General features: G+C 36.6%; 53 protein-coding genes and 1 pseudogene (1 of these 54 running past the window's edge). 32 read left to right on the plus strand and 22 right to left on the minus strand.

Translation table 11 applies throughout. The features are described 5' to 3' along the window. From H4J66_RS00060 to envZ, 4 genes are all read left to right on the plus strand, one after another. Positions 1–105, plus strand: a 105-nt coding sequence (locus tag H4J66_RS00060) for an elongation factor Tu (protein ID WP_077287512.1), incomplete at its 5' end; no start/stop codon positions are given. Positions 106–1,132: 1,027 nt separating this feature from the next. Then, positions 1,133–1,738 (plus strand): hypothetical protein, encoded by a 606-nt coding sequence (locus H4J66_RS00065; protein ID WP_182169095.1) that lies wholly within the window; start codon positions 1,133–1,135, stop codon positions 1,736–1,738. A 631-nt stretch (positions 1,739–2,369) separates the two neighbouring features. Continuing rightward, on the plus strand, positions 2,370–3,095 hold the full coding sequence (gene ompR, locus H4J66_RS00070) for a two-component system response regulator OmpR (RefSeq protein ID WP_070375641.1): 726 nt from the start codon (positions 2,370–2,372) through the stop codon (positions 3,093–3,095). Between the two features lie 58 nt (positions 3,096–3,153). Further along, a complete protein-coding gene (envZ, locus tag H4J66_RS00075) occupies positions 3,154–4,449 on the plus strand; it encodes a two-component system sensor histidine kinase EnvZ (RefSeq protein ID WP_182169103.1) in 1,296 nt (431 codons plus the stop codon). A gap of 171 nt (positions 4,450–4,620) precedes the next feature. Here envZ and pckA read toward each other — a convergent pair whose 3' ends face one another. Together pckA and H4J66_RS00085 are read right to left on the minus strand one after the other, a co-directional pair. Further along, positions 4,621–6,231, minus strand: a complete 1,611-nt coding sequence (pckA, locus tag H4J66_RS00080) for a phosphoenolpyruvate carboxykinase (ATP) (RefSeq protein WP_182169105.1) — start codon at positions 6,229–6,231, stop codon at positions 4,621–4,623. 473 nt (positions 6,232–6,704) lie between these two features. Next, a complete protein-coding gene (locus H4J66_RS00085; RefSeq protein ID WP_182169107.1) occupies positions 6,705–9,269 on the minus strand; it encodes a penicillin-binding protein 1A in 2,565 nt (854 codons plus the stop codon). 186 nt (positions 9,270–9,455) lie between these two features. On the opposite strand from H4J66_RS00085, the gene H4J66_RS00090 reads away from it, so the two are divergent. The 9 genes from H4J66_RS00090 (at position 9,456) to H4J66_RS00130 (ending at position 18,416) form a co-directional block, all read left to right on the plus strand. Then, positions 9,456–10,535, plus strand: coding sequence for a pilus assembly protein PilM (locus tag H4J66_RS00090; RefSeq protein ID WP_182169109.1), 1,080 nt, complete (start codon positions 9,456–9,458; stop codon positions 10,533–10,535). Further along, positions 10,523–11,113 carry a PilN domain-containing protein gene (locus tag H4J66_RS00095; protein ID WP_182169111.1) on the plus strand — a complete coding sequence of 197 codons (591 nt, stop codon included), beginning with the start codon at positions 10,523–10,525 and terminating at the stop codon, positions 11,111–11,113. Before H4J66_RS00090 ends, H4J66_RS00095 begins: the two co-directional genes overlap by 13 nt. Further along, positions 11,110–11,718, plus strand: a complete 609-nt coding sequence (locus tag H4J66_RS00100; RefSeq protein WP_182169113.1) for a type 4a pilus biogenesis protein PilO — start codon at positions 11,110–11,112, stop codon at positions 11,716–11,718. The genes H4J66_RS00095 and H4J66_RS00100 overlap by 4 nt, the downstream gene beginning before the upstream one ends. Then, positions 11,715–12,254, plus strand: coding sequence for a pilus assembly protein PilP (locus H4J66_RS00105; RefSeq protein WP_182169115.1), 540 nt, complete (start codon positions 11,715–11,717; stop codon positions 12,252–12,254). Before H4J66_RS00100 ends, H4J66_RS00105 begins: the two co-directional genes overlap by 4 nt. Continuing rightward, positions 12,254–14,311, plus strand: a complete 2,058-nt coding sequence (locus H4J66_RS00110; RefSeq protein WP_182169117.1) for a type IV pilus secretin PilQ — start codon at positions 12,254–12,256, stop codon at positions 14,309–14,311. The genes H4J66_RS00105 and H4J66_RS00110 overlap by 1 nt, the downstream gene beginning before the upstream one ends. Positions 14,312–14,468: 157 nt before the next feature. After that, positions 14,469–14,987: a shikimate kinase AroK gene (gene aroK, locus H4J66_RS00115; RefSeq protein WP_070375650.1), complete on the plus strand. Its 519-nt coding sequence runs from the start codon at positions 14,469–14,471 to the stop codon at positions 14,985–14,987. Positions 14,988–15,019: 32 nt separating this feature from the next. Beyond that, entirely contained in the window at positions 15,020–16,084 is a 1,065-nt protein-coding gene (aroB, locus tag H4J66_RS00120; RefSeq protein ID WP_182169119.1) for a 3-dehydroquinate synthase, read from the plus strand. Between the two features lie 23 nt (positions 16,085–16,107). Next, the gene (locus tag H4J66_RS00125; RefSeq protein WP_182169121.1) at positions 16,108–17,508 is read left to right on the plus strand and encodes an SPOR domain-containing protein; all 1,401 of its coding nucleotides are present in this window, start codon (positions 16,108–16,110) and stop codon (positions 17,506–17,508) included. 89 nt (positions 17,509–17,597) lie between these two features. Next, on the plus strand, positions 17,598–18,416 hold the full coding sequence (locus tag H4J66_RS00130; RefSeq protein WP_220463144.1) for a Dam family site-specific DNA-(adenine-N6)-methyltransferase: 819 nt from the start codon (positions 17,598–17,600) through the stop codon (positions 18,414–18,416). Positions 18,417–18,434: 18 nt separating this feature from the next. On the opposite strand, the gene H4J66_RS00135 is transcribed toward H4J66_RS00130, so the two are convergent. Continuing rightward, on the minus strand, positions 18,435–18,665 hold the full coding sequence (locus H4J66_RS00135) for a DUF2970 domain-containing protein (RefSeq protein WP_259369017.1): 231 nt from the start codon (positions 18,663–18,665) through the stop codon (positions 18,435–18,437). A gap of 311 nt (positions 18,666–18,976) precedes the next feature. Here H4J66_RS00135 and H4J66_RS00140 point away from each other — a divergent pair, with 311 nt between their 5' ends. After that, positions 18,977–20,158, plus strand: coding sequence for a GGDEF domain-containing protein (locus H4J66_RS00140; RefSeq protein WP_182169123.1), 1,182 nt, complete (start codon positions 18,977–18,979; stop codon positions 20,156–20,158). A 57-nt stretch (positions 20,159–20,215) separates the two neighbouring features. On the opposite strand, the gene nagB is transcribed toward H4J66_RS00140, so the two are convergent. Both nagB and H4J66_RS00150 read right to left on the minus strand, forming a co-directional pair. Continuing rightward, the gene (gene nagB, locus H4J66_RS00145; protein ID WP_182169125.1) at positions 20,216–21,022 is read right to left on the minus strand and encodes a glucosamine-6-phosphate deaminase; all 807 of its coding nucleotides are present in this window, start codon (positions 21,020–21,022) and stop codon (positions 20,216–20,218) included. A gap of 240 nt (positions 21,023–21,262) precedes the next feature. Further along, positions 21,263–21,952, minus strand: coding sequence for a TorF family putative porin (locus H4J66_RS00150; RefSeq protein WP_182169127.1), 690 nt, complete (start codon positions 21,950–21,952; stop codon positions 21,263–21,265). 526 nt (positions 21,953–22,478) lie between these two features. On the opposite strand from H4J66_RS00150, the gene rpe reads away from it, so the two are divergent. Next, on the plus strand, positions 22,479–23,153 hold the full coding sequence (gene rpe / locus H4J66_RS00155) for a ribulose-phosphate 3-epimerase (protein ID WP_182169129.1): 675 nt from the start codon (positions 22,479–22,481) through the stop codon (positions 23,151–23,153). A 40-nt stretch (positions 23,154–23,193) separates the two neighbouring features. After that, positions 23,194–24,198 (plus strand): tryptophan--tRNA ligase, encoded by a 1,005-nt coding sequence (trpS, locus tag H4J66_RS00160; protein WP_070375658.1) that lies wholly within the window; start codon positions 23,194–23,196, stop codon positions 24,196–24,198. An 84-nt stretch (positions 24,199–24,282) separates the two neighbouring features. Here trpS and H4J66_RS00165 read toward each other — a convergent pair whose 3' ends face one another. Together H4J66_RS00165 and H4J66_RS00170 are read right to left on the minus strand one after the other, a co-directional pair. Next, positions 24,283–25,257 carry an FHA domain-containing protein gene (locus H4J66_RS00165; protein ID WP_182169131.1) on the minus strand — a complete coding sequence of 325 codons (975 nt, stop codon included), beginning with the start codon at positions 25,255–25,257 and terminating at the stop codon, positions 24,283–24,285. Next, a complete protein-coding gene (locus H4J66_RS00170) occupies positions 25,248–26,501 on the minus strand; it encodes a serine protease (RefSeq protein ID WP_182169133.1) in 1,254 nt (417 codons plus the stop codon). The genes H4J66_RS00165 and H4J66_RS00170 overlap by 10 nt, the downstream gene beginning before the upstream one ends. A 141-nt stretch (positions 26,502–26,642) precedes the next feature. Here H4J66_RS00170 and H4J66_RS00175 point away from each other — a divergent pair, with 141 nt between their 5' ends. The 6 genes from H4J66_RS00175 to H4J66_RS00200 all read left to right on the plus strand — a co-directional run bounded on the left by H4J66_RS00175 (position 26,643) and on the right by H4J66_RS00200 (position 31,641). Beyond that, the gene (locus H4J66_RS00175; RefSeq protein WP_182169135.1) at positions 26,643–27,065 is read left to right on the plus strand and encodes a CBS domain-containing protein; all 423 of its coding nucleotides are present in this window, start codon (positions 26,643–26,645) and stop codon (positions 27,063–27,065) included. Positions 27,066–27,673: 608 nt separating this feature from the next. Beyond that, positions 27,674–27,898: a FeoA family protein gene (locus H4J66_RS00180; protein ID WP_182169137.1), complete on the plus strand. Its 225-nt coding sequence runs from the start codon at positions 27,674–27,676 to the stop codon at positions 27,896–27,898. Next, the gene (gene feoB / locus H4J66_RS00185) at positions 27,898–30,114 is read left to right on the plus strand and encodes a ferrous iron transport protein B (protein ID WP_182169139.1); all 2,217 of its coding nucleotides are present in this window, start codon (positions 27,898–27,900) and stop codon (positions 30,112–30,114) included. The genes H4J66_RS00180 and feoB overlap by 1 nt, the downstream gene beginning before the upstream one ends. A 180-nt stretch (positions 30,115–30,294) precedes the next feature. Continuing rightward, complete coding sequence (locus H4J66_RS00190) at positions 30,295–30,690, plus strand: MmcQ/YjbR family DNA-binding protein (protein WP_182169334.1); 396 nt, start codon at positions 30,295–30,297, stop codon at positions 30,688–30,690. 405 nt (positions 30,691–31,095) lie between these two features. After that, positions 31,096–31,380, plus strand: a complete 285-nt coding sequence (locus H4J66_RS00195; RefSeq protein ID WP_259369018.1) for a DUF6482 family protein — start codon at positions 31,096–31,098, stop codon at positions 31,378–31,380. Positions 31,381–31,383: 3 nt separating this feature from the next. Next, complete coding sequence (locus H4J66_RS00200) at positions 31,384–31,641, plus strand: DUF3081 family protein (RefSeq protein WP_182169141.1); 258 nt, start codon at positions 31,384–31,386, stop codon at positions 31,639–31,641. 127 nt (positions 31,642–31,768) lie between these two features. Here H4J66_RS00200 and H4J66_RS00205 read toward each other — a convergent pair whose 3' ends face one another. From H4J66_RS00205 to H4J66_RS00220, 4 genes are read right to left on the minus strand one after another with little or no spacing between them, the layout of a single operon-like run. Continuing rightward, positions 31,769–32,515, minus strand: a complete 747-nt coding sequence (locus tag H4J66_RS00205) for an SDR family NAD(P)-dependent oxidoreductase (protein ID WP_182169143.1) — start codon at positions 32,513–32,515, stop codon at positions 31,769–31,771. Then, positions 32,478–32,903, minus strand: a complete 426-nt coding sequence (locus tag H4J66_RS00210; RefSeq protein WP_182169145.1) for a thiol-disulfide oxidoreductase DCC family protein — start codon at positions 32,901–32,903, stop codon at positions 32,478–32,480. Before H4J66_RS00210 ends, H4J66_RS00205 begins: the two co-directional genes overlap by 38 nt. 15 nt (positions 32,904–32,918) lie before the next feature. Then, entirely contained in the window at positions 32,919–33,356 is a 438-nt protein-coding gene (locus H4J66_RS00215; protein WP_182169147.1) for a DUF3429 domain-containing protein, read from the minus strand. 29 nt (positions 33,357–33,385) lie between these two features. Beyond that, entirely contained in the window at positions 33,386–34,060 is a 675-nt protein-coding gene (locus H4J66_RS00220) for a flavin reductase family protein (protein ID WP_182169149.1), read from the minus strand. Between the two features lie 289 nt (positions 34,061–34,349). On the opposite strand from H4J66_RS00220, the gene H4J66_RS00225 reads away from it, so the two are divergent. Further along, positions 34,350–35,123: a MipA/OmpV family protein gene (locus H4J66_RS00225; protein ID WP_182169151.1), complete on the plus strand. Its 774-nt coding sequence runs from the start codon at positions 34,350–34,352 to the stop codon at positions 35,121–35,123. A gap of 13 nt (positions 35,124–35,136) precedes the next feature. Here the strand turns inward: H4J66_RS00225 and H4J66_RS00230 are convergent, their stop codons facing one another. The 6 genes from H4J66_RS00230 to H4J66_RS00255 form a co-directional block, all read right to left on the minus strand. After that, positions 35,137–35,571 carry a hypothetical protein gene (locus tag H4J66_RS00230; RefSeq protein ID WP_182169152.1) on the minus strand — a complete coding sequence of 145 codons (435 nt, stop codon included), beginning with the start codon at positions 35,569–35,571 and terminating at the stop codon, positions 35,137–35,139. Positions 35,572–35,656: 85 nt separating this feature from the next. Next, the gene (locus H4J66_RS00235; protein ID WP_220463145.1) at positions 35,657–37,426 is read right to left on the minus strand and encodes an alpha-amylase family glycosyl hydrolase; all 1,770 of its coding nucleotides are present in this window, start codon (positions 37,424–37,426) and stop codon (positions 35,657–35,659) included. 13 nt (positions 37,427–37,439) lie between these two features. Then, positions 37,440–38,669 (minus strand): glycosyl transferase, encoded by a 1,230-nt coding sequence (locus H4J66_RS00240; RefSeq protein WP_182169153.1) that lies wholly within the window; start codon positions 38,667–38,669, stop codon positions 37,440–37,442. A gap of 10 nt (positions 38,670–38,679) precedes the next feature. Continuing rightward, entirely contained in the window at positions 38,680–39,528 is an 849-nt protein-coding gene (locus H4J66_RS00245; protein ID WP_182169154.1) for a mannosyl-3-phosphoglycerate phosphatase, read from the minus strand. Then, positions 39,525–40,406 (minus strand): kinase, encoded by an 882-nt coding sequence (locus H4J66_RS00250; protein ID WP_182169155.1) that lies wholly within the window; start codon positions 40,404–40,406, stop codon positions 39,525–39,527. The genes H4J66_RS00245 and H4J66_RS00250 overlap by 4 nt, the downstream gene beginning before the upstream one ends. A 369-nt stretch (positions 40,407–40,775) precedes the next feature. Continuing rightward, positions 40,776–41,303 (minus strand): hypothetical protein, encoded by a 528-nt coding sequence (locus H4J66_RS00255; protein WP_182169156.1) that lies wholly within the window; start codon positions 41,301–41,303, stop codon positions 40,776–40,778. A 154-nt stretch (positions 41,304–41,457) separates the two neighbouring features. Between H4J66_RS00255 and H4J66_RS00260 the strand changes: the two genes are divergently transcribed. Next, positions 41,458–42,045 (plus strand): CIA30 family protein, encoded by a 588-nt coding sequence (locus tag H4J66_RS00260; protein WP_259368549.1) that lies wholly within the window; start codon positions 41,458–41,460, stop codon positions 42,043–42,045. Between the two features lie 19 nt (positions 42,046–42,064). Continuing rightward, positions 42,065–42,280, plus strand: coding sequence for a TIGR02450 family Trp-rich protein (locus H4J66_RS00265; protein ID WP_182169157.1), 216 nt, complete (start codon positions 42,065–42,067; stop codon positions 42,278–42,280). A gap of 83 nt (positions 42,281–42,363) precedes the next feature. On the opposite strand, the gene H4J66_RS00270 is transcribed toward H4J66_RS00265, so the two are convergent. Beyond that, on the minus strand, positions 42,364–43,236 hold the full coding sequence (locus H4J66_RS00270) for a LysR family transcriptional regulator (protein ID WP_182169158.1): 873 nt from the start codon (positions 43,234–43,236) through the stop codon (positions 42,364–42,366). A 94-nt stretch (positions 43,237–43,330) separates the two neighbouring features. Here H4J66_RS00270 and H4J66_RS00275 point away from each other — a divergent pair, with 94 nt between their 5' ends. After that, on the plus strand, positions 43,331–43,831 hold the full coding sequence (locus H4J66_RS00275) for a lactoylglutathione lyase family protein (RefSeq protein ID WP_070375692.1): 501 nt from the start codon (positions 43,331–43,333) through the stop codon (positions 43,829–43,831). A gap of 245 nt (positions 43,832–44,076) precedes the next feature. Then, entirely contained in the window at positions 44,077–45,384 is a 1,308-nt protein-coding gene (locus H4J66_RS00280) for a GGDEF domain-containing protein (protein ID WP_310650605.1), read from the plus strand. 32 nt (positions 45,385–45,416) lie between these two features. On the opposite strand, the gene H4J66_RS00285 is transcribed toward H4J66_RS00280, so the two are convergent. Further along, positions 45,417–45,770, minus strand: coding sequence for a DUF3802 family protein (locus H4J66_RS00285; RefSeq protein ID WP_182169160.1), 354 nt, complete (start codon positions 45,768–45,770; stop codon positions 45,417–45,419). 880 nt (positions 45,771–46,650) lie between these two features. On the opposite strand from H4J66_RS00285, the gene H4J66_RS00290 reads away from it, so the two are divergent. Then, complete coding sequence (locus tag H4J66_RS00290; RefSeq protein WP_182169162.1) at positions 46,651–49,644, plus strand: TonB-dependent receptor; 2,994 nt, start codon at positions 46,651–46,653, stop codon at positions 49,642–49,644. A 215-nt stretch (positions 49,645–49,859) separates the two neighbouring features. Here the strand turns inward: H4J66_RS00290 and H4J66_RS00295 are convergent. Beyond that, positions 49,860–50,165 (minus strand): annotated as a pseudogene (locus H4J66_RS00295) (aldehyde dehydrogenase family protein); the annotation flags it as partial. A 233-nt stretch (positions 50,166–50,398) separates the two neighbouring features. Here H4J66_RS00295 and H4J66_RS00300 point away from each other — a divergent pair. The 4 genes from H4J66_RS00300 to H4J66_RS00315 all read left to right on the plus strand — a co-directional run bounded on the left by H4J66_RS00300 (position 50,399) and on the right by H4J66_RS00315 (position 56,059). Next, the gene (locus H4J66_RS00300) at positions 50,399–53,053 is read left to right on the plus strand and encodes a TonB-dependent receptor domain-containing protein (RefSeq protein ID WP_182169164.1); all 2,655 of its coding nucleotides are present in this window, start codon (positions 50,399–50,401) and stop codon (positions 53,051–53,053) included. 77 nt (positions 53,054–53,130) lie between these two features. Next, positions 53,131–54,042 carry a class I SAM-dependent methyltransferase gene (locus H4J66_RS00305; RefSeq protein WP_182169166.1) on the plus strand — a complete coding sequence of 304 codons (912 nt, stop codon included), beginning with the start codon at positions 53,131–53,133 and terminating at the stop codon, positions 54,040–54,042. Between the two features lie 368 nt (positions 54,043–54,410). Beyond that, on the plus strand, positions 54,411–55,058 hold the full coding sequence (locus tag H4J66_RS00310) for a hypothetical protein (protein ID WP_182169168.1): 648 nt from the start codon (positions 54,411–54,413) through the stop codon (positions 55,056–55,058). Positions 55,059–55,078: 20 nt separating this feature from the next. Continuing rightward, entirely contained in the window at positions 55,079–56,059 is a 981-nt protein-coding gene (locus tag H4J66_RS00315; RefSeq protein ID WP_182169170.1) for a S9 family peptidase, read from the plus strand. A gap of 277 nt (positions 56,060–56,336) precedes the next feature. Here the strand turns inward: H4J66_RS00315 and H4J66_RS00320 are convergent, their stop codons facing one another. Both H4J66_RS00320 and H4J66_RS00325 read right to left on the minus strand, forming a co-directional pair. Next, entirely contained in the window at positions 56,337–57,251 is a 915-nt protein-coding gene (locus tag H4J66_RS00320) for a sulfotransferase (protein ID WP_182169172.1), read from the minus strand. 8 nt (positions 57,252–57,259) lie between these two features. Continuing rightward, positions 57,260–57,671, minus strand: the 3' end of a protein-coding gene (locus tag H4J66_RS00325; protein ID WP_182169174.1) for a sulfotransferase. It continues 1,181 nt past the right edge of the window; the window shows 412 of its 1,593 coding nt (coding positions 1,182–1,593); its start codon lies beyond the right edge, outside the window; its stop codon occupies positions 57,260–57,262.

Below are 57,671 nucleotides of genomic sequence, written 5' to 3' on the forward strand. Positions count from 1 at the left end.
GTAGAGCTAATCAACCCAGTAGCGATGGATGAAGGTTTACGCTTCGCTATCCGTGAAGGTGGTCGTACTGTTGGTGCTGGTGTTGTATCTAAAATCATCGCATAATTGCAGATTTTAGTTCTCACGAGAACTTAAAGAAAAAGCGCTTAGGCGTCTTTTTTTATATTTAAAATTTAGCAAAACTGTCAAACAGTTAAAGCTGCCAACACAGAGCAGGTGTTGTATCGCTGTACCTAAAAGAGGCATCGCATAATTGCAGATTTTAGTTCTCACGAGAATTCAAGAAAAGGCGCTTAGGCGTCTTTTTTTATCTTTAAAATTTAGCAAAACTGTCAAACAGTTAAAGCTACCAACACAGAGCAGGTGTTGTATCGCTGTACCTAAAAGAGGCATCGCATAATTGCAGATTTTAGTGCTCACGAGAATTCAAGAAAAGACGCTTAGGCGTCTTTTTTTATATTTAAATTTTAGCAAAACACAGAGCAGGTTATTTCTACAGAGTAAATATCACCGTATCTTTATAGATATGTGACTGCGTATAATGATTGATATTACCAATCACCAAATGAGATTGATCACTTTTGCTACAAAAGAGACCTTTCTTAACACCCTAAATCAGCACCAAAAAGGTCTTCTCTGATACGAAAGCAGACCTTCTAAGTTTTCAATCTAAGAATTTATTAATGCACCAGAGCCAAATAAAGGGTATTTGACGTAACCTTATGATTTACTCTATGCTAACAGGAAGTAAAGAGCGATTAACAGCCGCACAAGCATCTTCTAATTGTAATCACTTTTTCCCTATAGCTGACGTTCGAGCTTGCTTCACCAATGATAATTTATTAGCACATAATAAAAATTTTTTTTATGTGCTTTAAGTTAATAACATGACAATAGGAATATTATTATACCTCAACACGCATTACTTCAGCAGTTGTTTGGTTATTGTTTAACAGCACATTTCCCACCCCACTCATAAATTGACTTTATATGCTATGATGTAAGAATTAAATTAAATTAATTAAAACACTATACTTTCAACTTAACTATGAAATACATATTACTTTTAGAGCTCTTTTTTTTAAATTTTTTAAATCACACACTCGCAAGTGAAATAAATGCATCCTCAATAATGCATATAGCCGTGTTACCAAATGACAAAATCACTGAAAGCTACAAAAAATATATTCTCAGTGCTTATCACGAGATTGGCTATCGAGTAGTTTTTCATGAGATGGTTTCTCTTAGAGCTATTAAATCGATAGAAAATAAAAGTAGTGAAATTGATGCAATACTCATTCTTACGGAAAGCCTTGGTAGTAAATACTCTGCATTACTTCCTGTTCCTGTCTTTTTGGGTAATGCTAACTTAGTACTCATGTGTCGAAAAGCACTTATTTGTGATCGTTCAGTCTTACAAGAGAAAAATAACCTCATTGGCGTTACCGCAACAAGTTTTGCCTCAATTTATCTTAAGAATGAAACAGTCGTTTCAATTCAAGAAGTTAAATCAAGAAATTCACTTGGACAAATGCTTAAGAGAAAAAGGCTTGATTACATATTGATGATAAATACTAAGCAGTATGGGAATATGGCTAACATAAACGTTGAAGAATTTTCTACTTTTAACATAAAACCCATCCGTGGCTTTCATTATATTAATAAAAAACATCAACAAATATTACCTCAGTTAACTAAAGCATTGAAAAATGCCGCTGAAAAATTAAGTGTCCTCTAGTGAGATAGAACAAAAAGCTGTTTTAATAATTACTTAGGCTAGTTGTTAACGTTCATAACCTAAATAACAACGACTGTTTTTAGTGTTAAAGTTTCCGTAGTAAAATAAAAGTAACTAACCGAATAGCGGTTGATGGCACTGAACGGCCCCATAGAACTTCTTATGTCAGCTTATGGCTATCAGTTGACTAAAGGAACAAACCATAGTTAATGTCAGGAATGCGTATAAAGTGATCCTAAATATTGCTGATTGAGCCTCAAATATTATGACCAAAGAGTTGTCTTTTGAGAACGCGATTTTGGCTGTATCCCTTTAAAAGTAATCAACCGTAAATAAGACTAATATCAATCATTACGCATAGTCACAGATATAGGTTTTAACGTCTTCAATGTGGCAAAAATGATCAGTTATCGATAACAAAAAAGTAATAATAAGTTTCGCTGTTATTTGATGATTGAGCACTTCAATAGTTAAACGTAGTCACACAGAGTAAGTGTTGTATCCCGTTATGCCTGTAAAAAGGCAAATTTCATAAATTGTAACAAATACCTTAACTTTAATTATTAAAGGCAGCTTTATTATTACTTTTTTTAGATTATAGTGAACAGATGATTGTTATAGGATGACCCCGATGAGTAATGAAACTAAAAAGATATTAGTAGTTGATGATGATATGCGCCTTCGAGCGCTTTTAGAGCGATATTTAGTTGAACAAGGTTTTGCCGTGCGTACTGCGGCGAGTTCAGAGCAAATGGATCGTTTACTTGAGAGAGAGAACTTTCACTTGTTAGTCTTAGATTTGATGTTACCTGGCGAAGATGGCTTATCTATATGTCGTCGCTTACGTCAACAATCTAATGATATGCCAATTGTCATGTTAACCGCCAAAGGCGATGAAGTTGATCGTATTATTGGTTTGGAACTCGGTGCTGATGATTACATGCCAAAACCTTTTAACCCAAGAGAATTATTAGCGCGAATTAAAGCTGTATTGAGACGTAGGGTACAAGAAGCTCCTGGCGCTCCTTCACAAGAAGAGAACATTGTTTCTTTTGGTGAGTATCAACTTAACCTTGCCACTAGAGAGATGGTAAAAGGTGATATCAATATGCCTTTAACGAGTGGCGAATTTGCTGTTTTAAAAGCTCTGATCACTCACCCAAGAGAGCCACTGTCTCGTGATAAATTGATGAATTTAGCACGTGGTCGTGATTATTCAGCTTTAGAGCGTAGTATTGATGTACAGGTTTCACGTTTAAGAAGAATGTTAGAAGTAGATCCGGCAAAACCTCGTTATATTCAAACGGTTTGGGGTTTAGGCTACGTCTTTGTGCCTGAAGGTAAAGAAGTCAATTAGTGCGTTTAACATCGTTACCTACCTTATATAAGCGAAGACCCTACTATGGATGTAAACCATGAAAATATTGCCACGTAGTGCCTTTGGGCAAACCGTACTCTTGATTGGTTTTTTACTCTTGATTAATCAAGTTGTTTCTTGGGTATCTATGGTTTATTACATCATCCAACCTAATACTCAGCTAACTAACGAGTTGTTAGCAAAACAAGTACGGGTTGTGCTTATCGATATTGATGATGATCTGCTTAGAAAGGCATTCTCAATATCATTTCAAGAAAAAACGGGCATTGAAGTTTATCGTGAAAGTGACGCATTATCGTCAGGTCTGTCAGAAGCCACTTATCTTGCACATCGCTCTAAAGAGATGTCAAAATTACTTGATGGCGATACTGAACTGAGACTGACTCAAGGAGGGGAGCAATATATATTCTGGATCAGGCCTCCGCAAGCGCCACATTATTGGATCAGAATTCCCCTTTCAGGTCTAGAAGAAGCAAACTTTTCTCCGCTTACAGTGGTTTTAATGTTTCTGGGCCTATTAAGTGTCATTGGCGGTTGGTTGTTTGTTCGGCAAATAAATCGTCCTTTAAAAGCATTACAAAAAGCCGCAGAAGATGTCGGGCGTGGCGAGTTTCCTCAGCCGTTAGCCGAGTTAGGTACCACTGAAATTGTTGCGGTAACTCAAGCTTTTAATCATATGTCTCGAGGTATAAAGCAGCTTGAAGACGATCGTAACTTATTGATGGCCGGAATTTCTCATGATTTACGCACGCCATTAACCAGAATTCGCCTTGCGGCGGAGATGATGTCAACACAAGATGAGTTTTTAAAAGAGGGTATCGAAGGCGATATTGATGATATGAACAGTATTATTGATCAGTTTATCGACTACATTCGCCATAACAGTAAAGATAAGCCTGAGCTTTGCGATCTCAATCACTTAATTAATGATGTGATGCAAACCGAACTTATTTATGGTCGGCAGATAAACTTTTCAGAGCAAGAACTACCTGAAATACCGCTACGCTTTGTTGCGATGAAGAGAGCGGTTGCTAACATTATTCAGAATGCCTTACGTTACTCTGATGGAGATATTGATATTATTACCGGGATTTCAGCGGATAAAAAGTCAGTGTATTTCTGTGTGTCTGACAACGGCCCTGGTATTCCTGAAGAAGATATAGAACGTTTGTTTCAACCTTTTACGCAAGGGGATAAAGCGCGAGGCACAGAAGGAAGTGGTTTAGGCTTAGCGATAATAAAGAAGATAGTGAATACCCATGGTGGCGATGTTCTGTTAACTAACCGTGCTGAAGGTGGTTTATCAGCCAAGGTTTTATTACCCATTAAATAAATTTTCTGAAATTCACATAGTAACCGTTGGGTTGCACAATGTACTGATGCCATAGAAGGCATGTCTCACTAAGAATGGTCATGCTGTGATGACAGTTCATCCTGAAGATAAAAAAGCCGCTAAACGTGAAGTTTAGCGGCTTTTTAGTGATAACATTTAAACATTAAGTCGTTATAGCTGAGGTCCAGCATTGACTAATGACTTACCATTATCAGTATCAGTAAACTTACTAAAGTTTTTAACAAAGCGCTTAGCTAAATCTTCTGCTTTAGTGTTCCACTCTTCTTTATCTGTGTAAGTATCACGAGGGTCAAGAATGTCGCCTTCAACCCCTGCAACACTCGTTGGGATTTCTAAATTAAATAACGGTAAAACAGTAGTTTCAGTGCTATCTATAGAACCATCTAGAATCGAATCAATAATCGCACGAGTCGCCTTTATTGAGATACGTTTACCCGTACCATTCCAACCGGTGTTAACTAAGTAAGCTTCAGCACCAACGGCTTGCATACGTTTACGTAGAACTTCAGCATACTGAGTAGGGTGCAAGCTTAGGAAGGCTGCGCCAAAACAACTTGAGAATGTCGGAGTCGGCTTGGTAATACCACGCTCAGTTCCAGCAAGTTTAGCTGTAAAACCAGATAAAAAGTAATATTCAGTTTGTGCGGGGGTTAACTTTGAAACAGGTGGTAATACACCAAAAGCATCGGCAGTTAAGAAAATAACTTTTTTCGCATGACCAGCACGAGAAATAGGCTTAACAATATTTTCAATATGATCAATTGGGTAAGACACACGGGTATTTTCAGTTTTTGAGTTATCATCAAAATCAATTTTACCATGCTCATCAACGCTAACATTTTCTAATAATGCATTGCGACGTATCGCATTATAAATATCAGGTTCATTTTCTTTACTTAAGTTGATCGTTTTAGCGTAACAACCGCCTTCAAAGTTAAATACACCATTATCATCCCAGCCATGTTCGTCATCGCCGATAAGTTGACGCTTTGGATCTGTAGAAAGCGTTGTTTTACCTGTACCGGATAAGCCGAAAAATACCGCTACATCGCCTTCTTCACCAACGTTTGCACTACAGTGCATTGAAGCAATACCTTTTAAAGGTAATAGGTAGTTCATCATTGAGAACATACCTTTTTTCATTTCTCCGCCGTACCAAGTACCGCCGATTAATTGAATTTTTTCAGTAAGGTTAAAGGCAACAAAATTTTCAGAGTTAAGACCTTGTTCTTGCCATTTATCGTTAGTTGTTTTAGCGCCATTCATTACGATGAAATCGGGTTCGTAATCTTTCAACTCTTCATCTGAAGGGCGAATAAACATGTTTTTAACAAAGTGAGCTTGCCATGCAACTTGAGTGATAAAGCGAACTTTTAAACGTGTATCGGCATTAGCACCACAGTAAGTATCGACAACAAATAAACGCTGTTTAGAAAGTTGAGTAGTCACTAAAGTTTTTAAATGATCCCAAGTTTCTTGCGTCATTGGTTTGTTATCATTCTTACCTTGATCAGACCACCAAACCGTATCACGACTAGTATCATCACGAACAATATATTTATCTTTAGGTGAGCGACCGGTAAAAATACCCGTATCGACGTTAACCGCACCAAGCTCGGTTTCTATGCCTTTATCAAAACCAGTCAGTTCAGACTTAGTTTCTTCAGCAAAGAGTAACTCGTAAGACGGATTGTAAACAATCTCGGCAACATCATTGATGCCATATACAGATAAATCAATTGAGCTTTCTAAAGAAGCCATAGCGAATACTCTCCTAAAAGTACGACAGTGAACATTTTGTGTTAAACATGTTTGAGAAGGCAATTTTAGGCGATTATTAGACAAAACGAAAGCAAAATTTCTTTCGTTGTGAAAGTTTTCACTATAACTTTCATTTATAGTGGTAGGGGGGAAGATACAGTGACTGAGTAATTAAACTAAATATTTTACCACTAGAACCGCATTTATTTATTTTAATTGTTTTATTACAATAGTTTACTGCTAGTTTTTCTTTGTAGGAGAGACTGTGAATTATGCTATTGATTCGCATAATCTACAGTAAATTTATTTTTGTAAAAGGAACAAAACAATTAAATAAATGTTTTGTTTTGTAAGGAATAAGTTGCAAATGAAAGTTATAAAAGTCAAAAGCTGACAATGGCGACAAGTTACAGCAAGTATCTAACTAACATTTGTCAGGCAACTAATGATATAGGAAGAAAATTGCTGTCTGGTTAAAATATATCACCGTTACTACTTTCATCAAAAATACGTGAACCATCAAGTATTTCACTACTATTATCTTGTGTTACCGATTCTGTTGGCGCGGTGCCAAACTGAAAGTATTCAAAAAAGCTGGTTTTATCTGTTTTATTGGTCAGTTTACCGCTGCTTTTATCAATGCGTACTGACACTATATCAACAGGCTGAATAAAAGGTTCTTCAGGATTAGCAACTAATGCAACTTCCATGAAGTCTATCCAAGCTGGTTGTGCTGATTTTGCCCCAGCTTCGCCACCAGTAATTTGATACTTATCGAGATTACTATTGTAACGTGTTTTACCCAAACTTCTGCCTGGGTCATCAAAGCCGACCCAAGAAGTAGTGACCAATCGACGGCTAAAACCTGAAAACCAGGCATCTTTTGATTGATTTGTTGTCCCGGTTTTTCCTGCAATATCATGTCGTTTTAATGTTTGTGCGCGCCATCCTGTTCCTCGCCAAAATGGTTTCATTTGATAGTCTGAACCCCAAATTGCCGCATTTAATGCTTGTGTCACTAAAAAAGCATTCTGCGGGCTAATCACTCGTTCAGCTTTAATAAGTGGACGTAGGTCTTTTTCAGCTAAAAGCTCCAACGGGACGGCGGAATTATTAATATCTCGTTGCTTAATTTCTAGTGAACATATGTCACAGGCAATAGCCGGATTTGCTTGGAAGAGGATTTTACCAAACGAATCTTCTATTCTATCAATTAAATAGGGTCTAATTAAATAACCGCCGTTTGCGAAGGTTGCGAATCCGGTGGCCACTTCTAATGGTGTTAGAGATGCAGAGCCTAAAGCAAGTGTTTCGTTTCGTGGTAAATCGTTGGGCACAAAGCCAAAGGCTGCTAAATGGGGAATTATTTTGTCTAATCCAACCGCTCTTAATAGTCTAACGGCGATAACATTTTTAGATTGTGCAAGTGCTAATCGAACCCGAATGTCGCCGTTATAAATAGGGGGAGAGTTTTCTGGACGCCAAACTGAACCGGAACTTTCATCCCATTGGTTAATTGGCGCATCATTGACGAGTGTGGCTAAGGTAAAGCCATTATCTAAAGCGGCGGAGTAAATAAAGGGCTTTATGTTAGAGCCCACTTGTCGTTTTGCCTGTGTAACCCGATTAAACTGGCTTTGCTGAAAGCTAAATCCGCCAATGGCTGCTTTTATCGCACCATTATCTGTTGATAAAGAAACGAGAGCAGAACTCACTTCGGGTAGCTGGCTTAATGTAAAACCCTGCGCGGTTTTAATAACAAAGACAACATCACCATATTGGAGTATTTCATTAGCAAGCTTAGGTGCAGCTCCCTGTTTTTCATCATTAATAAATTCGCGCGCCCACGACATGCCTTGCCATAATATATCGCCTTTTTGCAAAGTGATGTGGTTATTATCCTGATGACCTAAAAATTTAATCGTCGCTGACTGTTCAGCAACACCTATGATCACAGCAGGAAAAAGTGTCTGATAATTATTGATTTTATTAAGCGCTTTGATAACTTCATCATCGCTGAGCTCAGCAACCTTATCAATAGGACTTGTGTTTTCAGTTAACTCTGGGCGTAAAGAAACGACTGCGCCGCGATACCCATGTCGCAAATCGTATGACAGTAAGTTATCTATTACTGCTTTTTGTGCTGTTCTTTGAAAGTCTGAATTCACCGTTAGATAAACATTGTAGCCACCGGTATAGGCAAGCTCTTTGCCATAGAGATTTACCATCTCTTGGTGTGCCATCTCTGCTATGTATGGCGCATTTAACTCAATTTCTACACTGTGTCTCTTGCCAGTAATCGGGGCTTGGTTTGCTTGTGCCATCTCTGTTGAGTTGATATAGCCTGCGCTATACATACGCTGTAAAACAATTGCGCGATTGGTCTTGGCGTTATCAGGCGAACTTATAGGGTTTCTGTTAGAAGGTGCTTTAGGTAAACCAGCAAGTACCGCTATCTGGGCCAGTGTTAAGTCTTTAACATCTTTACCGTAATACACTTGTGCTGCTGCGCCAAAACCAAAGCTACGATGACTTAACGGTATTTTATTCATGTACAGGGCGAGTATTTCATCTTTTGTGAGTAAACTTTCAATATGGAAAGTTAAAAATATTTCACGGATTTTTCGGGTGTAAGTGACTTCAGAGGATAAGAAAAAGTTTCGTGCCACTTGCATGGTAATGGTACTTGCACCCCCTTTGTTTTGTCCCATTATTTTACCGAGTACAGCTCTGCCTAGTCCAATTGGGTCGACGCCAAAATGTGAATAAAAGCGATCGTCTTCACTGGCTAAAATGGCGTTAATCAGTTGCTGTGGAAATTCGTTAAGCTTTAAGGGAATGCGTTTTTTTTCGCCAAACTGATTGATTAACTTATTATCGGCACTAAAAATTTGCATCGGCGTTTGCCATTGCATGTCTTTTAATGAAGTCACACTGGGCAATTCACTGCGCATTGATAAATATAAAGCGGCTAAAGACAAACAAGCTAAAAATATAAAGATTAGCCCTACTTTTATGAGACGTTTAAATAAAAGCACTAAATTTTTCTCTCAATATTGGACAAAAAAACGATTAATAACACTAGTATATCCTTTAAAAGCATGTAATAAATGTATTTATCACAGGTTTATGCCTAATATAAAGCAATGCAATAATGTTTATCTAAATTTATTTATTTAAATTGTGTCGTTATTTAGTGAATTTACTCATATTAGTAGGATGTTATGCTCAGCAGTCTTTTTAAAAAGAATACATCTTTAATAGTTGGTATTGATATTGGTTCTCATGCAATAAAAGCGGTTTTGTTAAGTCAAGATGATGAAGGGTATGTGCTAGAAGCATTAGCAACAGAAGTTATGCCCCGTGGCGCTATTATTGATCGAGAAATCCAAGACATTGATGCCGTTGGCAAAGTTGTTACTAAAATCAGAAAAGAAATTACCTCTTCAGTCAATCAAGCTGCAGCAGCCGTTTCTGGACAAACCGTTATTACTAAAGTTATCTATATGGACGTTAATTTGTCTGAGCACGAGCTCGCCAGTCAAATTGAAATTGAAGCCGATAGTTTAATTCCTTACCCTTTAGATGAGGTTAGTTTAGATTTTGAAAAACTGGACATTAATGAATCAGACCCAACCAAGGTTAATGTTTTATTAAGTGCTGCTCGAACCGAATCAGTAGAAGCGAGAGTTGCGGCTTTAGAATTAGGAGGATTTCAAACTAAGGTTATTGATGTTGAGTCATATGCCGTAAGTCGAGCCTATGATTTAAGCTTATCACAATTACCCGATGATGCTAAAGACAAAACGGTTGCTATAGTTGATGTGGGCGCGGTGATGACCTTGTTTTCGGTGACTGATGCTGGCGCACATATTTATAGCCGTGATCAACTCTTTGGCGGCGAACAATACACTCGATCAATTGTTTCATATTACAATCAAACTTTTGAAGAAGCTGAGCATGCCAAAATAACGAATGATTTGCCGCCTAATTATACCTTTGAAGTTTTAGGACCGTTTCACACTATTTTTACACAGCAAATTCGCCGTGCAATCCAAATGTTTTTAACCTCTAGCGGGAAAAAGAAAATAGATTATATTATTGTTTCAGGTGGTAGTGCTAATGTTGAAGGTCTTGAAGTCTTGTTAACTGAAGAATTAGGTATCCATACTATTATTGCAAATCCTTTTAAATCGATGACCGTTGCCGAGAGTGTAGATAAAGATGTGTTAGATAAAACCGCCGCTCAATATATGGTAGCAGCAGGTTTAGCATTGAGGAGCTTTGTTTCATGGCATTTATAAATCTACTCCCATGGCGCGAAGAAGCTGAAAAAGCCAAACAACGTGAGTATTTTACCCTACTTACTATTGTTGCCGTAATCGCCTTCGCGATGGTTTTTATTATTAGTCAATTTTACCAAATGCGTATTGATGGTCAAAATTCACGTAATCAGTTTCTAAAAACAGAAATTGCTCTTCTAGACGCCCGTATTATAAAAATTAAAAACTTAAACGAAAAGAAAAAAGAATTACAAAAAAGAACTCAAGTGGTCGAACAACTTCAGCGCAGCCGAAATGTGGGTACCCAAGTTTTTGATGAAATAGCTAAAATAGTGCCAACAGGTGTTTATTTGACCCGTCTTGAAAAACAGGGCAACAGCATTAACATCATTGGAAAAAGTGAATCGAATAACCATTTAGCGAATATGATCCGTGAAATAGAGCGCTCGGTGTTATTTACTGATGCAATCTTAGAATCTATTACGACCAATGAAGCAAAAAACAAATTATTGAGTGACTTTAAAATGCGGGTGCGTATTAAAGGCTTATTAAATAGTGGAGATGACGGAAAAGTGATCACTAACGGAGGTAAATCATGAACATAGATTTAACTCAATTCTTTGAACAATTCGAAGGTTTAGAGGCTGATAACGTTGGACAATGGCCAAAAGCAGCCAAAATAACATTAGCCGTTTTTATCGCTATTGTGGTTTTTGTGTTAGGTTATTTTTTATTAATCAGTGATAAAATAACAACACTCGATAATTACGCGGCGGAAGAAGTTACACTAAAAAGCCAATATAAAATAAAATACCATTTTGCTGCCAATTTAGAATTATTTGAGCAGCAAATGAAAGAAGCAGAAGCCTTATTTGCCAATCAATTAAGAAGTTTGCCTGAAAGTCATGAAACCCCTGGCTTACTTGATGATATAACTTTTGTTGGGACAACAAGTGGGCTGAAATTTGTTAAGCTTAATTGGCAGCCAGAGATAACCCGTGAAATTTATATTGAACTTCCTATTGATATTGAAGTGGTTGGTTCTTATCATGAGTTTGGTAACTTTGTTAGTAAAATTGCTGGGTTACCTCGTATTGTTACTTTACATGACTTTGATGTCGATATTAACAATATGGAAAATGGTTTACTGGGTTTAAAACTACAAGCAAAAACTTATCGTTATCGAGAGGCTGAAGAAAAATGAAAAAGTCAGTCTTATTTATTGCGCTTGTTATCAGTGTCAGTGGTTGCTTTGATGACACCAGTGATTTACGTACCCATATAGCGACAGTGCAGGCAAATACACCCAATGTTATTAAACCTATGCCGGTAATTTCAAAGTTTGGTCATTTTGACTACTCAGCGCAAGGGTTACGAAGTCCATTTGATAAACCAGAAGCTGAAGCAATCCAACAGAAAATTCAACAGATGTCAGGATGTTTGAGTCCAGATCCTCGTCGCCGTAAGCAGCCCTTGGAAAAGTATCCGCTCAGCAACTTATCAATGCGAGGAACTTTAGGAGAACAAGAGATTATTTGGGCACTTGTTGAGGCATCTGATGCAACCTTACATCGAGTTGCTGTTGGAAGTTATTTAGGATTGAATCATGGTCGCATTACAATGGTGAATCCATTTGATGTTAAAGTTAGAGAATTAATTGCTGATGGCGCTGGTTGTTGGGTCGAACGTGAAACGACACTTAAAATGGTCAAGTCAGGTACAGAGGGGCAAGGGAAGTAATGTTGCTATTTAATAAAATAAAAAGTCATCCGTCAGTTACATTAACGCTAACACGAAGTGTTATCACCGCAGTTATGCTCTATTCTTTGGCTTTTTCGGCATGGTCTAGTGATCTAATCGGTATTAAATATAATACTTTACAGAACGATGAAATAGAGTTGCAGTTTGAACTCACTGAAACCATTGTTAATCCACCCGTGATGAAAACGGCGATGAATCCTGCTCAAATTAGCATTACCTTTGATGCGAATGAGTTTAATGAAAAGTTATTAAAAACCATTGTTGAACATGCCGGTGTTAGTCATGTTAGCGTGCAAAAATTAGCCGGGAAAGTGGTTGCTACGGTTCACTTAGATCAACTGTCCGTTTTTGATATTAAGCAAAATGGTAAGTTCTTCTCATTAATTCTGAATAAAGGTGTGGGCGACTCGTCGATTACAAAGGTCAATCCATTAGGTAATACCTTTATTAACAACATTGATTCGATAGATTTTCGTAATGGTGAAAATAACGAAGCACAAATATTAGTTTACCTTGATGACAGTATGGTTGCTGTTGATGTGACAGACAAACTTGGCAAGTTGTATATCGAATTCCATAACACCCAGATTATTGATGACTTACTTTATAAATTAGATGTTACCGACTTTGGTACGTTGGTTACTGGCATCGAAACCTTTAGAGAGGGACGTAATGCCAAGTTTATTGTCGATATCAATAGTGATTTTACTTTTAAGCATCAACAGATTAACAATGTTTTTTCATTAACCGTTGTTAAAAATGATAAAGCGCCCGGTTACTTAGAAGAAGATGGTGATTTTAGTGGTCGCGCTATTTCTTTAAATTTTCAAGACATTCCTGTTCGTACCGTTTTACAAATTATTGCTGATTACAATGGCTTTAACTTAGTGACCAGCGACAGTGTCTTTGGAAATGTGACTTTGCGTTTAGACGGCGTGCCATGGGATCAGGCCCTTGATATCATATTAAAAGTTAAAGGCTTAGATAAGCGTATGGAAGGCAACATTTTAATGGTTGCTCCGAGCGACGAACTTTCTGCCCGTGAAGCTCGTGATTTACAAGCTAAACAGCAAGTCGCTGAGCTTGCGCCACTCTACTCTGAATATGTACAAGTGAATTATGCTAAGGCAACCGACTTTGCTAACTTAATTAAAAATGATGACAATAGTATTTTGTCATCACGTGGCAGTGTCAGTGTTGACGAGCGAACGAATACTTTATTAATTCGTGATACAGCAAAAAGTATCGAAGATATAAAGCGTATGGTCAATGTTTTAGATATTCCTGTACGACAAGTGATTATAGAAGCGCGTATGGTCACAGTGAAAGACAGCATTAATGAAGAGTTAGGTATACGTTGGGGGGTTACTGATACTGACGGTGAATATGCGGGTTCTGGCTCCTTAGAGGGGGCTAATTCTGCAGCAAGTGGACTGGTGCCTAATTTAGCTGACCGATTAAATGTTAACTTACCCGTAGCAAACCCAGCAGGTAGTATTGCTTTTCAAGTGGCACGATTAGCCGATGGTACTATATTGGATCTTGAGTTGAGCGCGATGGAGAAAGAAAATAAGGGTGAAATTATCGCAAGCCCAAGAATTACTACGGCAAATCAAAAACAAGCCTATATTGAACAAGGGGTCGAAATTCCCTATCAAGAAGCATCGTCAAGTGGCGCGACGTCAACTCAATTTAAAAAAGCTGTACTTAGTTTAACGGTAACACCACACATTACCCCAGACGATCGTATTATTCTTGATTTAGTCGTCACTCAAGATACCGTCTCTGATGTACAAAGTGGTCAAGCACCAGCAATTGACACTCAGCGAATAGGTACACAAGTGTTAGTTAATAATGGCGAAACGATTGTTCTTGGCGGAATTTATCAACAAGCAATTATCAGTACAGTATCAAAAGTACCTGTTTTAGGCGACATTCCCTATTTTGGTTGGCTATTTAGAAATAGCAACAACTTTAATGAGAAAAAAGAATTATTAATTTTTGTGACACCACGCATCGTAACTGAGCGTTTTTAAACAACTTTGTGAGTTACTGAGTAATTTCATTTTATTTTCGTCTTAGTTAACTTGCAATGTACACCGAACAATTGCGATAATTACGCCCTCAAAATTTTCGGAGGGGGTTCCCTCATATTTGTAAACGTAATTATTTATACGAGCTGAAGTTAATCTAATGGCAGAAAAACGTAATATTTTCCTTATCGGCCCTATGGGCGCCGGTAAAAGCACAATTGGTAGAGAATTAGCTGATAGGCTACATCTTGAGTTTTTTGACTCTGATCAGGAAATAGAGCGCCGAACAGGTGCAGACATCGCATGGGTTTTTGATCTTGAAGGCGAAGAAGGCTTTCGCAAAAGAGAAGAAGGTGTAATTGAAGACTTAAGTGAAAAACAAGGTATTGTTTTAGCGACTGGTGGTGGTTCAGTGATAAGTACACAAGTACGTAATCGCTTATCGGCACGAGGCATAGTTGTCTATTTAGAGACAACTATCGACAAGCAAGTGGCTCGTACGCAGCGTGATCGTAAACGTCCATTGTTGCAAACCTCTGAAGAACCACGCACAGTACTTGAGAATCTAGCAATAGAACGCAATCCTTTATATGAAGAAATTGCTGACGTTATTGTAAAAACAGATGATCAAAGTGCTAAAGTTGTTGCCCATAAAATTGTTGAGCGCTTAGATTTCTAAAAGCGGCTAGGCACTCAAAAAAAGACCTAAAAATGACAACGCTAAATGTTGAACTCGGTACACGCAGTTACCCCATCTATATTGATAGTGGACTATTAACTAATAATAGTCTGCTTACTCAGCATATTCGTGGTAAACGAGTATGTATTGTTTCTAATAATATTGTTAAGCCGCTATATCTTGCTACTTTAAAGGCAAAACTGAGCGCTTTCGACGTTGACGAAATAATACTACCTGATGGCGAAGCTCAAAAGTCACTCGCAAACTTTGATGTGATCATGTCACATTTATTGGCCAATGGTCACGGGCGAGATTCGACATTAATTGCTTTAGGCGGCGGCGTTATTGGTGATATTACTGGCTTTGCAGCAGCATGTTACCAACGCGGAATCAACTTTATTCAAGTTCCAACAACTTTACTTTCACAAGTCGACTCTTCTGTCGGTGGCAAGACCGCGGTTAATCATCCTTTAGGTAAAAACATGATTGGCGCTTTCTACCAGCCAAAAGCTGTTCTTATTGATATTGATAGCCTTAGCACTTTACCTATCCGCGAATTCAATGCGGGCATGGCTGAAGTGATTAAGTACGGTATCTTAGGTGATAGTGATTTTTTTGCTTGGTTAGAAAACAACATTGAAAAAATAAAATCAGCAGATAAAAATACACTGATTGAAATGGTTAAAACTTGCTGCCAATGCAAAGCAGATATTGTTGCCGCTGATGAGACCGAATCAGGCGTACGGGCATTATTAAATTTAGGCCATACCTTTGGTCATGCTATCGAAGCCGATCAAGGTTACGGAAACTGGCTTCATGGCGAAGCTGTCGCTACTGGCATGGTACTTGCCTCTAAGTTATCAGTAGCAATGAATTTGCTTGAAGCGTCAGATCTTCGTCGTATAGAAACATTAATTGCCGCGTTTGATTTACCATTAACAGCGCCTGAAAGTATGGGCTTTGAAGAATTTATTTGTCACATGCGTCGTGACAAAAAGAATTTGGCGGGTGTATTACGTTTAATCGTACCCACCGCTCTTGGTCAATCAGAAATGCGTGATGATATTAGTGAGGAGATGCTTCAACAAATTCTGTAATTTTAATACAGAACAGGTGAAACATGTCTGCACAAGCACATGCCACAGAATATATCGCTCCACAAAGTGTAACAACCATCAGTGCTAACGCACGTGTTGATTATATTTTACGCTTTTCAAAGCATGCCGTTTTGGTAGTTGACCAAGATGCCAATGTTTATTCTCAAGTAGCGAGTCAGTTTCTTGGCTCTTTAGGTAATGATCACAATGCTGCTTTTATCGCTATATCACCTAAATTTAACGATATTCAAATTCGTTGTCGTATTGTTGAGCAACTGTTCGCTGACACCCTATTTGATCCTGAGCAGTCTTTAGCTGTTAGCTTGATCAATTTATCTAAGCAAGAAAAGCAAACCATTGATATTGTCATCGAACACGCCCAGTTTCTCTCCGTACAAATTTTGCATGAGCTATGTCAATTAACTGACATAGCTAAAAAAGCCAATTATGCAATCAGTGTGCTTATGCTTGGTACGCCAAAAGCTGGACTTTTACTGGCGCAAAATAAATCACTATTCCATAAAAAAATCTCAGTTTTATCTGGAGAAACAGGTCAGTTATTAACACTTAACTCCAAAGCATTTAAAGTGAAGACATCACTTTTTACCTTCAGCCGTTTTACGAAGTGGACCTTAATTTTTATCAGTTTCGTGATTTGCTTAGGGGCAACAGGTTATTGGTTGTTTCAACAGGATGTTTTTAGTGCGAACACCGAGCTTAAATTAAAAGCAGTACCAGCAAACTCGACCAGTATTATTTCAGCCTATAATAATAAAAATGTGAATGCTGCAGCGAAGAGTGAAGATATATTTCTTTCGTTAACCGCACCCAACCCAGTAATAAAGGTTCTAATGAGTCTACCTGCAGAGCCAACTGATATCGTTCAAGCGATTGTCAACGCAGAAAAAGACGTGGTTGAGTCGACAGACCCAATAGCCACAGATAAAGTTAAGCGCTTTGAATCGTTTCTTGATAAAAAAGGGGATACCGAAAATAAAGCTTCTGTTACCTTTTTAACAGATAAAACCGTAAGAGCGGCTTTATCTGTTAAAAAGTCAGAAAATAAAGTGACTACGCTGGTTACGCAAGCACCTATTCCAGTGAACTCGATTGAAGATGTTGGCGCCGAAGCCATTTACTATATGAGTGTACCATCAGGTTTTGTTATACAAATTGCTGGTTTTACTCGTCTTTCCGTATATCAGGAGTTTATACCTGATTTTGTCGGCCTCAAGATTAAAAGTTACTACCGACTATTTAATCAACAACCTATGCTAATGATAACCTCTGAGGTTTTTGAGACTCGTTTGGCCGCAGAAAAGGCTGTTACGTTACTGCCAAGTAGTATTAAAGTTTATCAGCCGTGGGTAAAGTCACTTCAAGCAATTAATAATGAAATCAATGCTTATCAAGACTCCCAATAATAAGCTAATCAGGATACAATTCGTTTTCTATTTTAAACGTCTATTTAAGCCTAGCACTTAAATAATGAGTTGTAAGGCAAATGGGTTAAATGATCAAAAAGCATCGAGCATTTTTAAAGTGGGCTGGCGGAAAATACGGCCTCAGCGATGTAATTAATAAAATGTTACCCAAAGGGGAGCGTTTAGTAGAACCTTTTGTCGGTGCTGGTTCAGTATTTCTGAACAGTAATTTTGACCATTACTTGTTAAACGATATAAATCAAGACTTAATCAATCTCTATAATATTATTAAAGAAAACCCACAAAAATTTATCAAAGATTCAGCGATATACTTTACGCCTGAATATAATCAATCTGAAGTTTATTACCGGTTACGAAAAGAGTTTAATGCCAGTAGTGACAGCTACTTTCGTTCGCTGGTATTTCTTTATATGAACCGTCATGGTTATAATGGCTTATGTCGATATAATAAATCGGGCGGTTATAATGTTCCCTTTGGTAAGTATAAACGTCCATATTTTCCTGAAAATGAAATGCTGTATTTTGCGGAAAAAGCTAAGAAAGCCACTTTTGTTTGTGAAGGTTACCGAGAAACTTTTGCCAGGGCAAAAAGTGGCGATGTCATTTACTGTGATCCCCCTTATGTACCATTAAGTAAAACAGCTAGTTTTACCAGTTATGTTGGTAATGGCTTTGGTTTAGATGAGCAAGCTGATTTAGCCAATATTGCAGAAGAAGTCACTGAGCAAGATAAAATATCAGTATTGATTAGTAATCATGACACAATCTGGACACGTAAAATATATGAGCATGCCAGTAAGCAAAAAACGATACAAGTAGCGCGCACTATTAGCCAAAAGGCGAGTAAACGTAATAAAGTTGCAGAGTTACTGGTACTTTATAAGTAAGCTTTTAAGTCACTTATTTTAAGGTAAAACTAAAGATACTGCCGCGATCAACACGCCTATAAATATAGCGACACCGATTACAGCAGCAATGATGAAGTGGCTTAGTTTTCCTTCACTAAAATCTCTATCGCGGTTTTTATTACTTTGTACGCCAAAAAAAGCGGCGCCGACACTTTTAGCGGTCGTTTTAAAACTACTATTTTTATCAGAAGACTTTGTTTTTTTTGATAAGTTTTCCGTTGGCATCATATAATCCTTTTGTTGGGTGACACTTGATAGTCGCTTACTTTTCGCGCTAAAACAATCCTAAATAAATTTTATCATTATCATCACACATTTTAGCGTTATCGAACGAGCAACTTATTTCAAGGTGATCGCTAACGTGGTGGCGATTAACAATGATTACCTGTTTAACATAACAGGGTAAAGTCGATATAAATTATAAAAAATGCATATATTTTTGACAGTAAAATATAGCTAGTCTATGCTAAATTGTATATTTGTATAATATACAGATTATTTATCTAATTTACTGATAAAAATAGAAAAAGGATTTTCCATTGAATACTGATTTACTCAATTATGTTAACTTTCCCGCTTTAATTATTAATGAGCAAGGAACTGTAGTTAGTCGTAGTAAACACATCAAGCATAAATATCATATTAACGATGGAGATGACTTTTTTGCATTATGTGACAGTAAAGTTAGTTTATCTGAATTCATTCTCAACTTTTCTAATATGCCTTTAGGCTCAAATGATAAATGTTTAACACATTTTAGTTTTATCCAAAAAAATATAGAGGTGTATGTCAGTATTATCAGTAAACAGCCGATTCTTTTTCTGATCGAATATAGTGCTGAATTACTACAGGACTCATCTGTTGTTGATTTAGTCGACCACTCGAATAATTTATTGTCCTTAGTTGATAAAAACTATCACTATTTGTCAGTTAATGAGCAATATAGCCATAAATGGGGCTTGCAAAAAGCGGACATTATTAACCAACATGTTATAACAGTCTTAGGAGAAGAAGCTTTCAATAGAGTGGTTAAGAAAGAGCTCGATTTATGTTTTTCAGGTAAGGTGAGAACTTATACTGATTGGTTTTATTCAGAAAATAAAAATCAAATGCTCTTTCTCAAGGTTGCGTACCAACCTGTTTTTGATAGTCATTCAGACCAAGTTAACTCTGTAGCCGTTACAGTAACTGATATTACCGATATTCAAGTACTCAATGAAAAACTGACGGAACAAGCTTTCCATGATCCGCTAACCACCTTAGATAATCGATACGCTTTAATGGCATATTTCGATAAACTTTCCGCCACACTGACCAGAAATGATTGTTACAGTCTAGTAATGATAGACTTAGATGATTTTAAACGCGTTAATGATTCATACGGTCATAATATCGGTGATGAACTGTTAAAAGCCTTCGCGGTTAACTTAAAAAACACTTTACGTGCCGATGACTTTTGTTGTCGATGGGGCGGAGATGAATTTGTGCTGTTATTAGCGCAAGGAAACACAGCTCAAACATTAGTCACTGCAAGATATAATATAAACGATCGATTTCAGCAACTGCAAGAGAAAGTTTACCAGGTGGCAAAGCATAAATTATCATTGAGATTCTCATTCGGTTTAGCGTTATTTCCTCAACAATCCAAGAGCTTAGAACAACTCATCTCGATAGCAGACAGCAAAATGTACCGAGACAAAAAACTACAAAAGTTAAGTTAAATCTCACCTCAACAAAGGTCCCTAGATTAGGGACCTTTTATTGAAGCATTCACTTTGTTAATAATTATGATAAAAACCATAAGTTTCGTTGATTTTACGGTGTTGCTGATTAGCCCAAAGGTAATACTGATGATCTTGTAGTTGGCTTGCAGCTGCTTTGTCTAACAAAATAACTGCATTTTCATGCATCTGTAATGCGGATGCCGGACACATAGCGGATAAAGCGCCTGTGATCATCGTATTTACTGCCTGGGCTTTATTTTCTCCTGTCGCCATTAATAATACATAGCGAGCATCCATAATAGTGCCAATACCCATGGTCATTGCCATAGTTGGTTGTGTTTCACCGTTTTTAAATAAGCGGCTATTATCTGTCAGTGTTTGCTGTGTTAATGTTTTGATACGGGTACGAGATGATAAGCTCGAAGTCGGTTCATTAAAACCAATATGGCCATTAGCGCCAATACCTAATATTTGTAAGTCGATACCCCCTAATGATTTTATTTTGTTTTCGTAGTTAAGCCCTTGTTCACGTGGGTTTTGGTTATGGTTACACGTTGGTAGGTAGGTATTGGTTTGTGCTATGTCTACGTTATCAAATAAATGCTCTTTCATAAAACTGCGATAACTTTGAGCATTATTAGCATTAATATTATGGTATTCATCAAGATTAAATGACGAGACGTGACTAAAGCTTAGCCCTTCATTTTTATGTTTATTAACTAAATGTTTATAGAGGCTAATCGGGGTGCTACCGGTAGCAAGACCAAGCACAGGTTTGGCTTTTTTAGTGATTAATTCACTGACCCATAGTGCTGCATGCTCTGCAACTTGTTCAGCATCATCAAAAATAATTATTTGCATGTAAAATCCTTAAAATTTAATTTAATTAGGTAAAATTTCACTAATGGATGCAAATCGTTATTGTGATGAATATCGGCTTTTTGGTTTCGCTAAATATATTAATTAGGTTTAAATATCTTAGCTATGCCGCCGTTTATTTTTAACTCAACACTCTTATAATTGTACTACGCGAAGATTTTTTTTGCACTGTCTTTAACTATCTTTAAAAAGCCAGTAAAATTATTACTGGCTTATTTTTATTTATAAGTCGATATCAACCGAATAAGAAATGACAAACTTCATATCATCATTATCGATGTCGGTATCAGATACCGCAAAGGTAAAGCCATCTTTACTTAAGCTAACACTGTAATCGTTATAATCTTCTGCGATCATGGCGTCGTCAAAAGAATAATCGCCAAGATGAAAAGCTAAGGTTAAACCATCAGCTACTTCAAACTCTGCTCCCGCTGCAATATATAAGCTGGCATCAGCAAAAGCAGCACCGTCGTCGTTATGAATTCCGTAACTTGCTGAAAGTGAAAAATATGAATAGCCCAAAGAGCCATATATCTCGCCAAAATCATATTCGTTAGTACTATCTGTTTGGGCTGAGTCAGGGTAGGCATAATAAATATAACCGACATCATAACTAACATCTTCGTTTAATTGGCCGCTAAAACCTAAGTAGAAATCTACTTCAGCACTCGCATCATCACCAAAATCGACATTTGAAGCCCAAGCTCCAGCATAAAAGCCAGAATCGTCAGCATAGTCAATACCACCAGAAATAGCTGCAGCATTGTCTGTTTGGCTAACACCACGCCATATATAGTTACTACTAGCAGCAACATTAGCAGATAAACCTTCAACAGCTGATGCTTGTGTTGATAATAATGAAGTAGCGGCAAGTAAAGATGTGAGCGATATCGATAATAGTGTTTTTTTCATAATAGTCTCTTTATGTAGTAGTTTTTTATTTAATATTTTAGGGCTAAACCATACATTGCAAGGTAGATGCCTGAGCGACATAATAATATCAATAAATTTTACATAGTAATTTCAATGGCTTGGCAAAGTTGTTTTTTTACTATGAGGCGTTGTCACTAACGGGTGAGCTTTATTGGTGCAATTAAATCGTTAACGCTCATAAAAAGTGCATAAAATATAGACTCGTATTTTGTAATGTCTTTCTAGGTAGTCTTTCACGTTATCGTTAAACGTTAACGTTGATAATAAGTGCATAAAATATCGACTCGTATTTTGTAATGTCTTTCTTGGCCGTCTTTCCGGTTATAGTTAAAGCGTTAATTCTCATAAAAATTAATCCAGTGTACGAAATAATTATGAGCATTCGACACTAAAATAGCAATCGCTGGGTAACATTGAGTTAAATAACGTTTGGGCGCATGAATTTATAGAGTTTTCCCTTAGGTCGTTGTTATAATGTTGAGCAATATTCTAAAAAGGTTTATCTATGTCTTCTTTTTTAATTGCTCCTTCTATATTGTCTGCTGATTTTGCACGTTTAGGTGATGATGTTGCTAAGGTTTTAGCTGCGGGTGCTGATGTTGTGCACTTCGATGTAATGGATAATCATTTTGTGCCTAACTTAACTTTTGGCCCGATGATTTGTCAGTCGCTACGTGATTACGGTATTACCGCTCCTATTGATGTACATTTAATGGTCAAGCAGGTTGATAGTCTAATTCCAGGCTTTGCTAAAGCAGGCGCAGATATTATCACTTTTCATCCAGAGGCAAGTGACCATATTGATCGTACTCTGCAATTAATAAAAGACCATGGCTGTAAAGCTGGACTGGTACTAAATCCTGCCACACCATTAAATTGTTTAGATTTTGTTATGGATAAACTCGATGTTATCTTGTTGATGTCAGTTAATCCTGGCTTTGGTGGTCAATCGTTTATTCCAACCACATTGGATAAATTGAGATTAGTAAAAGAGCGCATCATCGTTAGTGGACGTGATATTCGTTTACAGGTTGATGGCGGTGTTAAAGCAGACAATATTGCTGAAATAGCGGCGGCGGGGGCTGACATGTTCGTCGCAGGGTCAGCCATTTTCTCAAAGCCAGATTATAAGCTGGCGATTGATGAAATGCGCAGCGAATTAGCGACAGTTAGCCAATAGTTTAATAAATAAATCAAATCAAATAAAATAAAGAGAAATCATGAGTAAACCTATCGTATTAAGCGGCTGTCAGCCATCAGGTGATTTAACCATTGGTAATTATTTAGGTGCGTTAAAACAATGGGTTAGCATGCAGGATAGCCATGAGTGTTATTACATGTTGGTTGATCAACATGCTATTACTGTTCGCCCAAATCCAGCAGATTTGCGAAAGGCGACGCTTGATGGCCTAGCCTTGTATCTAGCCTGCGGCGTTGACCCAGAAAAGAGTACCATCTTTATTCAATCACATGTCCCTGAACATGCTCAGCTTAGTTGGGTGTTAAATTGTTACACACAAATGGGCGAATTGAACAGAATGACGCAATACAAAGATAAGTCACAAAAGTCTGAAGCAAATATGAATTCAGGTTTATTTACTTATCCAGTCTTAATGGCGGCAGATATTCTTCTCTATAATGCTGACCGTGTGCCGGTTGGTGAAGATCAAAAGCAGCATCTAGAATTAGCCCGTGATATAGCGACTCGTTTTAATAATCTTCATGGTGACACATTTACAGTGCCAGACCCTTATATTCCTGAATTTGGTGCGCGAGTAATGAGCTTACTTGAGCCGACAAAGAAAATGTCAAAATCAGACGCTAATCCTGGTAATTTTATTGGCTTATTAGAAGACCCTAAAAAAATCAGTAAAAAAATCAAACGCGCCATGACTGATTCTGATGAAGAAGCTAATATCTATTTTAATATTGAAGAAAAGCCAGGTGTATCAAATTTATTGTCTTTATTGTCTTGTTGTACAGGTGAAACCGTTGAGCAGTTAGTGCCACAATATGAAGATAAAATGTATGGGCACTTAAAAGGCGACGTTGCTAATGCTGTGGTTGCTTTATTAGAACCTATTCAGCAAAGATATCATCAAATCCGTGAGGACCAGGCTTATTTAGATTCAGTGATGAAAGCAGGCGCTGAAAAAGCATCAGCTAGGGCAAGTAAAATATTAGCAAAAGTGTATGATGCAGTAGGTTTTATTCCTCGCCCTTAATGTGTCGTCATCACTTAGTCGTTATTCTCTCAGCTAACAAAAAAGCTAACGAACTCGTTAGCTTTTTTTGTTTATTAAGCCACTTTATTTGTCTTCAAGTGCCGCTTCTTGCGCATCGTTAAATAATGTTTTACTGCTCTCAAGAAAGCCTTGGACATTATTGCTGTGAGTAAATAAATAACTTGGCGCCATTAACGTAGTATTAAAAGCGGGACGGATACTGAATTCAGGTTTTTTACTAAACTGAATTAAGAAGCTACCACCAAACAATAACAGCGTCATGCAACTTGCTACTAATGTTCTGCGTCGAGTGGTCATATGAAAACCAATTTGGCAATTTAGCCAGAACAAACAAAATGCCAATACAATAGGTAAGAAAGTGGCAAGCATGCTGAGTATTGACTGAGATGAAGCATTGAAACTGGTGATGTTTTCAATAAAATCACTTAACCACATTAAATTGTAAAAGACAAAACAGATGCCTAATTGTCCCCAAAACCTAGCATCATGCTTAGTTAAATGAGAAACCAAAGCAACACCAATAGGCCAAAGCCCAAAGAGTAAAGTCATGCCAATAGCGGGTACTAATAACTGAGTGAAATTGACTTCTACAGGGTTGTGAAGGTTAAATAACCAGCCGGTAACACTGGCAAATAATAAAATGTTTACAGCTAAAAAGAGAGGATGTCTTGTTAAGGTTAAAATATTTTCAAAAGGGCTAAAACTAATGCTTTCAGGTACGGGGTGATCGGGAAAAACAATGCGTACTAAACTTTTGCCAATCATAAAAACTTGTCCAGAACGAACGATGTGTTGATGAACAGCTGATTTTGTTTTTGAAAACTCATCGTCATAAAAACTGCCGTTAATAGAGCCTTCATCGTTTAGCAGCCAATGTTCACCATTAAAATTAAGACTAAGGTGTTGGCCACAAATATGTGGGTCAGCCATAATAATATCATTATCATAACCACGACCAATATTGATGTGATTTTGCATAAATTTATGTCGAGCGATTAATTTATGGGCGCGAGTAATTTCTTCTATGATTATTTCCATGAAATAGACTCCATAAATTTCTCTGTAAACTTAAGTGCACTATTTTGCGTAACGCCAGCGACAGTAAAGTGGCTAAGTAAGGCTTGGTCGCCCTTATCAACAGAAATAGCTATATATAAAACGTCAAATAATTTAGGAAAGTCTTTGTAGGCACGGGTACAAAAAACTGATTTGTTGGTAATCGCTTGGTTTGACGGTGTAACAATATCGTGCTGACATTGAAACTCAGTAACATCATCTTTACCCGCTTTGTTTCCTGGCATGACTTGCGTTAATTGACGCTCAAATATTTGATAAAACTTAGTCTCGCTAAGTTCTTTTGCTTGCATATAGCGATATTCCATTTCAATAGAGCCGGTGAAGAAATTATTTGAGATGTAAGTATCTTCATCCAAAGAACAATTAGCAACCACGGCTAGAACAATAGCATCTGCTTTATCAGCGTTTGACTCTCCCCAACAACGAATAAAAGGAATATTAACCACGGGAATTAAACCTTCTCCTAAAGGACGCATCTGCCATTCGCTATTTAATAGCGTGGTGATTAACTTGTCTTGATTATCAGCAAGTTGTTGTGCCATTTGTGCTGCAATACTTTCGGGTTTACTTGTTTTATAACGCTTGTATAAGTTAAGTAGTTTATCGTGTGGTACTAAAAATCCGATTTGATTACCTGAAGTTGCGACATTTATCCCAACGACTTCAGAGTTTTTATTGACGACAGGTCCGCCACTCATTCCAGAGTTTACTGAGCCGGTAAAATGGATCCGGTCGTTAAAAGATTCATTCTTCAATCCATTGTAAGTGCCAGGTACTACTATCATGCCTAAATCGTGCGGGTTACCTAACGAATAAAGCTCTTCGCCTTTTTGGGGAACACGCTTTGAAATTTTAAAGAAAGGCATTTCGCCATTAGTCGTTCTTTTTACTAAAGCTAGATCATTGATAACATCAACACTTTGTAAAGTAAGTGGCGCTTTTTTACCTTGGTGATCAAAAATTTCAATCGTGTACTTATTGGGATGACGCGCATAACCAGAAATAACGTGATAATTGGTCGCAATTAAACCGTCGGCACTAATTTGAAAACCAGATCCAATTGATGACTTTTCACCGCTGGCGATGTCTATAAGTCTTATTTGATAAAGTGACGGAGCAAGTTGTTTGAATATTTCTTCTGCTTGTTCGGTGGCATAACTTATTGTGCTAATACACAATAAAATTAAGGTAGTTAAACCTTTCATTTATATTCCTTATTTTGAGTCTTAGTTCATTGTGCCATTGTTAAGTTAATTGTCATCTATTATCCCCAAATAAAGTAAATTCTCTTTGTTGTTTGTCAATGTATTGTATAGTTAAGAATAAGGTGGATAAAAGGTAGCATAATGAAAATAGCCAGCATCATGACCAAAGCATTTGTTAGCGTCTCTTTGGACGATACGTTATTGACGATAAAAAATATTTTTAAATATGCTAATTTTCATCATTTACTGGTCGTTGATAATAAACAATTATCAGGGGTTATTTCAGACAGAGATCTTCTCAAAGCACTTAGTCCTAATATTGGCACTGCCGCCGAGCTCCCAAGAGATGCAGCAACCTTAAACAAGAAAGCGCATCAAATACTGAATCGCAAATTGATCACCTTAACGCCTAACGCTAATGTTTTTGATGCCATTGATATTTTTAATCAGACTAAAACATCATGTATTCCTATTGTTGATGAAAATAGCATTCCCGTTGGCATATTAACTTGGCGAGATATCATGAAAACGTTAGGAGATAAAAATGCAGAGCGACATAATTAAGTTAATAAGTTATTAACTATTGTCTGAGTTTCAAGCAATTATGTTGCTTAAAGTAAATCAGCCTGCAAAACAGTCGCTGGAAAAGTAACTGCCGTTAGTAGGTTCAATTAATCTGCTTTGAAAATAAGCTAGTTGTGCACTTTTTGCTTTTAACGCTAATCAGCTCTGTAACTAAGGTTTTTTGTTAAATAACGATTACCCTACTAAAATGTCTTATTTGACTTAGGTCAAGTAAGACATTTTTTATTGCGACATTATGTCGCACTTCACTGTTTTTACTTTGTTTTTATTGATTATAGCTAACACAATAGTATTAATTCTATTTGGCATACTCAAACAAGTAAGTGAAAAAACTATGACGTTTTCAATTAAACCCATTGCTTTAGCAATAAACTCTTCGCTATTTTTACCGAAGCTGTGTAGATAAATCCAGTTATATTTTTAATACGATTATATTGAAGGCTTGCTAAACTATTAAATTTTAAATCAAGTTTATAAGTAGATTAATTTAAGCTGATTTAGATCAATTACGCCGTTATATACGCTTGCTGAAAAGTTAATAGTAAAGTAGAATCAAATGATAATCATTATTATTTGAGTTGTTCTTTATGACCCTTTCACAATTGACGCGTACCCAACGAGCGGTGATCCGCACGTTGCCAACAAATTTCGATTTGACTTCAAAGTTAATCGAGCAGGGTTTTGCGTTAAAAACTGAGATATCATTAGCCCATAAAGCACCATTTAATGGGCCACTTGCCTTTCATCTCCATGGTACTAAAATTTGCTTAGCAACGAGTATTGCTCAACAAATAGGTATAGAAATCGTCTAATGTCACAAGCTTTACATTTGGCTCTAGTTGGCTTTGCCAATTCAGGAAAAAGCACGTTTTTTAATGCTCTAACGGGCGCAAAACAACAAACAGGAAACTGGACTGGCGTCACTGTAGCGACAAAACAGCAGCCCTTCTCATTTAATAATGCGCAAGTTTTACTTTCAGACTTACCCGGCGTTAGTTCTCTCGCCACTCGAACTGAACAAAGTAAAGACCTGACTATTACCCAAGATTTCCTCAAAAATAACGACATTGATTGTTTAATTAATGTCGTCGATGCGACGCAATTAAAGCGTCAGTTGTATTTAACGACTCAGCTACTTGAACTCGGTTTACCGGTATTATTGGTTATCAATAAATCTGATCGAAAAGAAGCGCAAACCGTTGATATAAATATTTTAGCAAAAGAACTTGGTTGTAAAGTTATTATTGCTAACAGCTTAGCTAAAGATACCTTAAAACAAGTAGAACAGGCTTTACTTGAATTACCTAAAGCAAGTGAACGTCCAAAAAAATTAATTTTATCAGCAGATATTGTCAATAAACTCGCTGATAAAAACTCAACTGAAGTGTTAATTGATCTTGAATGTGGCGCTTGTAATGATCAAGGTGGCTGTCAGCAAACTAATACAGATGCTATTAGTATTATGCAGGCGCGTTACGAATTTATTCAGCAGTTATTGATCGATGTTAAAAAGGATATACCGGCTTCCAAAAAAGCACCGGCAATAAGTTTAAGTGACCGCCTTGACCATTTTATCCTTCATCCTTGGTTAGGTGTGCCCGTTTTTCTTAGCATGATGTACTTATTGTTTATGTTTGCTATTAATGTGGGTAGCGCTTTTATCGACTTTTTTGATATTTTAGCCGGCGCTATTTTTGTCGATTACCCGCAAAGATTTTTATCAAGTTATGATTTACCTCAGTGGTTGCTAACCTTAATTGAAGGAGCTGGCTTAGGTATTCAAACGGTCGCGACTTTTATTCCAATCATCGCTTGTTTATTTATTGGCTTATCGATTTTAGAAAGCAGTGGATACCTAGCGCGTGCAGCGTTTGTGGTTGACAGTGCTATGCAAAAAATTGGTTTACCCGGTAAAGCTTTTGTCCCTTTAATTGTTGGTTTTGGTTGTACGGTTCCGGCTGTAATGTCGGCACGAATTCTTGACAGTGAGCGTGAACGTATCACCACTATAATGATGTCACCGTTTATGTCGTGTGGGGCACGTTTACCGGTATATGCTTTATTTGCTGCGGCATTTTTTCCTGATTCTGGGCAAAACTTAGTTTTCTTATTGTACTTAATCGGTATAGCGGCAGCACTATTTACAGGGTTTTTATTAAAGCACACCGTATTAATGGGCAAAAATTCTGTCAATATTATGGAATTACCGCTCTATGAAATACCTAAGCTTTCTTATCTCGTGCATCGTGTTTGGCAACGTACTCGGTCTTTTATTTTGGGGGCAGGTAAAACAATTGTCTTAGTGGTTTGTGTGCTTAACTTCTTTAACTCATTAGGTACTGATGGTCAATTTGGTCACCAAGACTCTCAAGAGTCGGTATTGAGTAAAAGTGCTCAGGTTGTTACCCCTTTACTTGCACCTATGGGTATTAAGGAAGATAACTGGCAAGCAAGTGTTGGTATTATTACCGGCTTGTTTGCGAAAGAGGCTTTAGTGGCTACATTTAATAGTTTATATACCGACGTAAATGCAGAACCAGAGGCATTAAAATCAATGGCTGAGTTATGGACTGACGCGACGGATTCAATAAAAGAAAACTTATTAGGTATTCAAGCTGATGATCCTTTAGGGACTGATATCGGAGATGTTACCAACTTACATACCGCCGCAGAAGAACAAGGCGTTAATGAAGGAACATTCACTGTTATGCAGGCCGCATTTGCTGGTAAAATTGGCGCATTTAGTTACTTGTTATTTATTTTGCTTTATACACCTTGTGCAGCAGCTATGGGGGCAATAAAGAGTGAAGTTGGCAGCCGTTGGGCTGGATTTGCAGCTTTATGGAGCTTTTCATTAGCTTATTTAGCGGCGACATTTACTTATCAAGTGGCAACCTTCGCTACTAATCCGTTGTCCGCGGGAATTAGTATTGCCATCGTCATTGCGATTTTTGCGGCGATATATTATTGGTTAAAGCGTTTCGGTAAAAGTATTTTAACAATCCCAACACAAGTTTCTTATTATTAATTTAAGCTGAACTAAACTTTTGCTAAAAAATACCGATAAATTGTTTATCGGTATTTTTTTAGGCTGAAACTTCTGCTTATCTTGTTCTCTAACCCAAAGTTACTTTTTACTGCTATGCTTAAATTCATTAGACCGTAAATTTAAGCCCTTAATGTATAGAGATAAACGCCAATGAAATCTATGAACCCTCAAATGGCGGAACACTATTTATTAGCTAAATCTGCAAGCTCGCTTTACTATCCGTTTGGTGATGACGTTAGCGTTTTCAAGGTCAAAAATAAGATGTTTGCAACGATTTCTCATGGTTCAAACGCTAAAAGTGCCAAGGTTGCACAAGACGCTAAAGGTCATTTTTGGATGAACCTAAAATGTGAGCCTGGGGAGGCAGAGATATTACGTGATATTTTTCCTGGCATCATTCCCGGCTATCATATGAATAAATCTAATTGGAATACTATTATCTTAGATGGCTCAATTCCTCAGGGTGAGTTAAAGCGAATGATGGATAATTCTTATTTGCTAGTGGTCAGTAAAATGACCAAGATAGATCAGCAATCAATTCTAATCCAGCTGTAGCCGCCATAACAGATTGATCATAAACCTAGCTACCCACTTAAAAGCGTTATTTGCTGCTTTAATTGTTTGCACTAATCAATTTACTATGTGCGACCCTAAGTGGTGTGGTTACGCCATTTTGTATATACATACTCTGGGCTTTTTTGATATGAGCAAGGCTACCAGAGGATACACATTTCCACTCATCCATTATATGGAGATGGAGATACCAGACAGTTTTACTCTTCATAGATGTTCCTTAATGGCTTTAGCTAAATTCTAATTAAAGGATAATAGAGATACGCATCTTTTGACAAACGAGATATTTTAAGTTGATAGGTTAGAAAAATTCAACTATGAATTTTACTGAAGTTGATCTTTAATGATCGTATCACCGTAATGACAGTATACTTAAGTTGGAGAATTATGATGATGAATACATTAACTAACAGTAATCAAGCAACTATGCCCACTATTATTGGTGTCGCTGAATCGACTCATTATTTAGTTGGCGCGGTTGATTCTCTCAATAACTTTATTGGTCTAAACCAATCTAGAGATGTTGCTGTGATGGGATCTTTAGTTGAAGCCAAAAATTATCTTCGAGATAATAATATATTCAACGCTGCACTAGAGTATCAAACAGCTTATGATGAAATGTGTGGCACCAGCAGTAGCAGTGGTCGATGCAGCCAAATGATTAAGTTTTAACTGATGAAGGATAGACAATTAACACTAAGAGATTTTTTAGAAATCTATGACCATATTACCAAAGAGGGCACCAAACTCGATGGTATTTATCAGTATTCTGGTATTAAAGCTTGGCATGACTTTGATGGATATACATGTTGGTTAGGTTATAAAGACTTAACAATAACCTTGTTATTTCACGGCAGATTTTCAATTGAATATGATAATAAAGTGACGCTTGAATCTTTTCATAAAATAGCTGACGGTTTTGCTAAAAAATAACAACCTTTAATGAATTATCGCCAATAAAACTGCAAATCTCATTGCAGTTTTTTTATTGTTTCAACTCAAAAATTTGCACCGAAAAGTTAACCCGTAATAGTTAACTTTTAACGGCCATTACTACCCGCTACCAATTAATAGACTTGCCCTGCCAATCGAGATAACTCAAGGTATGGTCAATAGGAGTGTCAGCAACAATAGTTAGTAATTGTTTGGCAACAAATTCACTGGTAAAAAGTTTATCTGCAGGGACATTCTTTTGAAAAGGTTTAGATAAAGGTGTATCTGTAGTGCCGGGATGAAAAGAAATTAATTTTATATTCTTTGCTCTTCTTGCCAACTCAATAGATGCAGTTTTAAGCATCATATTTAATGCTGCTTTCGATGCCCTATAGCTATACCAACCGCCTAATTTGTTATCATTTATGCTGCCGACCCGGGCGCTAAAAACAATAAATTTACAGGGTGACTTCCTTGTCAGTATTGGTGTCAACTTCTGAACCCATAACATTGGGGTTAATGTATTTGCACTAATGACTTGTTGAAAGGCTAGTGCATCGAAGTCTTCGAGACGTTTTTCTGGTTGAAATGTTTCACTATGCAGTATGCCGTTACAAACAAAAACTTGGCTTATGGGTAATTCACTATGGGCTACTAATTCTGCTATAGCATTGTCTATTGATTGCGGTTGGTAGTCTTCAACCACAATTTTTTTAATTTTAAGGTTGTTTTCCTGCTCGACAGTGTTTTTCTCGTCAAGAGCTTGTCGACTAATAAGAATAAGGCCAGTATCAGCCAAAGAAGCTACTTGAGTGGCAATTGCTTTGCCAATGTCGCTATTTGCGCCAATGATCAGTGTTAGTTGATTTATCATAACAAGTTCCTGAATTACAGTTTGCTGTTTTTATGCCAAAAACTTTGGCGAGAAGTGCTGAAATTTGATGACGGTATTTAGCTAGTCCTAAGTAAACCCAGTGGCTTAGTGTTTTAAATACTGGCCAATTAAGAGGAGCTACCCAAAAACCTTTACCAACAAGTGTCCAAGCCCTATGTGTGACTTCTAAACCGAGTAGAATTTTACCATTATAAGTTGCGTGTAATATTTTCATAGCGGCTGAAAAATCAATTGCAGGGTAAAGACTTGAAAAATTTTCTTGGTGTATATCGACCAAAAGTATGATGTTGTCTTGATCATGCCTTTTTAGGTGGATCATTTCAGTTGCGCACATTGGACAATTGCCATCATAAAATATAGTTAGCATGAATTTTCCTAAAAGTTACTGGGTGGCTATATAAATGAACCACAGATAATAAGCACTGGTATGCAGTGAGAGAACAATAAAAGTTAACCAAAAACGCATTCTCATGTAAGTCACATCAAAATCGTTTACTTGCTCTGTCATTGCTAATTTTTTTTCATATAAAAATAAAAACGTAAAGCTGAATGATAATACTATCAAGGCCAAATCACGGGGTACTAGTAAAGTGGTAAAAGCGATCAAGCTTAATAAATTGCTAATGACTTGCTGTGTTAGCCGAGCATTGTCTTCGGCTTTACGCCACAATGTGCCAGCAACAAAACTGACTATAATAGCGCTATAGGCTATAAAAGCTTGTTGTGCCAACATAGATGAGTCTTTTAGCACAACACTTAAATATAAAAAACCTGCAAAAGGTAGTAGACCGAGATAGCCAAGTAACTGCCAACTTTTCATTTTTGTCCCTAGAATCTGGTGAAGCTTATTTAGATTTCAAATGAATTACTGTCAAGCGCCTGGCCATCAAGTGAAATTTCTCTAGGCTGAACTTCTGGCTTAGCATAACTCAATCGTGATAACCGTTGACTGGTGTGGTAGCTATCTAGTCCTGAAATAGCAACCGTACCCAATGATTCGATATCAATATAGCCATCGGCTTTAATAGCAATTTCATCACAAAGAATATCAGTGATTTCACCTATTACTAATTGAGTACCATTAAGTTCGATTGGCACTATCTCACGTAGATTCAAGGCGTACTTTAAGTGACTTTCTTTAACAAAAGGGGCATTGATACCATCAACGTTATAAGGCGTTAAATCGGTTTGCTCAAATTCTGATTGGTCGGCATTATAGCGTGCTGATGTTTGATGTGCCGCTTGCCAAAAACTTTCATTAACTTGATTTATGGTAAATTGTTTAGTCTGCAGAATGTTTTCTAAAGTATGGCGTTCGACGATGTCTGGGCGAGTAATAAAACCAACTAAAGCAGGCGAAGAGCCTAAATGGACAACAGAGCTAAATATTGCTAAATTGTTATGGTTTTGCTTGTTGCGTGTACCAATGACGTTAGCACTTTTAAATCCAGATAAACTATTAATCAGTTGAGCCCGGTAGCGTGAATCCATCTTTAACAATTCGTTATGGCTCAAGTGTTTCATTTTAAGTTTACCCGATAATATAATTTATACTTAACTATACGCAGTTTAGGCTAAGGTCGATCACCTCGCTGTTATATTTTAATTATTGTCTCTAGCTAACCATAAAGGCAAGGCTGTACTTTATTCTTTGTTATAAGAAATATTATTTTCAATAACCGTATTATTAAATTAACACTGAAATAATAGAGTTATAATAAGCTGTTGCTAAGTTAATCTCATCGAAGGTTTAAACCTCATCCCACTTTTAAACGTATACTCGGTTTAATAGAAATTAAGTGGTAATCACCCAATGATACAAAGTATTTATAAAGCCTTAATATTACTTTTAGTTTTTCCTGCTTTTTATGTCTTTTCAGAGCAGGGAACAGTGGTCTCTGTTGAGCGAAAAAAAACCGAAGGTTTTCTATACGGCTTAGGTCTCAGTGTTAATAAAGAAATATACAAGGGATATAACACCCGAATAATGCCTTTACCTTTATTGGGATATCAAGGAGAAAACTTGTCAGTATTTGGACCATTCATTAATTATAAGTTAATAAATGCGAATCGATTGACGCTCTCCGCAAAATTATCCCCAAGATTTCAAGGGTTTGATGAATCTGATAGTGCCATTTTCGAAGGAATGAGAAAAAGAAAAAGTTCATTTGATGTCGGCTTTGGTCTCGATTATCAGCAAAATGATTGGAAAATTGGACTTTCTTCGATGTTTGATGCACTAAATCGTTCAAATGGCTTTGAGATAAAATCAACGATTGGTCATGTTTTTAGGTATGGGCCAATATTTTTCGAACCCTCATTTTCACTAAGTTTCTTAGATAAACATCATGTTGATTACTATTATGGTGTTTCTAAAGACGAAGTGAATCAAAATAGGAGCGCTTATCTCGGCCATAGTGGCGTTAATAAAAATATTGGATTTTCAATGGCGACCCCTATTTTTTTTGGCGGATATACTCGCTTAAATCTCGAATACACTTGGTTTGATAAAAGTATTACTGACAGTCCTTTAGTTGAGGACAATAGCAGTTTACAGTTGCTTTTAGTATTTACGAAAAACTTCTAGCAGTTATATTAAACTAGACTAACTCGTAAGCATTTAATCCTTTTGTTGTAGTAAAACCATATTCACTGAGCCAGCTAATCGCTTTATCTTGGTCAGAAAATATTCGCCTCTCAAAGTTACTGCGTGTTTCAATTGCCATCTTATCGAGGTACATTTTTTTCATCATTGATTCATGGGCGACTTGCGCTGATTTTTCTAAACCATTTAAAATACAAAAAGCGGCTAAATCATCAACAACAGGGGCAATTTCAGGAACACTTATTTGCCAGTCATCTAAGAAGACTAAGTGCGCCCATCTTGGTGTTTTTAACAATTTTACTTGCGTTGTAAATGCTTGTGAAAAATTTTCTGCACACTCTTTATTCCAGGAACCCGTTAAGCGCGCGATAATTATATTATTACTGACATGTAATTTGAATTCACCATGAGGTGCAAAATAATCATTCATTGATAATCCCTCAGCTATTTCAAAGCTAATCTGCAGTCAACACCAAAATTATTTTTAGTATAGCGTTTATTTTTAACTTTTCACTTTATATATTTGATATCCATACTGTTTGATAAGGTGATAAGGTAAGATCTTGGTTTAACTCTGTTATTTTTACTTCGGTAATAAGTTCACACCATGATTCGGTAATAATTAAGTTCAGCTCACTCAAGGGTAATATTACCGGTTGATCAGAAATATTACTCACACAAAACATGCTTTGTTTTCGGTCTTTACTTTGTCGCCAAAAGCCAAATAATTGCAAACCTAAATGCAGGGTAAATTGCGTTGCGTTAGGGTGAAAGGCGGGTTGTTTAATTCTTAACGCCAATAAAGACTTTAATGTCGAAAGCACTTTTGCATGGTGTAAGTTACTGTCATTAAGCGCTTCTTCTAAAGCTTCTACATGCCAGCGGCGCCTGTTAATTGCACGGTTATGATGGGTATTTGCTAATTTTTGATAATCATTTTGTGTGCCTAGCATGCTGTGAATGTAGATACCTGGTATGCCTTCGAGGGCAAACATAATGGCATGTGCACAAATAAAACGCTCAAAGTTCCACTGATCTTTACCTCGCACCGTGCCTTGCATCGCATCATAAAGTGATATGTTCATTTCATAGGCTTTTTGTTGGCCGGTATCTGTAGTGCGCCATGATATTTTTCCACCGAAATTTTCTACTGCTTTTACTAAGTTATCGAGCTCAGCTTCATCTAATAATCCTTCTGCCGGGCGTAAACCAATTCCGTCATGTGATGCAATAAAGTTAAAATACATAGTGCCGTCTTGCGCAGGAGGCATGCTCATTAGCCAGCGTTTAAGGTATAAGCAGTTACCCGTTAGTAAGGTATTTAATAACAACGGCGGTAATGAAAAATTATAAATCCCATGGGCTTCATTGGCATTACCAAAATAAGTGAGGTTCTGCGTATTGGGGATATTGGTTTCAGTGATAATAACAGCATCTTCTATAGCTGATTCAATAAGCGTCCTTAATAACCTAACGACTTCGTGAGTTTGCGGTAAGTTAATACTGGGTGTTCCTACTACTTTCCACAAAAACGCGATGGCATCTAAACGAAATATTTTTACACCCATATCAAGGTATTGTTTAATAATAGAAGTGAAAGCTTTTAAAACTTCAGGGTTACGAAAGTCAAAATCAACTTGGTCATGACTGAATGTGCACCAAACAAATTGTTTGCCTTTGCCGGTTTCAACTTCCTTTAATAGTCGCGATGTCCTTGGTCTCACAACGGCTGACAAGTCATCATCTGCAAGAGCAGTAAAAAAATAATCGCTACCTTGTCCTTCACCTTTAATGAAATTGTCAAACCATGCACTTCTGCTTGAACAATGATTGATGACTAGATCAGACATTAAACGATAATGTTCACTTATCTGGCCAATATCTTGCCAAGTACCTAACGACTCATTTACTGATGAATAATCGATAACTGAAAAACCATCATCAGAGCTATAAGGAAAAAAAGGCAAAATATGTACACTGTTAATCGTATTACTAACGTTAGTGTCTAAAAAAGTCTTTAATGTTTTGAGTGGTGCTTCATCAGCCTTAACGATACTATCGCCATAGGTTATCAAGATAATATCTTCTTCTGACCAATGGTTTGAGAAAGGCTTCGCCGCCATTGTTTTTTTAGATAAACCCATGATATCAAGCAGAGATTGGGCAATATCACTTACTGACTTTTCTAGTGGGACATCGTGATAAATAGTCGAAAGCTGCTGAACTAACTTTTCTTTTAAATTACCCTGCAATTTAGGTGTTAACTGATTATCTTGCGTTGGCATGTGGCACCTTTTTTTATAATGCTTGACTGAATTCTTCGTTATCTAACTCTACCGCTTCTTTTAGTTGCGATAAAATATCAGGTATGGCGCTAACCACTCTATTCCAAGAAGGAATAAACGGCGTATCCATGGGTTGATCTAAGAAGGTATTGCCCGCGGTTAATATATTCTGTGCGAACATCTCAACGGCTTTTTCTTCATTATGAATATCAAGTTTAAGGCCATTCATCATGGCATCATTTCGATAAGTTTCGACATAATCCAAAGCAATTCGGTAGTAAGTCGCTTTCAATGTTCTGAATTTTTCTGCTGTGAACGTTTCACCTTGGGTAGCAAGTTTACGAATAAAGGCTTTACTGATATCAATCGACATTTTTGATAAACCACCGTCAGTATTATCCAAAGATAAATCTTGATGCTTATGATCGTAGGTTGCCGCAATATCAACTTGGCATAAACGGTTAGGCGAATAGTTACGATACATTTCTGAGAGCACACCAATTTCAAGGCCCCAATCACTAGGAATACGAATATCGTTTAATACATCTCGACGGAAAGAAAACTCACCGGCTAAAGGATATAAAAAACTGTCCATGTATTCTAAATAGTCACAATGACCGACTGTTTTTTTTAACGCTTTAATTAACGGTGTTACTAATAGACGAGACACCCGGCCATTTATTTTTCCTCCTGCAACTCGTGCATAAAAACCTTTAGCAAACTCGTAATTAAACATAGGGTTAGCAACAGGATAAAGTAGTCTATCTAGTAGTTCACGTTCGTAGGTCAAAATATCACAGTCATGTAGGGCAATTGACTCAGCTTTACCCGAAGCCAATATATAGCCCATGCAATACCAAACATTACGGCCTTTACCTAACTCTTTGGGGGCTAAGCCCAGGGCTTGTAACTTTGCATCTATCGCTTGTAATCTTGGACCGTCATTCCATAATACTCGATGATGTTGCGGCAGTTGGCCAAAGAAAGTTAAGGCGTGTTTATATTGTTCAAGATTGGCACGGTCAAGACCAATAACTATTTCTGATAAATATTTGACACCTTTAATCTTATTAATAATGTCGGGCAAAGCTTCGCCTTCTAATTCAGAAAATAATGAAGGCAAAATAAGCCCTAAAGAGCGCTTTTTAGAGAAGGCTAGTATTTCAGCTGCCATATCCGCTGGTTCACGCTGTGCTAGGTTATGTAGCGTGGTTACTGTACCGTTTTGATAAAAATCAGCCATGGTTTACCTCTTATATAATAGTAGAAGATGAAAGTAATTGCTTTGCTAGCAGGGTTTGTAGTGCTTGAGCCCAACCCTCAGGACCATAATCTTGCGTACGAGTCGTTTTAAATTGGCGATAGAGTTTCGGGAAGTCATGAACGGGTGAACGAATTTGCACCGCGATATCTGCGGCTTCTAGCATTGGGCTATCATTTTCACCATCACCCAAGGCAATGGTCATAATTGTAGGGTTATTAAAGTTTTCTCGATATTGCTCCGTTAGCCAAATTAGGGCTTGGCCTTTATCGCAGTAGCCACCAATATGAATGAACCGACCACCTTGAACAACATTGGCACCTAGATCAATAAGATGATCTATAAAGCGATTTTTGCTGACCTTATCACCGAACCATTTAATGGGTTCACCATATTGTCTCTGTTGAGCGCGCTTAGCTTCTGCTAGTGACAGCCCTGTTATTTCCGAAAGGTCAGCTGCAGACATAGTCGAAAAACCTTGATAATACTTTTTAAATTCATCAGTTTGTTCAGCTAACAACGTTAACCAATGCTGCCTAGGTAAACAGAAAGACTTTACCCAATAGTCACCAACAATTTCAGTGTCAGCAGGTTGTACTAAAAAAGTAGCTATAGGAATATAAATAGCGGCACCATTTTCAACAATAAAGGGGGTATCTAGTTTGAGCTCACTATGGATAATGGCCAATTCAGCAAGGGTTTTACTGGTATTTAAAATAACCGGAATATTGGCACATTTTAATTGCGCAAGTGTTTTATCTGCGGGGCTTGATTGATAAGTGAAGTGATCGAGTAAGGTTCCATCTAAGTCACTAAAAACAAGTGTACTCAATGAGCTCATAGTACTTCCTGTAGAGGCACATCTGTGATTTGGCGAGCATAATCTAAGTAAAATATTGCGTCGGCAGATTGTGCGATAGTCGTGCAGCTCTGAACGCTAAGTCTCTGGAAATATTGGGTGAAGTTTAATATTTCTGCAGGAGACATAACCTTTGAATTAGCTAAATCGATGTTTCTAGCTTGTAATTTTTGCTCTTGCTCTAATCGCCATTTATAAACACAGTCAAATGATGGTGCTTGCAGTGCTAACCAAAAGTCCATGCTTTTGTACAAGGGAACATAAGCCTCGCTCAGTTGTTGATTAACGTAATTTCTCCATTCACCTTTAGCGTCATACTGCAATTCAAGTTCATTAATAGCTGACCTTAGCTGTTCTTCAGTTTGAGGCTTTACCCCCCAACACCATCCTTCTAATAAAATAATATCTATTGGTTTATCAACCACAGTCCATTGCTCTTTTGGATAGGGTTCATCGGTAGCTTTATTGAATCTAGGGATAGAAAACCCAGTTTTTTTGGTTTTTAATTGCAAAAGTACGTGCTCAAGAGTCGCCATATCATGGGTGCCTGGCACACCTCTGGTCGCTAATAAGGGGTGAATATTTTCTGCAAGCTGCTGACGTTTTTCACCTGTTAGGTAAAAATCATCTAAAGACATTATCACCACATTAAGAGGGTGTTGTGCTGTTAAATATTCAGCGAGAAAATCTGTTAATGTAGACTTTCCACTACCTTGGCAGCCATTGATACCAACAAAGTACGGCGTGTTGTTTTTTTTGAATTGCGCCAATATTCGCTCAGCAAGTGGTTGATAATGCAGTCTAACGGTGTCGCTGAATTCATCAGGTAGTTTGTGTTGTTTAATAAAAGCAGAGAGCATAATTTCACTATAGATAACGATTCATTATCATTAGAGCTTCAAGTCTTATGCCAGTTCATTAGTAAACAGTATTTAGCGACTAATTTATTGTAATAAAGGGTTTTTTTTTGAGGTTAGTGTGATTTTTAAGTGATGAATAACCGAGGGAAGTGCACTGATATGATTAAGCGCCCTGTTTTGGTGCGGTAAAAATCAAGGGCGAAGTGATGAGTTAACATATCGTGCTTCAAGGTATTTCAACGACAACGTTAAAAGAAAGAAACTTGCGTACATAAATAGATAGTACTAAACCTTCAGTAAATGGCTAAAATTGGCAAAAGACAATCACGGTTAGTTGCTGTCTCTTGCACAAGTCTCAACAAAGTTCCACTAGTTCGATGGCGTTAATTTATCTCTCAACTCATTAAGCGCTGCAACTGAAAAACCCTCATCATAAAAATATACAATGATGCCATTCTTATCTAACAGTAACACCCGTGTGTTATTAGGGTTTTCATTTCCAGTGAACGCTTGAACTTTATCACCGTCTTCATAAACTGTAATCACCCCTTTCCAAAGAGGCTTTGGAATACCAGCACGCATACCATTGTCGATAAAAGTACTGAACATTTTTGGGAACAATCCTTGAATAGTTGGGAGCTCATAGACATCAACTTTTGTTTCAGTCATATCTAAACCAATTAACCATCTGTCGATATCAAACTGTGAATTTTGTTTGTAGCCTACTAATAATAAAGTAACTTCTTTGTTGAAGTCGGCTGGAATATTGACCGTGTTTCCTTCTAATGTTTGTCCGGTAACCGCTGGAAAAGCTTTACCCGTGACTGATTGATTTGTATATTTTGTGCTACAACCTGAGGCAAGGCTGATGAACAAAATCAATAAAAAAATGCGCATATATTTTTACTCGTTGGTTATTATTTTAAATTAAATCTAACGCTGCATACGTTAAAGTATTAATTTTAGCTCATTTTTAGCCGTTTTGATCTTAACAAGTTTATTTTGCGTATTTATCAAGTGATATAATTTTAATACTCGGTGGAATTTATTGATGCGATTTATTTTAATTTTATGGTTATCTTTCAGTGCTTACGCCAGTGGAAACGATATTGATAAACAGGCTAATGATAATTCAAATGGCAATAAGAAGGCTTATATGATTGATTTTTCAAAGCAAGAAAATGGACGCTGGCGAATAACCAATGATGGCGTTATGGGCGGCTTGTCAAACGGTGAAATGACAATTGCTCAAGATCATGGCATTTTTAGCGGTAGCATCTCTCTAGATAATAATGGCGGCTTTAGTTCAGTTTTTCGTGCTGTCGATAATCTTCCACAATCTTATAAGAAACTTGTTATTAACACCGAAGGTGACGGGCAAGCCTATCAATTAAGGCTAATTATTTATGTAAATGGCTACCGGTTAGCTTATAAACATGACTTTAAAACCGTCGCTAATAAGCGTGAAAATCATATCTTCGAGCTTGCAGACTTTAAAGCAACCTTTCGTGGAAGGGCTATACCCAATGCGCCTATACTTAATTCAGAAGATATTAAAGAAGTCGGTTTTTTAATGACTAAAAAAGTCCCTGGGCAATTTGCATTATCGATATTTACACTGTCTTTCTTGAAACAATAACTTATACACTAAGGTAAAGATGAATAAAATTAATCCTAAAGCCCTCATCAATAGTAAGTGGACTAAAGTTGATATTACTAATAAAGAAAAACACTTTATTATCACTAAGGTGGAATTTGACGAAGAGCAAAAAGTAATTGCCTGTGTTATCGAAGCGGTGATGACTCATAGTGAATACACCATAGACTGGCGTGATCTAAAAGTTAGTGGCCAATGGCGAATCGGCTGGAAATAAATTGAAAATAAGTCACTTTCAGCCGATTTTAATGTCTGCTTATCGCTAAAGGTTAATACGCTAATTGAATTTTTATAGTCATGTTATAAAATAAACTCCCTAATCGACTTTTTAATTAATTGACTTCTTTGAGTGTCGAAAGAATGTTTGTTTTGGCAAAGGTATAAGGTTTCATTGACCGGTATCTCCAATGTGTGTACTTTTATTAGGCTTTGCTCAGGGAAAGCGTTTACCGCATGCAGGGGTAATACGGTAAAACCTAATCCTTGGCTAACGGGCAATAAAATCAAACTTATTTGATTAGAAAATCCTTTGTGGTTAAATTGACTGGTATGTTCAAATTCAAGATAATTTTTACTCAATAACTGTTGTGCATGATGTTCTGAATCAGGGTGGCTGATAAAACCTATAGAAGTAAGCACTTGCCAATTGATGCTTTTGATGTCACTTGACGTCACTAAAACCAAAGGCTCAATGGCTATTTTTTTGTAGACTAACTGTGGGCTTCTACTTAACTCAGTGAGTATCCCCAGATCAATTTTTCGCTCAATTAAATTTTGCTCTATATTTTTATTGGGTGCAAAGGTGTAATCGATAATAAGCGCCGGATAGCGTTGCTGTATATCAAGCATCTTTGGGTATAGTTTTAAGCCGACACTGCCAGGTGTACTTATTTTAATGACACCGATAAAAGCATCATCTTGTTTAATTGAAGCTTCGATATCAGCAGATGTTTCTAATAAATCTTGCCCTTGTTGGCGTAATTTAATACCCGCATCGGTCAATGAGAAAGATTTCCCCTCCCGCGTTAATAATAAAGTGTCCAATTGCGCTTCAAGTTTTTTTATATGCTGGCTTACCCCAGATTGCGTCATAAAAAGAATTTCTGCTGTTTGGGTAAAATGACCAACGTCAGCAAGCGTGCAAAATGTCTTTAACCAAATAAGATTTATCATAACAAAATGTACTCATTTATATTACAAATGATAATTTTATATACTTTATAAAGTTCACTATACTTTGTCTATCAAATTTAACAAGGTAATAAAAATGAGTAAAGCATATCCAAGAACTTTTTCCCATATCGGTATTTCAGTCCCTAATTTAGAGGCTGCTGTTGAATTTTATACTGGTGTTTTAGGTTGGTATGAAATAATGAAACCGACAGAAATCATTGAAGATGATAGCCCTATTGGCGCTATGTGTACCGACGTGTTTGGCGCTAATTGGGGTAAATTTAAAATAGCTCACATGTCGACAGGCGACCGCATTGGCGTTGAGCTATTCGAATTTGCTAATCAAGAAAATCCAGAAGACAACTTTGAATACTGGAAAACAGGTGTGTTTCATTTTTGTGTGCAAGATCCTAATCTTGAAGAACTGGTGGAAAAAATTGTCGAAGCGGGTGGTAAAAAGCGTATGGCAGAGCCACGTTACTACTATCCTGGTGAAAAGCCCTATCGTATGATTTACATGGAAGACCCTTTTGGTAATATTTTAGAAATATACAGCCACAGCTATGAATTAACCTATGCGGCCGGCGCTTACTAATTTAAAATCATAGCTTACCAACACCTATGATTTAATAACCCAATAGAAAGTCATTTTCTCTTGGGTTATATCAAGATAACTTTAGCGCTTAATCCTGCTGTGTGTCTCCTGTCTTTGTACTATGCAAGTTCATCCACTGAACAAATATTGGCTAAATAAGGATTATGTCGCAAGCATAATGCCTATTGTCAATTTTCTACTACAATTAAACTTTCTGTAATATCATCAACAGATAAGGTTTATTAGTGAGTAAAAAGCAACCATTACCCGTTACTTCTCCGTCAAAGGATAATTTATCTGTAGACGTAAATATGTTAGCAGAAGTGTTAGATAACGTTGGCACTTGTATATTCACTAAAGATATTCATGGTTGCTATACCTATGTAAACCAAGCTGTATTGGATTTATTTAATATTAACTCAACAGATATCATTGGCTTTGATGATAGTCATTTCTTTGATTTAGCGTTATCTCAGCAACTAAAAGAAAATGATGGAAAGGTTATTAAAGAGGCCATAACCGTAGAAAATGAAGAAACAAACTTCATCAAATCCCTACAAGAAACTCGGATATATAAAACGGTTAAAAAACCCTTGTTCGATGATGCTAACAATGTCATCGGTATTTGTGGTGTATCAACAGATATAACAGCAGAAAAAAAGCTCCAAAAGATAGTTAAAGCACAGAAAAAATTACTTCATACAGTACTCGATAATGTAGATGCTTATATTTACATGAAAGATAATGAGCGAACATTTAAATATGTAAACAGTAAAGTTGCTGAATTATTTGGTACGCCAGCAGAGAATATTATTGGTAAGAAAGACACTGAGGTTTTACCCCTTGATGTTGCTGAGCATTTTAACCAATCTGATCAAAAAGTTTTTGATACGGGCGAAAAACAAACCATAGAAGAAAACTCAGTCGATGAACAAGGTAATGTTCGCTACTATATTAGTACAAAAATTCCTTATCAACACCAAGGTGAACTTCCAACGTTAATTGGATTTTCTACCGACGTCAGTGAATTGTATGCGTTAAAAGAAGAATTTAGAAAACAAGCAAATACCGATTCATTAACTAAGCTGTATAACCGCCGCTATTTTATTGAACATGCTGAACGAGAGTTTCACCGTGCTAAAAGACACCTTCGTATTCTATCCTTGATTGCCATTGATATTGATCACTTTAAAAATATCAATGATAGCTATGGCCATCCGGTAGGCGATAAGGTGCTAATGTCAGTGGCTCAATGTTTACTTCCTTGTCTTCGACAAGAAGATATTTTAGCCCGCATTGGCGGTGAAGAATTTTCAATATTACTCCCTGAAACTACATTGCAATCAGCAAAGTTAGTCGCAGAGCGTATTCGACTTAATCAAAGTAATTTAATTATAAAGGGTGAGTGGCAGGGCGAAATTAAAGTAACCGTCAGTATCGGCGTTACTTGTATAAGATTTGAAGATGATAACTTTGATGATTTCTTTACCCGCGCTGACCGAGCATTATATCAAGCGAAAGACTCAGGTCGTGATCAGGTTTTTTGTGGGTAAATACTCTTGCTCGAAATAATACGTTCAACGCCTTAAGATAAAAACTGACTATGAATTTCGCTATCAAATAAATTCTTAATCAATAAGGCAAACTCTTTAATGAACTTTTTTTGCTCGTTAGTGACTTTATTGTTAATAACGCCAGAGAGAATCTCTTCTAAATCATAAACAATAGCATCAACTTCTCGAATAATAGTATTGCGCTGATTAAAAGACAATGCTTCGTTCTGGCTGCAAATACTAATGATTTGTTCACTTAATTCTTGTTCAATAACGGTCATAACAGTATCTGAATCAGCACTTACAGGGGGAGAATTTTCAAATAAACTGAAATGCTCAGTCAAGTATTCGATAATATGGATGTAACCTTCAGTATCAGTAACCATTAAAAATGTAACCTTTATAAAAAAACATACCATACCTCTTATATAGGCGCTTGATCAAGGTTGGTCACTGCTATTTTTTCGTTATTTATAAAAAAATTTAGATTGAAATATGTCTGTTAATTAGTTTTTTTAAAAAAGATATGTTGTTGCAAACATTACTGCACGAACAAATAAATATTTATATAAATGTCAGGTGTTAACTATAGTGCTAGTCGGGGGGGGTCTCTACAGATAACGTTTTATATATCTAGATATCTCAGTTATCAATTAATTTAATTTCATGCGTTAACTGTCGTCGCGTCAAATTTTGGCTGCTTACTCACCGAAATAGAGGATTATTTTTATCCTCAACACGTTGACTAAACATTAACGGAAGTCCCCCTTAATTTTTAACGGGTCATGTAAATAAGGGGGATAATTCAAACATTGGCATTATTTTTGGGAGAGGTGAATAGTTATCTTTTTGATTCGCTCAGTCAAAGAGTTGCAGTTAAATCGATTTGTATTATATAAAGCAGAACTCATTGCGGCTCCCTGAAGTGATTTATAGCTGATATTTGAAATACTTCAATTAATACAGACATTTTGTATAAAATATTTTTACAAAAAAGTTACTAAAAGGCTTTTTTTTTGTTTATATCGTCTACAAATCGATATATATTTGGATGCAATTTGTTTAATAGATAGACTATTTTATTGGTTAACAGTTGGTTAGGTACTAATAAAAAAGTTCAAAAACATTTTTGTAATAGGGGTTGTAATATTTCTATATTCAGGCAGAATTAATGGATATTGTTACTTAATTTAACAATTTGTTGAAGTATTCAAAGAATTTAAAACAATAAATATTTAAACTATAAGTCTAGAGAGAAATACTAATATGAAAAATTCTAATTTAAAGCGTAGCTTTAAACAATCAATTACTGCTGTAGCAGTAGCGATGTCATTGAGTGCAGCAATGCCTGCAATGGCAAATAACACAACAGGTTATATTACTGGTAGTTCTATTAGCCAAGGTGGTCAAGTTCTTGGTTCAGTTACAATTAAAATTGTTAACAAAGAAACTGGTTTAACTCGCTCTGTTGTTTCTGATAGCGAAGGTTCTTTCCGCTTCCCGCTTCTTCCTCCTGGAATGTATGACATTACAGCAATGAAAGATGGCTTCCAAATCACAGCTCAAAAAGATGTTAAAGTTGGTATGGGCGGTAAAGTTAGCCTTAACATGACTCTAGCTGCTGATGATATTGAGCGTATTGAAGTTACTGGTTCAGCTATTGCTATGGTTGATATCACAAGTTCAAGCACAGGTATCGTTGTTGATACTTTAACTCTTGATAGAGTACCTGTTGCACGTGATTTCACTGGTGTTGCTTTATTAGCACCGGGTACAACTAAAGGTGATTCTGCTTTTGGTAACAACCCATCTATTGGTGGTGCATCTGTAGCTGAAAATGCTTACTACGTGAATGGTCTTAACATTACTAACTTCCGTACAGGTGTTGGTTCTAGTCAACCACCATTTGAAATGTATGATACATTTGAAGTTAAAACTGGTGGTTACTCGGCTGAATTTGGTCGTGCTACTGGTGGCGTAATTAACGCAAAAACTAAGAGTGGTTCAAACGAATTTAAATCTGGCGTGAATGTTTACTACGAACCAGATGCTTTAAGAGAAGATAAGCAATCACAAAAACGTGATGACGGTACTTTACGTATTGATAATACCGGCGATGAGAATGACTTCTACGAAGTTAACTTATGGGCAAGTGGCGCTATCATCGAAGATACTCTTTTCTATTACGCACTATACAGCCCGCGTAGCGATGAATTTGAATACAACGGTGGACAAGCTTCTACTCCAGATGGTATTGCACAAAGTTTATACTCAGAAAAAGATGATGATTCTTTTTGGGGTGCAAAAGTAGATTGGTATATTACTGAAAACAATATCCTTGAAATCTCAGCTTTCTCTGATCAGAGCACTACAACTACATTGAGAACTGATTATATTGGTTCTACTGGTGCTGAACCAAAAGAAAGTTTTGAAGACAATGGTGGTTTGAACTACACAGCTAAATTAACGTCTATTATTACTGACGATTTTTCAGTATCAGTTCAATACGGTATCAATGAAACAGACCGTACAGCTGGTAGTGTTTTAGATGCTAACCCAGCTATTTACCGTAACTTTACTAGAACAGGAGCGTTTGTTCCTGGTGGTAACTTTGCTAACTTTAGCATTGGTGAAGGTGATGATCAGCGTCAAGTTGTTCGTATCGATGCTGATTGGTACTTAGGTGATCATGAAATACGTTTTGGTGTTGATAAAGAATCACTAACAGCAAACCAACAAACAATTAACTCTGGTGGCGCTTACTACTTATACGTAATCGGTGAAGATGATACTACGATTGATTATGTACGTCACCGTACATACAGCAGCGGTGGTTCTTTTGAATCAGAAAACTTTGCATACTACATTCAAGATCAATGGCAAGCTACAGACGATCTAGTTATTAATGCTGGTATTCGTAACGATTCATTTGAAAACAAGAATGGTATTGGTGAATCTTTCATTAAACTTGAAAACCAATGGGCATTACGTTTAGGCGCAGTATACGATGTTATGGGCGATGGCGAGTCTAAAATATGGGCAAGCTACGGTCGTTACTATCTTCCAATCGCTGCTAACACTAACATTCGTTTAGCCGGTGCTGAAACTTATACTCAAGATTACTACAACTACGACGGTATGAGCAGCGACGGGTTAGAAGTTCCTAATCTAACTGGTGGTACTTACGATGGTCGTCCTAGAGATGTATTCTCAAACGGTGATGTTCCAGAAGCAGGCGCAATCGTTGATTCAAGCATCGACCCTATGTATTCAGATGAATTCATTGCCGGTTACCAGTTCCAGTTAAATGACGAATGGAGCATGGCAGTTCAAGGTACTTACCGTGAGCTAGCAACAACTATTGAAGATGTTGCAATCGATTTTGGTTTTAATGAATATGTTAATCGCGAATTCGGTTCAGCTTGTACTGAATGTACAGGTTTCCATTACTATGTATTAACTAACCCAGGTACAGATATTACTGTAACGACTGACCCTGATGATAATCAGAAAGATGCAAATGGTGATTACTTCAATGGTCCTTTAGCTAATCAAGAATACACTATTCCTGCATCTGACTTAAACTACCCTGAAGCTATCCGTAAATATGCTGCTGTTGACGTAACTGTTAACAAAGAGTGGGATGGCAAATGGATGTTAACTGGTACTTACACTTGGTCTCATAGCTGGGGTAACAACGAAGGTTTAGTTCGTTCAGACAACGGTCAAGATGACGCTGGTTTAACAACTAACTTTGACCAACCTGGTTTATTAGATGGTGGTGATGGTAACTTACCAAATGACCGTCGTCATTCAGTTAAAGTATTTGGTTCTTACCAAGTTACTGATGACTTGAATATTGGCGCAAACTTCTCATGGCAAGCAGGTAAACCAAGAAGTGCATTTGGTATTCACCCAACTGATATATTTGCTCAGGCATATGGTTCAGAGTCTTTCTACAAAGGCGGTCAATTAGCTAAACGTGGTTCAGAAGGTACAACAAATTCTCTTTGGAACCTTGATTTAACGGCTAGTTACGACATTGAATTTGAAGACTTTGACTTAAATCTTCGTGCAGATGTTTTCAACGTATTTAACAATGATACAGCATCTGAATTCGACGAGATTTATGATGATGAATCTAGAACTGATTTCAATGAAGACGGTTCAGGTAACTACTTTGTTAGCCCAACTTACGGCTTAGCACAGAACTGGCAGACTCCACGTTATGTTCGTTTAAGCGCTTCAATCCGCTTCTAAAAATTGTTTAAACAATAATTTAGTTGTTAAAAAACCCGCTACTTAGCGGGTTTTTTTATGGTTAATATTTAACAAGCGATATTTATTGTTCACTGAACTATAACGATTGCTGTATTTATATAAGAGAAAATACCAGACATTAAAAATTAGAGGGCGTTAAATGAAACGATTATCTATAAATAGAAGAGAATAAAGAGTAAGGGTTGATCTCTTTCAGTCATTAGCGATGCTTTAAATACAACCGTGTTACCCGCTATTAATGCAGGAACAATATGACCGTTAGGTAAATGACCAGGGAAGTTGTAAGGACCAAAAATGTCAACAAAACCATGGGGCTTATGACGTATCATTGCTTTTGCGCCAGGCATTGGGTTTTCAACAGTACCTGTTCGCTCATTGTTTGCTTTGACAGAAATCGCTACTTTACCCATCATAGCGCCAACTTCTGTACGGGATTCCCAAAGAGGCTTACCTCTTTCTTCTGCAATGGTTATTGCAAGATGTTTGTTTGTAGCGTCTATAAATCGATACATATTTGGATGCAGTTTGTTTAATAGATTGATTATTTCATTGGTTAACAGTTGGTTAGGTACTAAGAAAAAAGTTCAAAAACATTTTTGTAATAGGGGTTGTAATATTTCTATATTCAGGCAAAATTAATAGATATTGTTACCTAATGTAACAATTTGTTGAAATATTCAAAAAACTTAAAATAATAAATATTTAAACTATAATTCCAGAGAGAAACACTAACATGAAAAATTCTAATCTAAAACGAAACTTTAAACTTTCGCTAGCTGCAATGGCAGTAGGCGGGTGTTTAGCTACATCACCAATAACTTTTGCTGCAGAAACAGTCGTAGAAGAAGTAGAAAGAATTGAAGTAACAGGTTCACGTATCAAACGTACTGATTTAGAAACTGCAAGTCCTATTACTGTAATTACAGCTGCAGAATTTGAATTACAAGGCCGTATTTCAGTTGCTGATGCTCTTCGTAGCGTTACTTCAAATAGCTTTGGTTCATTTGTACCTTCTTCTGGTAGTAGTCAGCAATCACAATCAACAATTAGTTTGTTAGGTGCTGGTTCTGGTCGTACATTAGTATTATTAGATGGCAAACGTATGGCTGGTTCGCCTAGCTTGGGTGGTGCTTCAGCTAACTTAAGCAGTATTCCTATGGCTGCAGTTGAACGAATTGAAATTTTGAAAGATGGCGCTTCTGCTACTTATGGTTCAGATGCTATTGCTGGTGTAGTTAATATCATTTTGAAAAAAGATTATGAAGGCGTGTCTGCGAGCTTTCAAATCGGACGTCCTGACCAAGAAGGTTCTGATACTAAATCTTTCTCATTAACTAGTGGTGTTAGTTCAGATAAAGGTAATATTACTTTTGTTTATGACCACCAAGAGCAAGGTGCAATCTTCGATAAAGATCGTGATTACACTGCTGCTAGCTTTTCAGATCTAAATGGCGATGGCCTAGTTTCAGTTTATGATGAAACTGTTGGTATTAGTTATTATGGAGCTACAATTGTTAATCCGACTACAGGTGGTCTAGAAGCGTCTGCTAACTGTGATAACTTAGCTGCAACCGTTCCTGGTTTTGTTGGATCTTTAGATCAAGGTTCATTACTAGGTGGCGTTGGCGGCGGTGAAGTTTGTGGTTTTGCTTATTCAAATGTATCTGCCAACTCAGCATCTACAAAGCGTGACTCTATTTTAACATCAGTATCATATGAAATAACAGATGATATCGAGATGTACGCTCGAGCTATGTTTAGTCGTAACGATTCATTTGGTCGTTATGCTCCACCAGCAGCTTACTGGAGCAACATCCCAGCTAACTCTGTAGATAACCCTTATGCTGAAGAAACAGCTGGTTATTTCCGTTGGCATCAAATTGGTACTCGTGACGGCAACGTAACTGATTATCAACAAGATTATATGATTGGTTTGACTGGCGCTCTTGGCGATTCTTTGGAATGGGAATTTTCTTATCACAAAGCTATGCTAGATTACCGTGAAGTGGGTCGTTCTTACTTAAGTTACTCTGGTCTTGCATACAATGCTGCAAATGATATTAGTTTAGGTTCAGATGCAGGCATAGCTAATATGAGTGCTACCGTTTACACTGAAAACCAAAATAATTTTGAGCAATATTTCTTTGGTGCTGGTTTTGATTTAGGTGAATTACCTGGCGGTAACATTATGCATTATGCTGGCGTTGAGTATTTTGAACAAAAATTCAATTCTCAATATGATAAACAGTCTGAAGCAGGATTAATTGGTGGTAGTGCGGGTAATTCAGCTGAAGGTTTACGAGATACAACTGCAGTTTTTTATGAAGTAGCTTTACCAATAACAGACGAGTTACTCGTGAGTGCAGCATATCGTTATGATGATTATAGTGATTTTGGTAGCCAAGGAACACCAAGTGTTAAGCTTGAATACCGTCCTATGGATGATCTATTAATTAGAGCTTCATACAGTAATGGTTTTCGTGCTCCATCTTTAGATGAATTGTTAGCTCAAACAGCCTTCTCAGCAACAAGTGCAACAGATTATGTCGCTTGTGAGTCACAGGGCATTGCTTCAGCAGATTGTAAGGCACGTCAGTTTGATAATTTAGTTGAAAGTAATTCAAACTTAGGTCCAGAAGAGTCAACTTACATAAATGCTGGTTTTGTTTACTCAGGTATTGAAAATTTATCAGTTAAGGTAGATTACTTTGATTTAGAAGTTACCAATGTAATTTCAAACATTACTGTTCAGTCATTAATCAATGCTGAATATGGCGGTATACTAGATGAGTTGATGGGTAAATACCCTGGTGTTTCTTTAGTTCGTGATGCTGACGGTGGCGTTAGTGAAAATGTTGTTACTCGCTCTGAAAATGGCGCAATAATGACTCGTAATGGATTAGATTTAGAATTTGGCTATTTACTTGAAACAGGAATGGGTGAATTAAGATTTACATCTGCAACAACTTATTTAATTGAATCAGGTGGAGATGTTTACTTCTCGGGTCCTAAGCAAAATCAAATCGGTGGTCCGGGCACTCCTAAATGGCGTTCACAATTTACTGTTAACTACAGTATTGACGATTTATCAATTAGCTGGACCATAGATGCAATTGCTTCGACAGCTGAAGATTCAGTATTAAATACTGATACTGGTAATCCTGCGGATTTCTACCAAGAATATTCAAATCATAATACAAGCTATGTGACACATAATTTAAATGTGAAATATGATCTAGGTAACTATGGTGTTGCAACTATTGGTGCAAGAAACTTGTTAGACAAGGAAATTGTTCGTGATGATGATGGTATATGGGTAAATGATACGCTTTATAATGCCGGTCATATTGGTCGTGAATTATTCGCTGGTTACACAATTAGCTTTTAGAAATTAATAGTACATTAACAAAAAGGAGCTTTTAAGCTCCTTTTTTTATTTTAAAACTAATAACAGGAAGACTTAAAATGAACGAATGGGATGATTACTGGAGTCAAGGTAATGTGTCTTGCTTTCCGGATGCGCCAAAATTAAACAGACTATTATTAAAGGAATGGTCTGAAGCGTTTAGGTTAAATATTAAAGAGAACTCTTGTGCGGTTCTTGATTTAGCTTGTGGTGGAGGCTATTTAACTAACTTATTAGTAGAAGATTATAGAAATACAGATAAAAAAATTCAATTATCTCTTTCTGATATGTGTGATATTAATGTTCAGTCTTCAAGTGCTAATATAACTCTCCAATTATTTCCCAAAGTTAATAACGAATCACTTCCCTTTAATAAAAATACTTTTGATTTTATTGTTTCTAATTTTGGTTTTGAATATTCAGAAACGATACAAACAATTAATGAATTATCTAGAGTACTAAGCCATAAGGGGCGGTTTGTATTAAATTGCCATTATATTGATAGTCAAATTATAAAAGATTCTGTTGATATATCTAATGCGCTAATACTTTGGTTGGAAACAAGTAAAATACAAAGCATAATCGTAGATCTTTTTTCAAATAGCAATACAGCACGACAAATCGATAAAAATAAGGAGAGTAAGCTACTCATTGATGAATTTGTAAATATTAATAATAAAACCAACGGTGGAATTTCCAAAAGTGGTTTACTTGAAGCAATACTTCCTTTGTTAAAGAATAATATTCAGTTACTACCAACAATGGATGATTATAATACCTTAGAGCGTAACTATAAAAATTACCTAAAGCGTATTCAGGCTCAAATTAATGCTGCTTTAACAGATAAAAAATTAGTAACGATTAAAGAGCAGTTATTACTTAATAATATAATCTTAGATGAAGTAAAATATTTAACTTTAGATGATAAAATTGTGTCAGTTTATATACAAGGTAGTGCAAATTTTTGTTAACAAGCTTCTGAATATTTTAACAATTAATGAATTATTACACGATTTCAAAACTAAAAACATATAAAAGGAATAAAAATGAAAACATGGATAAAACTAGGAGTGTTTATATATTCGATGTTATTTACACAAGCTTCTTGGGCTAAAGTACTGATATTAGCGTAGAAAATCCCCTTGAAAATCATGAGTTTACAGCCTTACAGTTATCACCAAATGGTAAACATATTGCTGTATTGTCTGCTGTGGGGAATCGTAAGAATATTATTATTATGGAAACTAAAGGGCTTAAAAATATCTGTGCTGTTACTTCATTGAATAATCAAGATATAGCCGATGTTTTCTAGGCTAATGACAAGGATATTGTCTTCACAATGGACAGTGATGGTAATGAATCTTTTAGTTTATATAAAATTGATATTTCGAAAAATAAATCTAAAATTGTGTTGTTAGTAGGTTCAACGGTTGGGATATCAGGCATTAGTTCGGCTACCGTTGTGCATACTTTACCTGAAGATCCAGATAATATAATTGTTCAATATAATGGCCGTAAAATTAAAGCCGCAGACTTATATAAGCTCCCTCTAAGTAGTCGTTGGAATACTAAACGTAATAAAAACAACAAGATGAAACTTGTTGCGAAAAATCCAGGTAATGTACAAAGATGGTTACTTGATAATGCTGGTTATGTAGGAGGATCAACCACACTTAATGGGCTTGAAGGTAAGTTTCTTTATAAGGAGCAAGGGGTTAAGGAGTTTAAAGTTTTACAAGAGTTTAACCCTTTAGATGAAGGTTTTTCCCCAATTAGTTTTGATTTTGATGATAAAACCTTATTTGTTTCTTCAAATATAGGTCGTGATAGAGCTGCTATATATAAATACTCACCAGAAAAAAATAAGCTTGGTGAAATGGTTTTTGGTCATGATGAAGTTGATGTAACAGGGTTAATAATGTCTCGTCATCAGAAAAAATTGCTAGGCGTTATTTTACTTATGAATACCCTGAGTCTATTTATTTAGACAAAGCTACAGATAAAATAATGAAGGGGTTGCATAGTGCTTTTCCTAATAAACAGGTTAATATAACTAGTCAATCAAAAGATGAGAACTTAAATGTTTTATTGGTTAATGATGATCAAGACCCCGGCAGTTATTATTTATATAATCGAAAAACAGGTAGTGTTCATTTTTTAGTCTCAAGAATGGCTTGGTTAAAGCCTACTGATATGTCACCGATGAAACCCATTCAGTTTACAAGTAGAGATGGCTTGACTATTCATGCCTATATTACTACTCCTAAAGATAGTGATGGGGGAAAATTACCTCTGATTGTTAATCCTCATGGTGGCCCATTTGGAATTAGAGATGTGTGGGGATATAATCCTGAACACCAATTTTTCGCTAGTCGGGGATATGCTACCGTTCAAGTTAACTTTAGAGGCTCTGGCGGCTATGGTCGTAAATTTGAACAGGCTGGTTATGGCGGTAAGTGGGGCGCAGAAATGCAAAATGATTTAACAGATGCTGTAGAACATCTTGTTAAGGAAGGTATTACTGATGCTGATAACGTGTGTATTTATGGCGCAAGTTATGGCGGTTATGCCACCATGGCGGGATTAACTTTTACACCAGATTTATACACATGTGGTATTAATTATGTTGGTGTTACAGATGTGGGGCTATTATTCACTTCAATGCCAAAACATTGGGAGTCAGCTAGAGAGTTAATGAAAATTCAAATTGGTGATCCTGATGATAAAGCATTAATGGCTAGAATGTCACCTTTAGCTCATGTTGATAAAATTAAAGTACCTTTAATGATTGTACAAGGTGCTCGAGATCCTCGAGTGGTAAAACAGCATGCTACAGATCTTAGAGACGAGTTGGAATCTTTAGGTGTTAAATTATCAGATGATGAATGGATCATGAAGAAAAATGAAGGTCATGGGTTCCGTAAGGAAGAAAATAAAATTGAGCTTTACACCAAAATGGAAAAAATTCTGGCGAAGCATTTAAACTAGTATGCCTTAATGCGCTCTACTAGCTAAGACCTAAGCTGATTGTTGCCCTATTTTTAGGGTAGCTTATCAGCGCAGATTTGAGCTAAATTATTTGAGCTCAAATAATTTCTCACAAGTAATATTTATAATGTTTTTTCATCCACGGCACTTTTTATCTTGCTGGGCTAATGTAATTCACTGCAACGTATCATCCAATCTGACATGATTTTTCAAGTTAGTTCATATTATACTCATCTGACAGTTTTTTGAAGTGAAGTTATTAATGACACTATCACAGTTAATTACTAATATATTTAAGGTGTTTTTTATCGATTACATTGTTAATTTCTTTTGCATTCGATAAGAAAAGCTCCTTATTAATATTTGTTATAAGACAAGTTAATTTACTCATCTGAGGAAATAATAAATCAGCGTTTTTATGCCACTTATTATTTTGGGGTTTGGTTAGTGTAAACTCAGATAAAGGCAATTTATTGTTGGTTATATCGGTAAGATATTGATCTTTCTCTACACCAATAAACTCACATGTTTTTGTTATAACTTTATCAGGATTTAATATTAAGTCCTGATAGTTCACCACTTGCCATCTTTCGTTTGGTATTTCTTTTAATTCATTTAAAATAGTTTCGTTGCATACTTTCCACTGCCATGTTGCAATTTCTGCATTGCTTTTATTTTTTAGATCTGGCCAGTTTGGCAGAAGAATGAGAGACCAACGGTCTTTAAACTCCGGTAAGTTTGGATAGGTAATGAAGCTTTTTGAATTCCAAGCATCAAGAATACTGCTTATATTCTCTTTTGGATCTCTTACTAAATAGATGAATTTCGCATCTGGAAATACTTTATTTAAGAAACGTATACGTAAGGAGTTTTTTGGTGTCTTCTCTAAAAATCGAATAACGCCATCAGCCTGTAAAGAATAGGATTGCTTTTTTCTATTTATCAAAGCCTTTTGGAAATTTTGTTTTAACAAAGATATAGAGTATTCGTCACCATCATTTTCTGTTAATACATTGGAGATAGAATCCTGATAACCGGGGCAAAATTGAGGAATTCCTTCAATAACAGCATGGCTTTCTCCTCCAATAGTCCACAAGTCTTTTGCTTGTGCAAGTAATTCAAATAATAGGGTGCTTCCAGCCCTTGGTGCTGAAAGAATAATGATCGGTTGATTAAATATGTTAGAAGTCAAAATAAAACTCAATCCAGTTTAGATGGGTTGCCAACTAAAAGATTTACTTTATCTTCTAGCTCAGTGAATACAGGTAAATGTTGTGTTATGTAGGGCTGGTATTTTTTCCAAGAACCTATAGAACGAGCAGTAATAGGTTGCTTAACTTGGCTAACACTCGGAGTTAATACTAGTCGATCAGATTCATAAAAAGTTAGGCACTGTTTTTCAAAGCTTATTTGACAATAATCTAATAACCGCTTTATTTCATTTTCTGTGTCTGAAACTAACCTTTCGTAGCTCAATTGATATATTTGTTTGGGATATACAGCTTCCCAATGGTTCATTAATGATAAGTAACCTTTCCAGTAAAGTTCAATTCCTTTTAATGAGTATGAATAATTATGACCGTTACTAAAAAATTGTTTATAAACACTTAAT

This window comes from Colwellia sp. MB3u-55 (assembly GCF_014076785.1).
Taxonomy (GTDB): Bacteria; Pseudomonadota; Gammaproteobacteria; order Enterobacterales; family Alteromonadaceae; genus Colwellia_A.

Coding starts and splice junctions, on each gene's coding strand:
- H4J66_RS00065 (WP_182169095.1), top strand. CDS start 1,133: ATGCATATAGCCGTGTTACCAAATGACAAAATCACTGAAAGCTACAAA.
- ompR (WP_070375641.1), top strand. CDS start 2,370: ATGAGTAATGAAACTAAAAAGATATTAGTAGTTGATGATGATATGCGC.
- envZ (WP_182169103.1), top strand. CDS start 3,154: ATGAAAATATTGCCACGTAGTGCCTTTGGGCAAACCGTACTCTTGATT.
- pckA (WP_182169105.1), bottom strand. CDS start 6,231: ATGGCTTCTTTAGAAAGCTCAATTGATTTATCTGTATATGGCATCAAT.
- H4J66_RS00090 (WP_182169109.1), top strand. CDS start 9,456: ATGCTCAGCAGTCTTTTTAAAAAGAATACATCTTTAATAGTTGGTATT.
- H4J66_RS00095 (WP_182169111.1), top strand. CDS start 10,523: ATGGCATTTATAAATCTACTCCCATGGCGCGAAGAAGCTGAAAAAGCC.
- H4J66_RS00100 (WP_182169113.1), top strand. CDS start 11,110: ATGAACATAGATTTAACTCAATTCTTTGAACAATTCGAAGGTTTAGAG.
- H4J66_RS00105 (WP_182169115.1), top strand. CDS start 11,715: ATGAAAAAGTCAGTCTTATTTATTGCGCTTGTTATCAGTGTCAGTGGT.
- H4J66_RS00110 (WP_182169117.1), top strand. CDS start 12,254: ATGTTGCTATTTAATAAAATAAAAAGTCATCCGTCAGTTACATTAACG.
- aroK (WP_070375650.1), top strand. CDS start 14,469: ATGGCAGAAAAACGTAATATTTTCCTTATCGGCCCTATGGGCGCCGGT.
- aroB (WP_182169119.1), top strand. CDS start 15,020: ATGACAACGCTAAATGTTGAACTCGGTACACGCAGTTACCCCATCTAT.
- H4J66_RS00125 (WP_182169121.1), top strand. CDS start 16,108: ATGTCTGCACAAGCACATGCCACAGAATATATCGCTCCACAAAGTGTA.
- H4J66_RS00130 (WP_220463144.1), top strand. CDS start 17,598: ATGATCAAAAAGCATCGAGCATTTTTAAAGTGGGCTGGCGGAAAATAC.
- H4J66_RS00135 (WP_259369017.1), bottom strand. CDS start 18,665: ATGATGCCAACGGAAAACTTATCAAAAAAAACAAAGTCTTCTGATAAA.
- nagB (WP_182169125.1), bottom strand. CDS start 21,022: ATGCAAATAATTATTTTTGATGATGCTGAACAAGTTGCAGAGCATGCA.
- H4J66_RS00150 (WP_182169127.1), bottom strand. CDS start 21,952: ATGAAAAAAACACTATTATCGATATCGCTCACATCTTTACTTGCCGCT.
- rpe (WP_182169129.1), top strand. CDS start 22,479: ATGTCTTCTTTTTTAATTGCTCCTTCTATATTGTCTGCTGATTTTGCA.
- trpS (WP_070375658.1), top strand. CDS start 23,194: ATGAGTAAACCTATCGTATTAAGCGGCTGTCAGCCATCAGGTGATTTA.
- H4J66_RS00165 (WP_182169131.1), bottom strand. CDS start 25,257: ATGGAAATAATCATAGAAGAAATTACTCGCGCCCATAAATTAATCGCT.
- H4J66_RS00170 (WP_182169133.1), bottom strand. CDS start 26,501: ATGAAAGGTTTAACTACCTTAATTTTATTGTGTATTAGCACAATAAGT.
- H4J66_RS00175 (WP_182169135.1), top strand. CDS start 26,643: ATGAAAATAGCCAGCATCATGACCAAAGCATTTGTTAGCGTCTCTTTG.
- H4J66_RS00180 (WP_182169137.1), top strand. CDS start 27,674: ATGACCCTTTCACAATTGACGCGTACCCAACGAGCGGTGATCCGCACG.
- feoB (WP_182169139.1), top strand. CDS start 27,898: ATGTCACAAGCTTTACATTTGGCTCTAGTTGGCTTTGCCAATTCAGGA.
- H4J66_RS00190 (WP_182169334.1), top strand. CDS start 30,295: ATGAACCCTCAAATGGCGGAACACTATTTATTAGCTAAATCTGCAAGC.
- H4J66_RS00195 (WP_259369018.1), top strand. CDS start 31,096: ATGATGATGAATACATTAACTAACAGTAATCAAGCAACTATGCCCACT.
- H4J66_RS00200 (WP_182169141.1), top strand. CDS start 31,384: ATGAAGGATAGACAATTAACACTAAGAGATTTTTTAGAAATCTATGAC.
- H4J66_RS00205 (WP_182169143.1), bottom strand. CDS start 32,515: ATGATAAATCAACTAACACTGATCATTGGCGCAAATAGCGACATTGGC.
- H4J66_RS00210 (WP_182169145.1), bottom strand. CDS start 32,903: ATGCTAACTATATTTTATGATGGCAATTGTCCAATGTGCGCAACTGAA.
- H4J66_RS00215 (WP_182169147.1), bottom strand. CDS start 33,356: ATGAAAAGTTGGCAGTTACTTGGCTATCTCGGTCTACTACCTTTTGCA.
- H4J66_RS00220 (WP_182169149.1), bottom strand. CDS start 34,060: ATGAAACACTTGAGCCATAACGAATTGTTAAAGATGGATTCACGCTAC.
- H4J66_RS00225 (WP_182169151.1), top strand. CDS start 34,350: ATGATACAAAGTATTTATAAAGCCTTAATATTACTTTTAGTTTTTCCT.
- H4J66_RS00230 (WP_182169152.1), bottom strand. CDS start 35,571: ATGAATGATTATTTTGCACCTCATGGTGAATTCAAATTACATGTCAGT.
- H4J66_RS00235 (WP_220463145.1), bottom strand. CDS start 37,426: ATGCCAACGCAAGATAATCAGTTAACACCTAAATTGCAGGGTAATTTA.
- H4J66_RS00240 (WP_182169153.1), bottom strand. CDS start 38,669: ATGGCTGATTTTTATCAAAACGGTACAGTAACCACGCTACATAACCTA.
- H4J66_RS00245 (WP_182169154.1), bottom strand. CDS start 39,528: ATGAGCTCATTGAGTACACTTGTTTTTAGTGACTTAGATGGAACCTTA.
- H4J66_RS00250 (WP_182169155.1), bottom strand. CDS start 40,406: ATGCTCTCTGCTTTTATTAAACAACACAAACTACCTGATGAATTCAGC.
- H4J66_RS00255 (WP_182169156.1), bottom strand. CDS start 41,303: ATGCGCATTTTTTTATTGATTTTGTTCATCAGCCTTGCCTCAGGTTGT.
- H4J66_RS00260 (WP_259368549.1), top strand. CDS start 41,458: ATGCGATTTATTTTAATTTTATGGTTATCTTTCAGTGCTTACGCCAGT.
- H4J66_RS00265 (WP_182169157.1), top strand. CDS start 42,065: ATGAATAAAATTAATCCTAAAGCCCTCATCAATAGTAAGTGGACTAAA.
- H4J66_RS00270 (WP_182169158.1), bottom strand. CDS start 43,236: ATGATAAATCTTATTTGGTTAAAGACATTTTGCACGCTTGCTGACGTT.
- H4J66_RS00275 (WP_070375692.1), top strand. CDS start 43,331: ATGAGTAAAGCATATCCAAGAACTTTTTCCCATATCGGTATTTCAGTC.
- H4J66_RS00285 (WP_182169160.1), bottom strand. CDS start 45,770: ATGGTTACTGATACTGAAGGTTACATCCATATTATCGAATACTTGACT.
- H4J66_RS00290 (WP_182169162.1), top strand. CDS start 46,651: ATGAAAAATTCTAATTTAAAGCGTAGCTTTAAACAATCAATTACTGCT.
- H4J66_RS00300 (WP_182169164.1), top strand. CDS start 50,399: ATGAAAAATTCTAATCTAAAACGAAACTTTAAACTTTCGCTAGCTGCA.
- H4J66_RS00305 (WP_182169166.1), top strand. CDS start 53,131: ATGAACGAATGGGATGATTACTGGAGTCAAGGTAATGTGTCTTGCTTT.
- H4J66_RS00310 (WP_182169168.1), top strand. CDS start 54,411: ATGGACAGTGATGGTAATGAATCTTTTAGTTTATATAAAATTGATATT.
- H4J66_RS00315 (WP_182169170.1), top strand. CDS start 55,079: ATGAAGGGGTTGCATAGTGCTTTTCCTAATAAACAGGTTAATATAACT.